General features: G+C 53.0%; 54 protein-coding genes, 3 tRNA genes and 1 pseudogene. 47 read left to right on the top strand and 11 right to left on the bottom strand.

Annotated features, from left to right (window positions below):
- The first annotated feature begins 7 nt into the window (after positions 1–7).
- The 4 genes from rsmC (at position 8) to FFB58_RS15620 (ending at position 1,494) form a co-directional block, all read left to right on the top strand.
- On the top strand, positions 8–1,036 hold the full coding sequence (gene rsmC / locus FFB58_RS15635; protein ID WP_138370372.1) for a 16S rRNA (guanine(1207)-N(2))-methyltransferase RsmC: 1,029 nt from the start codon (positions 8–10) through the stop codon (positions 1,034–1,036).
- Between the two features lie 138 nt (positions 1,037–1,174).
- A tRNA-Leu gene (locus FFB58_RS15630) sits at positions 1,175–1,260 on the top strand.
- 29 nt (positions 1,261–1,289) lie between these two features.
- Positions 1,290–1,376: transfer RNA gene (locus tag FFB58_RS15625), tRNA-Leu, on the top strand.
- A 32-nt stretch (positions 1,377–1,408) separates the two neighbouring features.
- Positions 1,409–1,494: transfer RNA gene (locus tag FFB58_RS15620), tRNA-Leu, on the top strand.
- Between the two features lie 39 nt (positions 1,495–1,533).
- On the opposite strand, the gene FFB58_RS15615 is transcribed toward FFB58_RS15620, so the two are convergent.
- Positions 1,534–1,764 carry a DUF1435 domain-containing protein gene (locus FFB58_RS15615; protein WP_039030479.1) on the bottom strand — a complete coding sequence of 77 codons (231 nt, stop codon included), beginning with the start codon at positions 1,762–1,764 and terminating at the stop codon, positions 1,534–1,536.
- Between the two features lie 156 nt (positions 1,765–1,920).
- Between FFB58_RS15615 and fhuF the strand changes: the two genes are divergently transcribed.
- Positions 1,921–2,709 carry a siderophore-iron reductase FhuF gene (gene fhuF, locus FFB58_RS15610; protein WP_138370371.1) on the top strand — a complete coding sequence of 263 codons (789 nt, stop codon included), beginning with the start codon at positions 1,921–1,923 and terminating at the stop codon, positions 2,707–2,709.
- A 96-nt stretch (positions 2,710–2,805) separates the two neighbouring features.
- Here fhuF and FFB58_RS15605 read toward each other — a convergent pair whose 3' ends face one another.
- Positions 2,806–4,149, bottom strand: coding sequence for a PTS sugar transporter subunit IIC (locus tag FFB58_RS15605; protein WP_039030481.1), 1,344 nt, complete (start codon positions 4,147–4,149; stop codon positions 2,806–2,808).
- A gap of 328 nt (positions 4,150–4,477) precedes the next feature.
- On the opposite strand from FFB58_RS15605, the gene FFB58_RS15600 reads away from it, so the two are divergent.
- Positions 4,478–4,936, top strand: coding sequence for a YbaK/EbsC family protein (locus FFB58_RS15600; protein ID WP_039030482.1), 459 nt, complete (start codon positions 4,478–4,480; stop codon positions 4,934–4,936).
- Positions 4,937–4,978: 42 nt separating this feature from the next.
- On the opposite strand, the gene bglJ is transcribed toward FFB58_RS15600, so the two are convergent.
- Positions 4,979–5,614 carry a DNA-binding transcriptional activator BglJ gene (bglJ, locus tag FFB58_RS15595; protein WP_039030483.1) on the bottom strand — a complete coding sequence of 212 codons (636 nt, stop codon included), beginning with the start codon at positions 5,612–5,614 and terminating at the stop codon, positions 4,979–4,981.
- Complete coding sequence (locus FFB58_RS15590; protein ID WP_171029967.1) at positions 5,614–6,366, bottom strand: response regulator transcription factor; 753 nt, start codon at positions 6,364–6,366, stop codon at positions 5,614–5,616. The genes bglJ and FFB58_RS15590 overlap by 1 nt, the downstream gene beginning before the upstream one ends.
- Before the next feature lie 413 nt (positions 6,367–6,779).
- Between FFB58_RS15590 and FFB58_RS15585 the strand changes: the two genes are divergently transcribed.
- The 8 genes from FFB58_RS15585 to opgB all read left to right on the top strand — a co-directional run bounded on the left by FFB58_RS15585 (position 6,780) and on the right by opgB (position 13,654).
- Positions 6,780–7,556: a threonine/serine exporter ThrE family protein gene (locus FFB58_RS15585; RefSeq protein ID WP_039030484.1), complete on the top strand. Its 777-nt coding sequence runs from the start codon at positions 6,780–6,782 to the stop codon at positions 7,554–7,556.
- Positions 7,547–8,020 (top strand): threonine/serine exporter, encoded by a 474-nt coding sequence (locus FFB58_RS15580; RefSeq protein WP_039030485.1) that lies wholly within the window; start codon positions 7,547–7,549, stop codon positions 8,018–8,020. Before FFB58_RS15585 ends, FFB58_RS15580 begins: the two co-directional genes overlap by 10 nt.
- A 66-nt stretch (positions 8,021–8,086) precedes the next feature.
- The gene (locus tag FFB58_RS15575) at positions 8,087–8,728 is read left to right on the top strand and encodes a TetR family transcriptional regulator (protein WP_138370370.1); all 642 of its coding nucleotides are present in this window, start codon (positions 8,087–8,089) and stop codon (positions 8,726–8,728) included.
- 30 nt (positions 8,729–8,758) lie between these two features.
- Positions 8,759–9,187: an organic hydroperoxide resistance protein gene (locus FFB58_RS15570; RefSeq protein ID WP_039030487.1), complete on the top strand. Its 429-nt coding sequence runs from the start codon at positions 8,759–8,761 to the stop codon at positions 9,185–9,187.
- A gap of 105 nt (positions 9,188–9,292) precedes the next feature.
- Positions 9,293–9,838, top strand: a complete 546-nt coding sequence (gene dnaT / locus FFB58_RS15565) for a primosomal protein DnaT (protein WP_138370369.1) — start codon at positions 9,293–9,295, stop codon at positions 9,836–9,838.
- On the top strand, positions 9,835–10,572 hold the full coding sequence (gene dnaC / locus FFB58_RS15560; protein ID WP_039030489.1) for a DNA replication protein DnaC: 738 nt from the start codon (positions 9,835–9,837) through the stop codon (positions 10,570–10,572). The genes dnaT and dnaC overlap by 4 nt, the downstream gene beginning before the upstream one ends.
- 82 nt (positions 10,573–10,654) lie before the next feature.
- Complete coding sequence (locus FFB58_RS15555) at positions 10,655–11,146, top strand: DUF2501 domain-containing protein (protein ID WP_039030490.1); 492 nt, start codon at positions 10,655–10,657, stop codon at positions 11,144–11,146.
- A gap of 216 nt (positions 11,147–11,362) precedes the next feature.
- The gene (gene opgB, locus FFB58_RS15550; protein ID WP_138370368.1) at positions 11,363–13,654 is read left to right on the top strand and encodes a phosphatidylglycerol--membrane-oligosaccharide glycerophosphotransferase; all 2,292 of its coding nucleotides are present in this window, start codon (positions 11,363–11,365) and stop codon (positions 13,652–13,654) included.
- A 178-nt stretch (positions 13,655–13,832) separates the two neighbouring features.
- On the opposite strand, the gene tsr is transcribed toward opgB, so the two are convergent.
- Both tsr and hpaR read right to left on the bottom strand, forming a co-directional pair.
- Positions 13,833–15,497 (bottom strand): methyl-accepting chemotaxis protein, encoded by a 1,665-nt coding sequence (tsr, locus tag FFB58_RS15545; protein WP_039030492.1) that lies wholly within the window; start codon positions 15,495–15,497, stop codon positions 13,833–13,835.
- Positions 15,498–15,583: 86 nt separating this feature from the next.
- Positions 15,584–16,024: a homoprotocatechuate degradation operon regulator HpaR gene (gene hpaR / locus FFB58_RS15540; RefSeq protein WP_138370367.1), complete on the bottom strand. Its 441-nt coding sequence runs from the start codon at positions 16,022–16,024 to the stop codon at positions 15,584–15,586.
- A 272-nt stretch (positions 16,025–16,296) separates the two neighbouring features.
- On the opposite strand from hpaR, the gene hpaG reads away from it, so the two are divergent.
- From hpaG to FFB58_RS15490, 10 genes and pseudogenes are all read left to right on the top strand, one after another.
- Positions 16,297–17,583 carry a 4-hydroxyphenylacetate degradation bifunctional isomerase/decarboxylase gene (gene hpaG / locus FFB58_RS15535; protein WP_138370366.1) on the top strand — a complete coding sequence of 429 codons (1,287 nt, stop codon included), beginning with the start codon at positions 16,297–16,299 and terminating at the stop codon, positions 17,581–17,583.
- Positions 17,583–19,049 carry a 5-carboxymethyl-2-hydroxymuconate semialdehyde dehydrogenase gene (hpaE, locus tag FFB58_RS15530; protein ID WP_039030495.1) on the top strand — a complete coding sequence of 489 codons (1,467 nt, stop codon included), beginning with the start codon at positions 17,583–17,585 and terminating at the stop codon, positions 19,047–19,049. The genes hpaG and hpaE overlap by 1 nt, the downstream gene beginning before the upstream one ends.
- A gap of 1 nt (position 19,050) precedes the next feature.
- Positions 19,051–19,902: a 3,4-dihydroxyphenylacetate 2,3-dioxygenase gene (hpaD, locus tag FFB58_RS15525; RefSeq protein WP_138370365.1), complete on the top strand. Its 852-nt coding sequence runs from the start codon at positions 19,051–19,053 to the stop codon at positions 19,900–19,902.
- 9 nt (positions 19,903–19,911) lie between these two features.
- A complete protein-coding gene (locus FFB58_RS15520) occupies positions 19,912–20,292 on the top strand; it encodes a 5-carboxymethyl-2-hydroxymuconate Delta-isomerase (RefSeq protein WP_138370364.1) in 381 nt (126 codons plus the stop codon).
- 72 nt (positions 20,293–20,364) lie between these two features.
- Positions 20,365–21,168 (top strand): 2-oxo-hept-4-ene-1,7-dioate hydratase, encoded by an 804-nt coding sequence (gene hpaH / locus FFB58_RS15515; protein WP_039030498.1) that lies wholly within the window; start codon positions 20,365–20,367, stop codon positions 21,166–21,168.
- Between the two features lie 10 nt (positions 21,169–21,178).
- The gene (gene hpaI, locus FFB58_RS15510; protein ID WP_138370363.1) at positions 21,179–21,976 is read left to right on the top strand and encodes a 4-hydroxy-2-oxoheptanedioate aldolase; all 798 of its coding nucleotides are present in this window, start codon (positions 21,179–21,181) and stop codon (positions 21,974–21,976) included.
- A 21-nt stretch (positions 21,977–21,997) separates the two neighbouring features.
- On the top strand, positions 21,998–23,344 hold the full coding sequence (gene hpaX, locus FFB58_RS15505; protein ID WP_138370362.1) for a 4-hydroxyphenylacetate permease: 1,347 nt from the start codon (positions 21,998–22,000) through the stop codon (positions 23,342–23,344).
- Between the two features lie 9 nt (positions 23,345–23,353).
- Complete coding sequence (hpaA, locus tag FFB58_RS15500; protein WP_138370361.1) at positions 23,354–24,244, top strand: 4-hydroxyphenylacetate catabolism regulatory protein HpaA; 891 nt, start codon at positions 23,354–23,356, stop codon at positions 24,242–24,244.
- Positions 24,245–24,462: 218 nt separating this feature from the next.
- Positions 24,463–25,236 carry a type IV toxin-antitoxin system AbiEi family antitoxin gene (locus tag FFB58_RS15495; RefSeq protein ID WP_138370360.1) on the top strand — a complete coding sequence of 258 codons (774 nt, stop codon included), beginning with the start codon at positions 24,463–24,465 and terminating at the stop codon, positions 25,234–25,236.
- A pseudogene (locus FFB58_RS15490) lies at positions 25,229–25,875 on the top strand (nucleotidyl transferase AbiEii/AbiGii toxin family protein). The gene FFB58_RS15495 and the pseudogene FFB58_RS15490 overlap by 8 nt, the downstream one beginning before the upstream one ends.
- A 101-nt stretch (positions 25,876–25,976) precedes the next feature.
- Here the strand turns inward: FFB58_RS15490 and FFB58_RS15485 are convergent.
- Positions 25,977–26,432: a hypothetical protein gene (locus FFB58_RS15485; protein WP_138370359.1), complete on the bottom strand. Its 456-nt coding sequence runs from the start codon at positions 26,430–26,432 to the stop codon at positions 25,977–25,979.
- A 520-nt stretch (positions 26,433–26,952) separates the two neighbouring features.
- Between FFB58_RS15485 and FFB58_RS15480 the strand changes: the two genes are divergently transcribed.
- Genes FFB58_RS15480 through FFB58_RS15470 form a run of 3 tightly spaced genes read left to right on the top strand, consistent with a single transcriptional unit; the run spans position 26,953 to position 28,851 of the window.
- The gene (locus FFB58_RS15480) at positions 26,953–27,342 is read left to right on the top strand and encodes a hypothetical protein (RefSeq protein WP_138370358.1); all 390 of its coding nucleotides are present in this window, start codon (positions 26,953–26,955) and stop codon (positions 27,340–27,342) included.
- A gap of 5 nt (positions 27,343–27,347) precedes the next feature.
- The gene (locus FFB58_RS15475; protein WP_171029966.1) at positions 27,348–27,902 is read left to right on the top strand and encodes a PAAR domain-containing protein; all 555 of its coding nucleotides are present in this window, start codon (positions 27,348–27,350) and stop codon (positions 27,900–27,902) included.
- A 10-nt stretch (positions 27,903–27,912) separates the two neighbouring features.
- Entirely contained in the window at positions 27,913–28,851 is a 939-nt protein-coding gene (locus FFB58_RS15470) for a DUF6402 family protein (protein ID WP_138370356.1), read from the top strand.
- Here FFB58_RS15470 and FFB58_RS15465 read toward each other — a convergent pair whose 3' ends face one another.
- From FFB58_RS15465 to tssD, 4 genes are all read right to left on the bottom strand, one after another.
- The gene (locus FFB58_RS15465) at positions 28,852–29,238 is read right to left on the bottom strand and encodes a hypothetical protein (protein WP_138370355.1); all 387 of its coding nucleotides are present in this window, start codon (positions 29,236–29,238) and stop codon (positions 28,852–28,854) included.
- A 327-nt stretch (positions 29,239–29,565) separates the two neighbouring features.
- On the bottom strand, positions 29,566–29,853 hold the full coding sequence (locus FFB58_RS15460) for a hypothetical protein (protein WP_138370354.1): 288 nt from the start codon (positions 29,851–29,853) through the stop codon (positions 29,566–29,568).
- Positions 29,837–30,382, bottom strand: a complete 546-nt coding sequence (locus FFB58_RS15455; RefSeq protein WP_138370353.1) for a DUF2778 domain-containing protein — start codon at positions 30,380–30,382, stop codon at positions 29,837–29,839. The genes FFB58_RS15460 and FFB58_RS15455 overlap by 17 nt, the downstream gene beginning before the upstream one ends.
- Complete coding sequence (gene tssD, locus FFB58_RS15450; RefSeq protein ID WP_138370352.1) at positions 30,379–30,870, bottom strand: type VI secretion system tube protein TssD; 492 nt, start codon at positions 30,868–30,870, stop codon at positions 30,379–30,381. The genes FFB58_RS15455 and tssD overlap by 4 nt, the downstream gene beginning before the upstream one ends.
- Positions 30,871–31,154: 284 nt before the next feature.
- On the opposite strand from tssD, the gene hpaB reads away from it, so the two are divergent.
- The 20 genes from hpaB (at position 31,155) to yjiA (ending at position 57,275) form a co-directional block, all read left to right on the top strand.
- Positions 31,155–32,717 carry a 4-hydroxyphenylacetate 3-monooxygenase, oxygenase component gene (gene hpaB / locus FFB58_RS15445; protein ID WP_138370351.1) on the top strand — a complete coding sequence of 521 codons (1,563 nt, stop codon included), beginning with the start codon at positions 31,155–31,157 and terminating at the stop codon, positions 32,715–32,717.
- A gap of 17 nt (positions 32,718–32,734) precedes the next feature.
- A complete protein-coding gene (locus FFB58_RS15440; RefSeq protein ID WP_039030503.1) occupies positions 32,735–33,247 on the top strand; it encodes a 4-hydroxyphenylacetate 3-monooxygenase reductase subunit in 513 nt (170 codons plus the stop codon).
- Between the two features lie 581 nt (positions 33,248–33,828).
- Complete coding sequence (locus tag FFB58_RS15435; RefSeq protein ID WP_251929681.1) at positions 33,829–34,107, top strand: hypothetical protein; 279 nt, start codon at positions 33,829–33,831, stop codon at positions 34,105–34,107.
- 41 nt (positions 34,108–34,148) lie between these two features.
- Positions 34,149–35,888, top strand: a complete 1,740-nt coding sequence (locus tag FFB58_RS15430) for a polysaccharide biosynthesis/export family protein (RefSeq protein ID WP_286172782.1) — start codon at positions 34,149–34,151, stop codon at positions 35,886–35,888.
- 54 nt (positions 35,889–35,942) lie between these two features.
- A complete protein-coding gene (locus FFB58_RS15425; RefSeq protein ID WP_138370349.1) occupies positions 35,943–36,743 on the top strand; it encodes an ABC transporter permease in 801 nt (266 codons plus the stop codon).
- A gap of 10 nt (positions 36,744–36,753) precedes the next feature.
- On the top strand, positions 36,754–37,404 hold the full coding sequence (locus FFB58_RS15420) for an ABC transporter ATP-binding protein (RefSeq protein ID WP_138370348.1): 651 nt from the start codon (positions 36,754–36,756) through the stop codon (positions 37,402–37,404).
- 14 nt (positions 37,405–37,418) lie between these two features.
- On the top strand, positions 37,419–38,621 hold the full coding sequence (locus FFB58_RS15415) for a sugar transporter (RefSeq protein WP_138370347.1): 1,203 nt from the start codon (positions 37,419–37,421) through the stop codon (positions 38,619–38,621).
- A 124-nt stretch (positions 38,622–38,745) separates the two neighbouring features.
- Positions 38,746–39,834 carry a Stealth CR1 domain-containing protein gene (locus tag FFB58_RS15410; RefSeq protein WP_138370346.1) on the top strand — a complete coding sequence of 363 codons (1,089 nt, stop codon included), beginning with the start codon at positions 38,746–38,748 and terminating at the stop codon, positions 39,832–39,834.
- Between the two features lie 29 nt (positions 39,835–39,863).
- On the top strand, positions 39,864–43,625 hold the full coding sequence (locus FFB58_RS15405; protein WP_138370345.1) for a CDP-glycerol glycerophosphotransferase family protein: 3,762 nt from the start codon (positions 39,864–39,866) through the stop codon (positions 43,623–43,625).
- Between the two features lie 81 nt (positions 43,626–43,706).
- On the top strand, positions 43,707–45,014 hold the full coding sequence (locus tag FFB58_RS15400; protein ID WP_205735742.1) for a hypothetical protein: 1,308 nt from the start codon (positions 43,707–43,709) through the stop codon (positions 45,012–45,014).
- A 552-nt stretch (positions 45,015–45,566) separates the two neighbouring features.
- Entirely contained in the window at positions 45,567–46,652 is a 1,086-nt protein-coding gene (gene rfbB / locus FFB58_RS15395; RefSeq protein WP_138370344.1) for a dTDP-glucose 4,6-dehydratase, read from the top strand.
- Entirely contained in the window at positions 46,652–47,539 is an 888-nt protein-coding gene (rfbD, locus tag FFB58_RS15390) for a dTDP-4-dehydrorhamnose reductase (RefSeq protein WP_138370343.1), read from the top strand. The genes rfbB and rfbD overlap by 1 nt, the downstream gene beginning before the upstream one ends.
- A gap of 149 nt (positions 47,540–47,688) precedes the next feature.
- Positions 47,689–48,561: a glucose-1-phosphate thymidylyltransferase RfbA gene (rfbA, locus tag FFB58_RS15385; RefSeq protein WP_138370342.1), complete on the top strand. Its 873-nt coding sequence runs from the start codon at positions 47,689–47,691 to the stop codon at positions 48,559–48,561.
- A gap of 52 nt (positions 48,562–48,613) precedes the next feature.
- The gene (gene rfbC, locus FFB58_RS15380) at positions 48,614–49,162 is read left to right on the top strand and encodes a dTDP-4-dehydrorhamnose 3,5-epimerase (protein ID WP_039030518.1); all 549 of its coding nucleotides are present in this window, start codon (positions 48,614–48,616) and stop codon (positions 49,160–49,162) included.
- A 46-nt stretch (positions 49,163–49,208) separates the two neighbouring features.
- Entirely contained in the window at positions 49,209–51,212 is a 2,004-nt protein-coding gene (locus FFB58_RS15375; RefSeq protein ID WP_138370341.1) for a capsular polysaccharide biosynthesis protein, read from the top strand.
- 85 nt (positions 51,213–51,297) lie between these two features.
- Positions 51,298–52,542, top strand: a complete 1,245-nt coding sequence (locus FFB58_RS15370) for a capsular biosynthesis protein (RefSeq protein WP_039030520.1) — start codon at positions 51,298–51,300, stop codon at positions 52,540–52,542.
- Between the two features lie 204 nt (positions 52,543–52,746).
- Positions 52,747–53,643 (top strand): WYL domain-containing protein, encoded by an 897-nt coding sequence (locus FFB58_RS15365; RefSeq protein ID WP_138370340.1) that lies wholly within the window; start codon positions 52,747–52,749, stop codon positions 53,641–53,643.
- Positions 53,644–53,851: 208 nt separating this feature from the next.
- Positions 53,852–56,005 carry a carbon starvation CstA family protein gene (locus FFB58_RS15360; RefSeq protein WP_138370339.1) on the top strand — a complete coding sequence of 718 codons (2,154 nt, stop codon included), beginning with the start codon at positions 53,852–53,854 and terminating at the stop codon, positions 56,003–56,005.
- Between the two features lie 102 nt (positions 56,006–56,107).
- Positions 56,108–56,311, top strand: a complete 204-nt coding sequence (locus FFB58_RS15355) for a YbdD/YjiX family protein (protein ID WP_032616354.1) — start codon at positions 56,108–56,110, stop codon at positions 56,309–56,311.
- 10 nt (positions 56,312–56,321) lie between these two features.
- A complete protein-coding gene (gene yjiA / locus FFB58_RS15350; protein WP_138370338.1) occupies positions 56,322–57,275 on the top strand; it encodes a GTPase in 954 nt (317 codons plus the stop codon).
- Positions 57,276–57,341: the final 66 nt, after the last annotated feature.

Here is a 57,341-nt window from a genome sequence, read left to right as displayed (position 1 = left end):
ACAATTCATGTCTGCATTTACCCCGGCAAGTGAAGTCTTGCTGCGCCACAGTGATGATTTCGAACAAAGCCGTATTCTGTTTGCCGGAGATATGCAGGATGACCTGCCTGCCCGTTTCGAGTGTGCCGACAGCCGTGCGCACACCCAGCAGTATCACCACTGGCAGGTGCTGAGCCGTCAGATGGGCGAGCGCGTCCGTTTCAGCCTGGTGGCCGAACAGGCCGACGTGGCCGACTGCGACACGCTGATCTACTACTGGCCGAAGAACAAACCTGAAGCCCAGTTCCAGCTGATGAACCTGCTCTCCCTGCTGCCGGTGGGTTGCGATATCTTCGTTGTCGGTGAAAACCGCAGCGGCGTGCGCAGCGCTGAGCAGATGCTGGCGGAGTACGCCACCCTGACCAAAATCGACAGCGCCCGTCGCTGTGGCCTCTATCATGGCCGTCTGGACAAAAAACCGACCTTCGACGCGGAAAAATACTGGGGCGAATATCAGCTTGATGGCCTGACCATCAAAACCCTGCCGGGCGTCTTCAGCCGCGACGGTCTGGACGTGGGCAGCCAGCTGCTGCTCTCCACCTTCACGCCGCACACCAAAGGCAAAGTGCTGGACGTCGGCTGTGGCGCAGGCGTGCTCTCCGCCGTGCTGGCCAGCCACTCACCGAAAGTGCGTTTAACCCTGACGGATGTCGGCGCATCAGCCATCGAAGCCAGCCGCGCCACCCTTGCGGCCAACGGCATTGAAGGCGACGTGTTTGCTTCCAACGTTCTGTCCGACGTGACCGGCCGTTTCGATATGATTATCTCTAACCCGCCGTTCCATGACGGGGTAGAAACCACCCTCGAAGCGGCGCAGACCCTGATCCGCACCGCGGTGCGCCATCTGAACAGCGGCGGTGAGCTGCGTATCGTGGCAAACGCCTTCCTGCCGTACCCGAAAGTGCTGGACGAAGTCTTTGGCTTCCACGAAGTGCTGGCGCAAACCGGCCGCTTTAAGATCTACCGCGCGATCATGACCCGCCAGGCGAAGAAATAACCCCCTCAGGCCTGATCCACCCGATCAGGCCATTTTTGCAACAAATAAAACATCCGGCACAATTATCTGTTGACGAACAGCTGAAAACATCTAGAATGCGCCTCCGTGGTTACGATACTTTTTTTGTATCGATGGTATGCGAAGGTGGCGGAATTGGTAGACGCGCTAGCTTCAGGTGTTAGTGTCCTTAGGATGTGGGGGTTCGAGTCCCCCCCCTCGCACCAATAACCATGATTGATATTGCTCGCACTGGGCGAAGGTGGCGGAATTGGTAGACGCGCTAGCTTCAGGTGTTAGTGTCCTTACGGATGTGGGGGTTCGAGTCCCCCCCCTCGCACCAACGAGGCGATATCAACAAAATAAGATGACTGTGCGAAGGTGGCGGAATTGGTAGACGCGCTAGCTTCAGGTGTTAGTGTCCTTAGGATGTGGGGGTTCGAGTCCCCCCCCTCGCACCAATTATCTTATCTCTCCTTAGAAATTCTCTCTTTCTCCCGTTAGTTCAGATTCATCACCAGAACCCACATGCCCGCAATCAGCGCGACACATGATGGCAGCAGCACGAAATGCCGCAGCTGTTTATGCCAGATCATGGCAGATGAAATCAGCAATCCCGACGCAATAATCACTTTCCAGACCGCCAGCGACAGATCGGTACACGCCAGCCCGGCAATCACCATTCCCGGCAGTATCACTCCCCATCCACTTCCTAACGCCCTGCTCAACATGATCCGTCTCTCATCTCGATAATGATAACCAATATCATATGATAGATTTTCTCATTTGTCAGCGTTAAGTCTGAATGCGTAAAATTCCTTGCGAACGGTTTTATCTATAGTTAGGATTGGCAATCATTATCATTTAGATTTTTATCCAGCTAACTTATGGCCATACGTTCTGCACAAGCCGTCGAGAATATCATCTGGCAAACTCCCCTCCCGACCAGGCCTTCAGGGCTTGCGGACGCGGTGCGTGAGACCATTGCCGGGACGCGTGCCTATCTGCTGGACGTCATCAAGCTGGACGAACCCCATCCGCATCACGCTCTGACGCTGGCGCAGTGGCAACGCCCTGCCGAGCTGCAGTCGTTGCTGGCGACCTACTCCGATCATATTTACCGTAATCAGCCTACGCTGGCGCGCGAGAACAAGCCGCTGCTGTCGCTGTGGGCGCAGTGGTATATCGGGCTGATGGTGCCGCCATTGATGCTGGCCCTGCTTACCCAGGACGTGGCGCTGGATCTTTCTCCTGAGCACTTCCACGTTGAGTTCCATGAGACCGGGCGCGCCGCCTGCTTCTGGATCGACGTCCACGAAGACAGCCAGACGACCTCGCTTTCGGCGCAGCAGCGGATGGACGTGCTGATTACCCGCGCGCTGATCCCGGTTGTGGAAGCGCTGGAAGAGACGGGCGAGATCAACGCCAAACTTATCTGGAGCAATACCGGCTACTTAATTCACTGGTATCTGACCGAAATGAAAACCCTGCTGGGGGATGAGAAAGTGGACGCCCTGCGTCAGGGAATTTTCTTTGCCCGCCAGCTTTCTGATGGCCGTGACAACCCGCTTTACCGCACCGTCGTTCCACGCGACGGGCTGCTGGTGCGCCGCACCTGCTGTCAGCGCTATCGCCTGCCGGATGTTCAACAGTGCGGGGATTGCACGCTTAAATAAACAGGTGCGGCCTGATGCCCTCACCCTGGCCCTCTCCCACAGGGAGAGGGAACAAACACTAAAAACGGCGACCTTGGGTCGCCGTTTTGCGTTTACCTATGCCACCTGCTGGCTTTCCTCTTCTGTGCGCTGGGCCTCTTCGGCCTCCTGCGCCAGGAGCTGTTTCTCATACACCTTAAAGAACGGGTAGTAGATGATGGCGGAAACCACCGCGAGCAGCACCACGAGGATCGCCGCACGGAAGTCCCAGCCCAGCGCCCATGCGGCTCCTACAGGCGCAGGCGCGGTCCAGGGAACAACGGAAATCACACGGCCAATCAGATCCAGCTTCATCGCCGCCCACGCCAGCACCGCGTTCACCATTGGCGCCAGCAGGAACGGGATAAAGAACACCGGGTTCATCACGATTGGCGTCCCGAAGATCACCGGTTCGTTGATGTTGAAAATGCTCGGTACCACGCTCAGACGCCCAATGGAGCGCAGATGCGCGGAGCGACTACGCAGATAGCAGAACACCAGCCCCATCGTAGCCCCGGAGCCACCAATCACAATGAAGAAGGTCCAGAACGCCTCCATAAAGATGTGCGGCAGCGGCGTGCTTTGTGCCAGCGCGGTCTGGTTCATCCCCAGGTTGGTGAGCCAGAACATCTGCAGCATCCCGGAGACAATCGCCGCCCCGTGAATGCCCGCAAACCACAGCAGGTGCCCAATCAGCACCGCCAGCAGTATCGCCGGCAGCGAGTCCGCCGCTGCCACCAGCGGTTTAAAGATGGCCATGATCGCCTGCGGGATCAGCATGCCAAACTGTGACTGAATAAGCAGGCTCAGCGGATAGAGGGTTAACACCACCACCAGCACCGGGATCAGCAGGTCGAAGGAGTTTTTGATCATCGGCGGCACCTGATCGGGCAGGCGAATACCGATGTTGTGAGCCTTCAGAAAACGCATCATCTCAACACAGTAGATCGCCACCAGAATGGCGGTGAAGATCCCCGTGCCGCCGAGGCTATCCACCGGCAACGCACCTTTGGTTTTTGGCGCGGCAATCAGCAGGAAGGCCATCAGCGACAGCATGGCGCACATGAAGGGATCGAGCTGATGCGACTTAACGTAATGCTTGCCGAGGTTGTAAGCGATAGCGGCACAAATATAGAGGGACATCACGCCCATCGTCATATCGAAGGGGGTGAGGATCTGGCCTTCGAACTGTTTTGCCATATCCAGCCAGGCGCGGGCGAAGCCCAGGGTGGTGTCCGGTGAAAACGGCGGGTAGGCAAACACCAATAAGAACGAGCCGACAATCATAAACGGCATGGCGGAGATAAAGCCGTCACGGATCGCCATCACGTGACGCTGGGAAGAGATGCGTCCGGCAATGGGGCTGACATAGTTTTCGACAAAGCGGAATATCAGGTTAAACGCAGCATGGTTGGCAGACATAACGGCTCTCCTGTCAGACGATCGGTTCGGGCGCTGTTACGCCGCACGTTGTTCCATATACCACTTTCACCACCTTGCTGGTTCGCATACCAGCGGTACTGCTCAAACGGATAGGTTTCATAATCGACTCTTATTATTGGATACAGGGGAAATGACGTAATCAGTATTAATCTCCGCATCATGGTCTGCAACCGGTTACTGTAACCGGTTTCCGTGATTGTGAAGAGGATCCAGAAATCGCTGATATCAGAAGTGGGTGACTTAGGAAATATTTACAGAGCATAATTTCTTATGACAGATTACGCAGAGTATTTTTCTGGAGGAAACAATGAGTTTGCAGTCTGTGCGCCAGTTTTTTGCTGATCACGCCCCGGATGTTGAAGTCATCGAGCTGGGTCAGAGTACCGCCACCGTTGCGCTGGCGGCCGAAGCGCACAACGTTGCGCCGGGACAGATAGCGAAAACGCTGTCGCTGAAAATTAAAGACGAGGTGATCCTCGTGGTCGCCAAAGGCGATGCGCGCCTTGATAACAAAAAGCTGAAGCAGACGTTTGGCGCAAAAGCCCGGATGCTTAGCAGCGATGAAGTGGTGACAATAACGGGACATCCCGTTGGTGGCGTCTGCCCGTTTGGACTGGAAACGCCGCTGGCGGTTTACTGTGATATTTCGCTCAGGGAGTATGCGGAAGTTCTGCCTGCCGCCGGGGCGATCCACAGCGCGGTGCGCATTTCTCCGGAAAGAATGGCGGAGCTCACTCAGGCTACATGGGTGGACGTTTGTCTGTAAGACCCGCGCCAGACATTATTCTGGCGCAGTCTTATATGCCGATTATGAAAAGTGCGGAACAATAAAGCGCGGCGCGCGGTGATCCGGTACGGGGAAATGCGTCAGGATATCTGCCGCGTGCAGTAACCCCACGTCAGAACGAACACCAAGCTTAAGCATGGCATTAAACTTATGCGCACGAATGGTTTTAATGTTGCGATCCAGTCGGATGGCGATTTCCGGGATGGAAAAGCCGCACGACATGAACTGCAAAATGGCGCGTTCAGTCGGGCTCAGCAAACGCCCACGGTGAATATTCCAGTGGTTGTTGTGGCAGTCATTTACCCGTCGGTTCTCGCTCAATAATTTGCTCAGTTGCTCCTGCAGGTCGGCCAGCGGCGCGGATTTCAGAAGGACCCCGTGCAGACGTGACGGCGAAAGCTGATTAATCAGGCTTGCTTCTGACGCATCCGATGCCAGCACAATTCGCTGGATAGCACCGTGAGTGGCTGAAATTTCCTTAATACATACCAGACAGTTACGCCGCTCTTCACGCTCATCAGAGAGCGAATAAATCAAAGACGCGTACGGAACAAAATTAAGTGAGGACTGAAAACTGGCAATATTACTAAACAGATGGACTTCATAACCTTTGAATGCCGGACTGGCAAAAAGATGCTTCAGCCCCATAGCACTCATCATGCACTTTTCGACGATAGCGATATGTCTTTTTGTAGCGCTCTTTTCCATTCGTCTTGCTCTCCATAGGCAGAGAATAAACTCAGCTCTTTCATTCCCTTGGTGCTGTTAATCCACGCATACATTTCGGCGTTACTCGTTAAGGCGAGTCTTCTCATTGCGCTATTTTTTTGCGCGCTTACCGTTTTATTACTCTTTTTGAGCAATGCGGCGATTTGATTAATTCCCCATCCTTTCCCAAGCAAGCGTAATACTTTACGCTCCGAGAACGTCAACATGACATCGTCCTGATTGTCATAAAACTCTTCCGGATCGGGTCTTAATAACGTCTGACTAATACGTTCGGCATGTTCACTGCCGGAACGAACTGCCTTAACCAGGCCTTCGACAGGTTCTGCGTCAGACAGTAACGTACTTTCTGGTCGCATCAGAAGTTCAACGGCAAGAGGATAAAATGCGCGAGAAACCAAAAATATCCAGTGAATATCTCTATACTGATTTTGTAATGCGTAATACTGATTGCAAATATTACGCGGATTATGCTGTTCACCTGAAATATCAACGATGATCACAATGGCGCGACGCAGTTGAAGAAGCGTGAGTTCTTCATGGGAGCGGCAGTATGAACGTTCGTAGTCTGGGAAATAGCGTGACATAATGCTCCCGATACCGGTTTGCATTATGGGTGATTTACCAATTATTATTACGCTTTTACAAGCTATTGTCGGTACTTGTGTTCCGAATCCATTCATACGGCCATTCCGTGTCTTTCATCCAGTTGAAATACCTGATCATTTAAAATGGCGACGTAAAAATGTAATGTTTTTCCTTTTTCGTTAGCTGAGCAAAATGAGAGTGCGATAAGAACCAGCATCACAAATGTATACACCGCCAAAACGGCGTTAATATCGCAAAATAATGACTAAATGTTAACCCTTGCCCCGTGATATTTTCAGAAAGAGTAAATTAGATACTCTAAATATAAATTTAATAAATATAAAAATATAAAAAACATAGAAATTAATAATTAATCATCTGAAAATAACGCCTGGTGACAGCACCAATCTGCTTAAACCTTGATCTGGCCCAGCGCAAGCGCCACAGGGTTGTGTGCTAAAAGTAGACATTCCGGCCATTCAACACCAACTCTCCCTCAGGGCAACAGATGCAGGCAGATCAATCCCCACAACGCGCCGCCACGCGACTGTGTATTCAGTGCGGCCTTTTTTTATTACAACACGGCGCCGAAAGCGCCCTGGTCGAAGAGCTCTCCACCCGCCTGGGGCTGGCGCTGGGCATGGACAGCGTAGAAAGTTCCATCTCCTCCAACGCCATTGTGCTGACCACCATCAAAGGGGGCCAGTGCCTGACCTCAACGCGAAAAAACCACGATCGCGGGATCAACATGCACGTCGTCACCGAGGTGCAACACATCGTGATCATGGCGGAACACAAGCTGCTGGATATGCAGGGCGTCGAAAAACGCTTTAGCCAGATCAGGCCGTTGCGCTATCCACGCTGGCTGGTGGTGCTGATGGTGGGCCTCTCCTGCGCCTGTTTCTGCAAGCTCAATAACGGCGGCTGGGACGGCGCCCTGATCACCTTTATCGCCAGCACCCTCGCCATGTACGTGCGACAGGTGCTGACGGGCCGGCATCTGCACCCGCAAATTAACTTCTGCATCACCGCGTTCGTCGCCACCACCGTCTCCGGGCTACTGCTGCGACTGCCGGGTTTCGCCACGACACCCACCATCGCCATGGCCGCCAGCGTGCTGCTGCTGGTGCCGGGCTTTCCGCTGATCAATGCCGTGGCGGATATGTTTAAAGGGCACATTAATACCGGCCTGGCGCGCTGGGCGATTGCCAGCTTACTGACCCTCGCCACCTGTATCGGGGTGGTGATGGCCATGACCTTATGGGGGCTTCGCGGATGGGCGTAATCGATTTTCTCTGGGCGCTGGCCCAGGACATGATCCTGGCGGCCATTCCGGCGGTGGGGTTTGCCATGGTGTTTAACGTTCCCCGTCGAGCCCTGCCGTGGTGCGCGCTGCTGGGGGCTATCGGCCACGGCTCGCGCATGGCGATGATGACCGCTGGAATGAATATCGAATGGTCGACCTTTATGGCCTCAATGCTGGTCGGCAGCATCGGGATCCAGTGGTCGCGCTGGTATCTGGCGCACCCGAAAGTCTTCACCGTCGCCGCGGTGATCCCGATGTTTCCGGGGATCTCAGCCTATACCGCGATGATTTCGGCGGTGAAGATTAGCCATTTTGGCTACAGCGAAGCGCAGATGATCATGCTGCTGACCAATTTCCTGAAGGCCTCGTCGATTGTCGGCGCCCTCTCAATCGGGCTGTCGATACCCGGACTCTGGCTCTACCGCAAGCGTCCCCGGGTCTGAGAGTTGTGTTCTCCCGCAGCCGTGGCGATAATCCTCTGTTCTCATATGGCTAAGTAAGGAGCGGATGTGGCTAACCCTGGCAGCGAAAACGCAGAAAACAGCGACGGATCCCGCCTGAAAGATAAAATCTTCCTCAGCGCCCTCTCGCTGTTTGCCGAGTACGGGCTTAACGGCGCGCGCATGGAGCAGATTGCCGAGAAAGCGGGCACCACCAAGCGAATGGTGGTGTATCACTTTAAGACCAAAGAGAACCTCTACCTGCTGGTACTGGAGTATGTCTACACCCAGATCCGCGCCAGTGAAAAGCAGCTCAGCCTGGAGGCGATGCCGCCGGTAGAAGCGCTGGTGCAGCTGGTGGAAACCACCTTTGACTATCACGCCGATCATCCCGACTACATTCGTATCATCTGCATGGAGAACATGCAGCGCGGCCGGTTTATGCAGCAGTCAGCCTTATTGCGCCAGGTCAACCGCAGCGCCCTGGATCTGCTGGAAATCATCCTGAACCGCGGCAAAGAGAAGCAGCTGTTTAATGAGACGGTGAACGCCCGGGATCTGCACCGCCTGATCAGCAGCTTCAGCTTTCACTATGTGGCTAACAGCTACACCTTCACCCTGCTGTTTGAAGACGGGGCCGATGAACAGGCCCAGCGGCAACACTACCGAAAAATGGCGGTTCAGGTTGCCTTGCGTTATACCTGTCCTTAGCTCACTCAACCCTGAGATAAGGAACCAGCCATGTCTTTAGAAAAAGTTGTCTATACCGCCAAAGCCAAAGCCACCGGCGGCCGTGATGGCCGCGCCACCTCGTCCGATGGCGTACTCGATGTGAAGCTGGGCGTGCCCAAAGAGATGGGCGGCGCGGGCGGTGAAGTCACCAACCCGGAACAGCTGTTTGCGGCGGGCTATTCAGCCTGTTTTCTCGGCGCGATGAAGTTCGTGGCCGGGCGCGACAAAATCACCATGCCGCAGGATGCCTTTATTGAAGGCGAAGTGGGAATTGGGCCGCTGCCAACCGGGTTTGGCATCGAAGCAAAACTGAATATTCACCTGCCGGGGATGGACGCCGCCGAGGCGAAAAAACTGGTCGATGCGGCACACATTGTCTGCCCGTATTCTAACGCCACCCGCAACAATATTGATGTGACGCTGAATATTATCTCCTGACTTTTCAGGGGGTCAGGGAGCGGGTCTCAGACCCCTGCCTGCCCCCTCCTCTCTGTGCTACCATAAGCCCATATCTCGTCCGCAGTAATTCAGTAGAGAAGTGCTATGTCCTCCAGAATCCTGACCACCAGCGTCACTGGCATTGATGCCTTTATGCACGATCCCCGCGGCGTGCTGGCGAATGCGCAAGGCGGTACCGTCGCCGTATTTGCCGATAACGCACCGGCGTTTTATGCGATCACGCCGCAGCGTCTGGCCGAGCTGCTGGAAACGGAAGCGCGCCTGTCGCGCCCGACCAGCGATGTCACTCTGGATACCCAATTCTTCGACGAACCCACCAGCGCGCCGGTTGCGGTGCCGATGGGGAAATTCGCCATGTATAACGGCTGGCAGCCCGACCCCGACTTTCAACGCCAGGCGGCGCTGTGGGGCATCGCCCTCACCCAGCCTGTTGCCCCGGAAGAGCTGGCCGCCTTCACCGCCTACTGGCAGGCGGAAGGGAAAGTGTTTCATCATATCCAGTGGCAGCAAAAGCTGGCGCGCAGCGTGCAGATCAACCGGGCCAGCAACGGCGGTCAGGCCAAACGCGATGTGAATACCTTTTCAGAACCGGATAAACAGATCCCCCACGGATTCCGAGGTGCCAAATGAAAGAGTTCGGCGAACTGATGAAACGTCTGCAAAAGATGATGCCGGCCAACGTCAAACCGGCCTTTACCACCGGCGAAGAGCTACTGGCGTGGCAAAAAGAGCAGGGAGAAATCCGCGCGGCGGCGCTGGCACGGGAAAACCGCGCCATGAAAATGCAGCGCACCTTTAACCGCTCCGGCATTCGTCCCCTGCATCAGAACTGCTCCTTCGATAACTACAAAGTGGAGAGTCAGGGGCAGCTGAAAGCCCTGCAGCAGGCGCGCCAGTACGTTGAAGAGTTCGACGGCAACATCGCCAGCTTTATCTTCAGCGGCAAGCCAGGCACCGGCAAAAACCATCTCGCGGCGGCCATCTGCAACGAGCTGCTGCTGCGCGGCAAATCGGTGCTGATTATCACCGTGGCCGACATCATGTCAGCCATGAAGGATACCTTCAGCAACCGGGAGACCAGCGAGGAGCAGCTGCTTAACGATCTCAGCAACGTCGACCTGCTGGTGATTGACGAGATCGGCGTGCAGACCGAATCGCGCTATGAAAAAGTGATCATCAACCAGATCGTCGATCGCCGCTCCTCTTCCAAGCGCCCGACCGGCATGCTCACCAACCATAACGTTGATGAAATGACGCGTCTGCTGGGCGAGCGGGTGATGGATCGCATGAAGCTCGGCAACAGCCTGTATGTGATTTTTGACTGGGAAAGCTATCGCAGCCGCGTTACCGGTAAAGAGTATTAGGATTGTTTACCGCGAAGCGCACAAGCATGAGGTTTATACTGGCTGCCATTCCGCCCGACGGGCAATCGACAGAGCATGCTTTATGAAAACACATTTTCTTCTCAGCGCCGCAGTCAGCGCCCTTCTGATGACGGGTGCAGCACAGGCAGCCTCCTCCTGGCAGGACACGCTTAACAGCGCCGCCAGCCAGCTTAGCGCGGGCAGCACCTCTTCCCAGAGCGGCGGCCTCTCCGCTTCCGCATTGACCGGGCTGCTGAGCAGCGGCACCGAGTCGCTCTCCGCCAGCAACATGAATAACGCCGCCGGGATCCTCGAGTACTGCGCCAAAGAGAAGCTGGCCTCGATGACCGATGCCACCAATATTAAAAACCAGGTGCTGGGTAAACTGGGTATCGATACCCCGCAAGAGCAGCAGCAGGACACCAACTATCTGGAGGGCATCCAGGGTCTGCTGAATGCCAATAACGGCGAGCAGCTGAATCTGGAAACCATCGGCAACTCACCGCTGGCGAAAAAGGTCAAAGCCCAGGCCTGTGATTTTGTCCTGAAACAGGGCATGAGCTTTATCTCCTGATCCCCGAAACGCCGCGTCCCTTGCCGCGGCGTTTACCCCCATCCCCCGCAGAAAGCGACGCCGGTCAAACATTCGATTTTCTAAACCAAATCCTAACAACAGCACAATTACGTGACACTACAATTGCAGCTTGATGGCATCGCCATTACATTGGATCACCCAAAAATTAAACAGTTAATCCGCTGATCTGCGGATGCCTTTGTTGAGGATAAGCTGTTGTCAGAGTTTATTTCTGTTGCCCTGTTTATCGCCTCGGTCGTTATCTATTCCCGCAAAGCGGGTCGTAACACCTGGTGGTTTGCCGTCACCCTTATGGTGCTGGGGCTTTTTGTCGTTTTAAACATTACCCTCTACGCCAGTGATTACTTTACCGGTGATGGCATTAACGATGCCGTTCTCTACACCCTGACCAACAGCCTGACCGGCGCTGGGGTTAGTAAGTACATACTTCCTGGTGTTGGCATCGTGGTTGCGCTGGTGACGGTATTCGGCCTGCTGGGCTGGATCCTGCGCCGTCGTCGCCATCATCCGCATCACCTCGGCTACAGCCTTCTGGCGCTGGTGCTGGCCCTCGCCTCGGTGGACGCCAGCCCGGCGTTTCACCAGATCACTGAGCTGGTGAAATCGCAATCCCGCGATGGCGATCCCGACTTTGCCGCGTATTACAAAGAGCCGGGTAAAACCATTCCCAATCCGAAGCTCAATCTGGTCTATATCTACGGCGAAAGCCTGGAGCGGACCTATTTTGATAATGACGCCTTCCCGGATCTCGCCCCGGAGCTGGGTGCTATCAAGAACGAAGGGATCGATTTCAGCCATACCGCGCAGCTGCCCGGCACCGACTACACCATCGCCGGGATGGTCGCCTCCCAGTGCGGTATTCCGCTGTTCGCCCCGTTTGAAGGCAACGCCTCCGCGTCGGTGTCCAGCTTCTTCCCGCAGAATATCTGCCTCGGCGATATCCTGAAAAACTCCGGTTATCAGAACTATTTCATGCAGGGCGCCAACCTGCGTTTCGCCGGGAAAGACGTGTTCCTGCAGTCCCACGGCTTTGACCATCTGTATGGCGCAGAAGAGCTGAAAACCACCGTGGCAGACCCTAAGTACCGCAACGACTGGGGCTTCTACGACGATACGGTGCTGGATGAAACCTGGAAAAAATTCGAGGAGCTGTCGAAGTCCGGCAAGCGTTTCTCGCTGTTTGCCCTGACGGTGGATACCCACCACCCGGACGGTTTTATCTCCCGCACCTGTCAGCGCAAGCGCTACGCGATTGACGGCAAACCGAACCAGTCGTTCAGCGCGGTGGGCTGCAGCCAGGAGCACATCGCGGCGCTGATCGAAAAAATCAAAGCCTCGCCATACTTTAAAAACACGGTGATTGTGGTCTCTTCCGACCATCTGGCGATGAAAAACACCGCCTGGGATGCGCTGAACAAGCTCGACCGCAGCAACCTGTTCTTTATTCTGCGTGGCGATAAGCCCCAGCAGGAGGTGATGGCGGTGAAGCGCAACACCATGGATAACGGCGCCACGGTGCTGGATATCCTCGGCGGGGATAACTTTATCGGCCTCGGGCGCAGCAGCCTCTCCGGGCAGTCGCTCTCCGAAGTGTTCCTTAACATGAAGGAAAAGGTGCTGGCGTGGAAACCGGACGTGATCCGTCTGTGGAACTTCCCGAAAGAGCTGAAAGACTTCACCATCGACAGCCAGAAAAACATGATGGCCTTCTCCGGCAGCCATTTCCGTCTGCCGCTGCTGCTGCGCGTCTCCGATAAGCGGGTCGAACCGCTGCCGGAAAGCGAGTACTCCGCTCCGCTGCGCTATCAGCTGGCGGACTTTGCCCCGCGGGACAACTTCGTCTGGGTCGATCGCTGCTACAAGATGGGCCAGCTGTGGTCGCAGCCGCTGGCGCTTTCCACCGACTGGTGCGTTTCTCAGGGCCAGCTGGGCGGCGAGCAGACCGTGCAGCACGTCGATAAAGCGCAGTGGAAAGGCAAGACGGCGTTTAAGGATACGGTGATCAGCACCGATCGCTATCAGCGTAACGTCGAGTTGTTGAAAGTGTCCGACAACGACATCCGCTACAAGGCCGACAGTTTTGTCTTTAACGTGGCCGGCGCGCCAGAAGAGGTGAAGCAGTTCAGCGGGATTTCACGTCCGGAAACCTGGGGCCGCTGGTCCAACGCCCAGTTGGGCAATGAGGTGAAGATCGAATACAACCAGCCGCTGCCGGCGAAATTCGATCTGGTGATCACCGCCAAAGCCTGGGGGCCGAACGTCAACAAGCCGATCCCGGTGCGCATTGGCGATAAAGAACAGACCCTGACGCTGGGTCATGACGTCACCACCACCACGCTGCATTTCGACAACCCGTCGCGCAGCAGCACGCTGGTGATTGTGCCGCCTGCACCGGAGTCCACCAACGAAGGGAATATTCTCGGCCACTCTCCGCGCCAGCTGGGGATTGGGATGGTGGAGATCAAAGTGGTTAACGCCGAAGGGTAATGAGCATCGCCCGGCGGCGCTTCGCTTGCGCGGGCCTACGGGTGCGGATTCGGGATTGCCCGGCGGCGCTTCGCTTGCGCGGGCCTACAGGGATGATGGCGTGGTTTTGTAGGCCGGGTAAGCGAAGCGCCACCCGGCAAAAATACGCGCGCCCTGCCTGAACAGGGCGCTTTTTACATCAGAAGGTTTCCCAGTTATCACCGCTGTCGGTAACGGCCGCTTTACGCGTCGTGACCGGCGACACCACGGTTTTCACCGCTGCGTTGGCACGGGCTTTCTGCTGCTCTTGCTGAATACGGAACACCGCCACCGCCTGAGTCAGGCGGCTCGCCTGCTCTTCCAGTGCCGCCGCTGCCGCTGCAGATTCCTGCACCAGCGAGGCGTTCTGCTGCGTGACGCGATCCATCTCGGCAACCGCCAGACCCACCTGGTCGATACCGCGGCTCTGCTCGTCAGAGGCAGAGGCGATCTCGCCCATGATGTCGGTCACGCGGGTCACCGCGCTGACGATTTCACCCATGGTCTCACCGGCGCTTTCTACCAGCGTGGAACCCAGCTCAACGCGACCTACAGAGTCTTCGATCAGGCTCTTAATTTCGCGTGCCGCCTGGGCGCTGCGCTGGGCCAGGTTACGCACTTCACCCGCCACCACCGCAAAACCACGACCCTGCTCACCGGCACGCGCCGCTTCTACCGCCGCGTTCAGTGCCAGGATGTTGGTCTGGAAGGCAATACCGTCGATCACGCTGATGATGTCGGCAATCTTTTGCGAACTGCCGGCGATGTCACGCATGGTTTGCACCACGTTATCCACCACTTTACCGCCCTTCTGCGCGGTCTCGGACGCGCTCAGCGCCAGATGGCTCGCCTGACGGGCGTTTTCGGCGTTCTGCTTCACGGTGGCGGTCAGCTCTTCCATGCTCGCTGCGGTCTCTTCCAGCGAGGCCGCCTGCTGCTCGGTACGGGAGGAGAGATCGTTGTTACCCATGGAGATTTCGCTTGCGCCGCTGTAGATGGCGTTCGCGCCATTACGCACGTCGCCCACGGTACGCATCAGTTCAGCCTGCATATGACGCAGCGTATCGGCCAGCTGGCCCATCTCGTTAGAGCCGTCAACTTCGATGCGTTTCACCAGGTCGCCGCTGGCGATGTGGCGAATGCTGTCGGTCAGGCGGTTCAGCGGAGAGATCAGCGAGTGACGGATACCCAGCCAGACGCCGACGATCACCACCAGCACCAGGATCAGCACGCTTAACAGGATCCAGATAGCCTGGCTGTAGGAGCTGTTGCTGTCATCCACGGCGGTCTGATACAGATGATCGTTCTGCTGCAGATAGTTCACGTACTGCTTCTCAAAGCCGTCCTGGTAGCTCTGGGTCGGCTGATCGAAGAACTCGTTGATCTTGCCCGCACCCAGGAGCTGGATCAGTTCGGCCAGCGCACCGTGATAGATATCGTAGTTGCGTTTGATTTCCAGCGCGGCGCCTTCACTCTGGCGCGGGTCGCGCGGCAGAGCTTCGTAATCCGCCCAGTTCTTTTCCGCCTGCTTCAGGGAAGCCGCCGCAATCTGCATCAGATCGTTTACGGTCGCGCCGCTACCGATGTTGTTCTGATCCATCATGTAGCGGATACCCGCGCGGTTCAGGGTGTTACGGGTTTGCAGCAACGCTACCCAGCTGCCGTTAAGCGTGGACTGTTGCTGACGAATGGTTTGCAGGACGGTGAAGTTTTCTTTGTCATGCTTCAGGGCATTAAAGAAAAGACCACCGGATGTGAGCTGTAAAAGGCCAAAAATAACTAAGACCAGCAATAAGCTGGTAACAATTTTGATACGTTTTAACATGATTTCTCTTTCCCACCAGACTGGTACAGAATTTTCGGCCTGAAACAGGAAAACTTTACGGAAATTGTGTTGATGACCGCAGCGATCTACTCCTCTTCTTCTGGCATCCCCGTTCCGTCACCCAGAGCAATAAACTCCTGCAGCAGCGCCGTAAGCTGCTGCATTTTCTCCGGCGTGTATTGCGCCTCAATCCGCTGATAGGCCTCTTCCACCTGCGCCTGGGCGCGTTCATACAGGGCGTTACCCTCTCTGGTGAGCGACACGTACAGCTTGCGCTGGTCGTTGAGCGGCTTTAAGCGCAGCACCAGCCCGTCGCGCTCCATCCGCGTGAGAATGCCGGTCAGGCTCGGGCGCAGAATGCAGGTGCGAAACGCCAGGTCGTGAAAATCCATCGACGGATGTTCCGCCAGCACGCGCACGATCCGCCACTGCTGCTCCGTCAGATTCTGCTGTTTGATAATCGGGCGAAAAAAGGTCATCGCGGTTTCCCGCGCCTGGAGTAGTGCGATAGTTAACGAATCGTGCATGGCGCTCCCACCTCAACATCATTAATAACGAAACAATCAATGCATAACGCTGCATCTGCACGCCAGCGGCGCGACTGAAAAGTCTAACAGATATCACATTAAAACTTTAACTTACTGATATATAACATTAATAACATAAGAATGTAAATTTATTGTTATCGCTATCACAAATTATTTACTTCTGTTTGCCAAACGCACACCGGAGGGATAAAACCTATTCATTAACATATTAATGAACTCAAAACCCGATTCGCGGGCCAGAGGAGAAAGGAATGAAAGGTACTGTTTTCGCGGTGGCACTCAATCACCGCAGCCAGCTCGACGCCTGGCGCGACGCATTTAACCAGCCCCCTTACAACACGCTGCCGAAAACCGCCGTCTGGTTTATCAAACCGCGCAACACTCTGATCCGCTCCGGCGATGCCATCCCGCATCCGGAAGGGGAACAGGTGCTGAGCGGCGCCACGGTGGCGCTGATTGTGGGCAAAACCGCGACAAAAATCCGCCCGGAAGAGGCGGCGGAATACATCGCCGGTTACGCCCTCGCAAACGAAGTGAGCCTGCCGGAAGAGAGCTTCTACCGCCCGGCGATCAAAGCCAAATGCCGGGACGGTTTTTGCCCCGTAGGCGAGATGGCGACGATAAACAGCGTCGATAACCTGACCATCACTACCGAGATCAACGGCCGGGAAGTGGATCGCTGGAACACCGCCGATCTGCAGCGCAACGCCGCCACCCTGCTGAGCGAGCTGAGCGCCTTCGCCACCCTGAACCCCGGCGACGCCATTCTGCTGGGCACCCCGCAGTCCCGCGTGGCCCTGCACCCGGGCGACAGCGTACGCGTGCTGGCCGCAGGCCTGCCGACCCTGGAAAACAGCGTGATCAACGCCCGCGAGCTGCCGGAAAACCGCACCTTTGCCTGGCCGCTCTCCACCAGCGGCACCCTGTTTGCCCTGGGGCTGAACTACGCCGATCACGCCAGCGAGCTGGACTTTAAGCCGCCCACCGAGCCGCTGGTGTTTATCAAAGCGCCAAACACCTTTAACGAACATAACCAGACCTCGGTGCGCCCGGACAACGTCGAGTACATGCACTATGAAGCCGAGCTGGTGGTGGTGATCGGCAAAACCGCCCGCGACGTCTCTGAGGCCGACGCCATGGACTATGTGGCGGGCTACACGGTCTGTAACGACTATGCGATCCGCGACTATCTGGAGAATTACTACCGCCCCAACCTGCGGGTAAAAAGCCGCGACGGCCTGACGCCCATCGGCCCGGATATCGTGGATAAATCGGCGATTGCCGATCCGCACAACCTCACCCTGCGCACCTGGGTCAACGGCGAACTGCGCCAGCAGGGCAGCACCCGGGATCTGATCTTCAGCGTCCCGTTCCTGATCGCGTACCTGAGTGAATTTATGACCCTGCAGCCGGGGGACATGATCGCCACCGGCACGCCGAAAGGGCTGGCCGACGTGCGCCCGGGAGATGAAGTGGTGGTGGAAGTGGAAGGCGTTGGCCGTCTGGTCAACCGGATTGTCAGCGAGGAGACACGGTAATGAAAAAGATTAACCACTGGATCAACGGTAAAAACGTAGCGGGTAACGACTATTTCCACACCACCAACCCGGCCACCGGCGAGGTGCTGGCGGAAGTGGCCTCCGGCGGCGAAGCCGAGATAAACCAGGCGGTAGAGGCGGCGAAAGCGGCGTTCCCGAAATGGGCCAATCTGCCGATGAAGGAGCGCGCGCGCCTGATGCGCCGTCTGGGCGATCTGATCGACCAGAACGTGCCGGAGATCGCCGCCATGGAGACCGCCGACACCGGCCTGCCGATCCACCAGACCAAAAACGTGCTGATCCCGCGCGCCTCGCACAACTTCGAGTTCTTCGCTGAAGTGTGCCAGCAGATGAACGGCAAGACCTACCCGGTCGACGACAAGATGCTGAACTACACCCTGGTGCAGCCGGTGGGGGTTTGCGCCCTGGTCTCGCCGTGGAACGTGCCCTTTATGACCGCCACCTGGAAGGTTGCCCCCTGCCTGGCATTAGGGAACACCGCGGTACTGAAGATGTCGGAACTCTCGCCGCTGACCGCCGACCGTCTGGGGGAGCTGGCGCTGGAAGCCGGTATTCCGGCGGGCGTGCTGAACGTGGTGCAGGGCTATGGCGCGACGGCGGGCGACGCGCTGGTGCGCCATCATGACGTGCGCGCCGTGTCGTTCACCGGCGGCACCGCCACCGGACGGCGCATCATGCAGAGCGCCGGACTGAAAAAATACTCGATGGAGCTGGGCGGTAAATCGCCGGTGCTGGTGTTTGAAGATGCCGACATCGAACGCGCCCTGGACGCCGCCCTGTTCACCATCTTCTCCATCAACGGCGAACGCTGCACCGCAGGCTCGCGCATCTTTATTCAGCAGAGCATCTACCCGGAATTCGTCAAGCGCTTTGCCGAACGCGCCAACCGCCTGCGGGTGGGCGATCCAACCGATCCGAACACCCAGGTTGGGGCGCTTATCAGCCAACAGCACTGGGAGAAAGTCTCCGGCTATATCCGTCTTGGCATTGAAGAGGGCGCCACCCTGCTGGCGGGCGGCCCGGATAAACCATCCGATCTGCCTGCGCACCTGAAAAACGGCCACTTCCTGCGCCCGACGGTGCTGGCGGATGTCGACAACCGCATGCGCGTGGCCCAGGAAGAGATCTTCGGACCGGTGGCCTGCCTGCTGCCGTTTAAGGATGAAGCCGAAGGGCTGCGTCTGGCTAACGACGTGGAGTACGGCCTGGCGTCGTACATCTGGACCCAGGACATCAGCAAAGTGCTGCGCCTGGCGCGCAACATCGAAGCGGGCATGGTGTTTGTGAACACCCAGAACGTGCGCGATCTGCGCCAGCCGTTTGGCGGCGTGAAGGCCTCCGGTACCGGCCGCGAAGGCGGTGAGTACAGCTTTGAGGTGTTCGCCGAGATGAAAAACGTCTGTATCTCGATGGGCGACCATCCGATCCCAAAATGGGGGGTATGAAATGGGCAAGTTAGCGTTAGCAGCAAAAATCACGCACGTTCCGTCGATGTATCTCTCTGAGATCCCGGGCAAAAACTTTGGCTGCCGTCAGGGGGCCATCGACGGACATAAAGAGATCGGCAGGCGCTGTCGCGAGATGGGTGTTGATACCATCATCGTGTTCGACACCCACTGGCTGGTGAACAGCGCCTATCACATCAACTGTGCGGATCATTTTAAAGGCGTCTACACCAGCAACGAGCTGCCGCACTTTATCCGCGACATGACCTACGACTACGACGGCAACCCGGCGCTGGGCCAGCTGATCGCCGACGAAGCGGTGGCAAAGGGCGTGCGCGCCAAAGCGCATAACATCCCGAGCCTGAAGCTGGAGTACGGCACCCTGGTGCCGATGCGCTACATGAACGCGGATAAGCACTTCAAAGTGGTGTCGATCTCCGCCTTCTGCACCGTGCATGACTTTGCCGACAGCCGCAGGCTGGGGGAGGCCATCATCAGCGCCATCGAAAAATATGACGGCACCGTGGCGGTGCTCGCCAGCGGCTCGCTGTCGCACCGCTTCATTGACGACCAGCGCGCCGAAGAGGGGATGAACAGCTACACCCGCGAGTTCGACCGGCAGATGGACGAGCGCGTGGTGAAGCTGTGGCGCGAAGGCCAGTTCAAAGAGTTTTGCAGCATGCTGCCGGAGTACGCCGACTACTGCTACGGCGAGGGCAACATGCACGACACGGTGATGCTGCTGGGCATGCTCGGCTGGGACAACTACGACGGCAAGGTGGAGTTTCTCACCGAGCTGTTCCCGAGCTCCGGCACCGGCCAGGTTAACGCCGTTTTCCCTCTGCCCGCATAAGGACGCCCCATGCCGCACTTTATTGTCGAATGTACCGAGAACATCCGCCACCAGGCGGACCTGCCGGGCCTGTTTGCTCAGGTTAACGAGGCGCTGGCCGCCACCGGGATCTTCCCCCTCGGCGGCATCCGTAGCCGTGCGCACTGGGTGGATACCTGGCAGATGGCCGACGGCAAGCACGACTACGCGTTTGTGCATATGACGCTGAAAATCGGCACCGGCCGCAGCCTGGAGAGCCGTCAGCAGGTGGGCGAGATGCTGTTTACGTTGATTAAAGACCATTTCGCCGCGTTGATGGCAGCGCGCTATCTGGCGCTGTCGTTTGAAATCGAAGAGCTGCACCCGACGCTGAACTTCAAGCAGAACAACGTGCACGCCTTGTTTAAGTAGCCGTCTGCTTGCCCCTCACCCTGACCCTCTCCCCACAGGGGAGAGGGGATAATACCGTCACAGGATACCGCCATGCTCGATAAACACACCCATACCCTGATTGCCCATCGCCTGCATCAGGCGGAACAGACCCGGGAGCAGATCCGTGCGATCTCGCTGGACTACCCGTCCATCACCATCGAGGACGCCTACGCCGTCCAGCGCGAATGGGTGAGCCTGAAGATCGCCGAAGGCCGCGTGCTCAAGGGCCACAAAATCGGCCTGACCTCGAAAGCGATGCAGGCCAGCTCGCAGATCAGCGAGCCTGACTACGGCGCCCTGCTCGACGACATGTTTTTCCACGACGGCAGCGATATCCCCACCGACCGCTTTATCGTCCCGCGCATTGAAGTGGAGCTGGCCTTCGTGCTGGCCAAACCCCTGCGCGGCCCGAACTGCACGATGTTCGACGTCTACAACGCCACGGATTACGTGATCCCGGCGCTGGAGCTGATCGACGCCCGCTGCCACAACATCGACCCGGAAACCCAGCGCCCGCGCAAGGTGTTCGACACCATCTCCGATAACGCCGCCAACGCCGGAGTGATCCTCGGCGGTCGCCCGATCCGCCCTGACGAGCTGGATCTGCGCTGGATCTCCGCCCTGCTCTACCGCAACGGCGTGATCGAGGAGACCGGCGTCGCCGCAGGCGTGCTGAACCACCCGGCGAACGGCGTGGCGTGGCTGGCGAACAAGCTGGCACCCTACGACGTGCAGCTGGAACCCGGCCAGATCATCCTCGGCGGCTCCTTTACCCGTCCGGTGGCGGCGAGCAAGGGCGACACCTTCCATGTCGATTACGGCAACATGGGCTCCATCAGCTGCCGCTTTGTCTAAGGAGACGACCATGGAAAACGCCTTCAAAAACGCGCTGAAAGCGGGCAAACCGCAGATCGGCTTATGGCTGGGGCTCACCAGCAGCTACAGCGCCGAACTGCTGGCCGGAGCCGGTTTCGACTGGCTGCTGATCGACGGCGAGCACGCCCCCAACAGCGTGCAGACCGTTCTGACCCAGCTGCAGGCCATCGCTCCCTACCCCAGCCAGCCGGTGGTGCGCCCGTCGTGGAACGATCCGGTGCAGATCAAACAATTGCTGGACGTCGGGGCGCAAACCCTGCTGCTGCCGATGGTGCAAAACGCCGACGAAGCGCGGCTGGCGGTGCGCTCGACCCGTTATCCACCTGCGGGCATTCGCGGCGTCGGCAGCGCCCTGGCCCGCGCCTCGCGCTGGAACCGCGTCCCGGATTACCTGCAGCAGGCCAACGACGCCATGTGCGTGCTGGTGCAAATTGAAACCCGCGAGGCGCTAAAAAATCTGCCGCAGATCCTGGATGTCGAAGGGGTGGACGGGGTCTTTATCGGCCCGGCGGATCTCAGCGCCGACATGGGCTTTGCCGGTAATCCGCAGCACCCGGAGGTGCAGGCCGCCATTGAACAGGCCATCGCGCAGATCCGTGCTGCGGGCAAAGCGCCCGGCATTCTGATGGCCAACGAACAGCTGGCCCGTCGCTACCTTGAACTCGGGGCGCTGTTTGTCGCCGTCGGCGTGGACACCACCCTGCTCGCCCGCGGCGCCGAAGCCCTGGCAGCACGCTTTATCGATACCCCGGTTACGTCAGTTAATAACAATAAATCCGTCTACTAAACGTAAGATCTGGAGCGCACCATGACGACCCTACAAACTCAAGACACTAAAGCCGTTGAACATCGCGTGATCAACAAGCTGTTTCGTCGCTTGATCGTGTTTCTCTTTATCCTGTTTGTCTTTTCGTTTCTCGACCGCATCAACATCGGCTTCGCCGGGCTGACGATGGGCAAAGATCTGGGCCTCACCTCCACCATGTTTGGCCTGGCCGCAACCCTGTTTTACGTTACCTACGTACTGTGCGGGATCCCCAGCAACATCATGCTGGCGAAGATCGGCGCCCGCCGCTGGATCGCCGGGATCATGGTGGTGTGGGGCATCGCCTCCACCTGCACCATGTTCGCCACCAGCCCGCAAACGCTCTACGTCCTGCGCATGCTGGTGGGCATTGCCGAAGCCGGTTTCCTGCCGGGGATCCTGGTCTATCTCACCTGGTGGTTCCCCGCCTATCACCGCGCCCGCGCCAACGCGCTGTTTATGATCGCCATGCCGGTGACCATGATGCTGGGCTCGATCCTCTCGGGCTATATTCTGGCGATGGACGGCCTGTGGAACCTGAAGGGCTGGCAGTGGCTGTTCCTGCTGGAGGGGCTGCCGTCGGTGGTGCTCGGCGCGGTGACCTGGTTCTTCCTGAACGACACGCCGGATCAGGCCACCTGGCTGGACGATGAAGAGAAGCAGACCCTGAAGACGATGATCGCCCGGGAGCAGGAGAACGCCATTGCCCACGCCGCGACACCGCGCTCGACGCTTCGCGAGGTATTGACCCCGGCGGTGCTGCTCTACACCCTGGCCTACTTCTGCCTGACCAACACCCTGAGCGCCATCAACATCTGGACGCCGCAAATCCTGCAGAGCTTTAACACCGGCAGCAGCAATATCGTGATTGGCCTGCTGGCGGCGATCCCGCAGTTTTGCACCATCCTCGGGATGATCTGGTGGAGCCGCCGCTCCGACAGGCTGAAAGAGCGAAAAAAGCACACCATCCTGCCGTATCTGTTTGCAGCGGCGGGATGGCTGCTGGCGTCGGCGACCGATCACAGCCTGATCCAGCTGCTTGGCATCATCATGGCCTCAACCGGATCGTTTACCGCCATGGCGATCTTCTGGACCACCCCGGATCAGGTTATTAGCCTGCAGTCCCGGGCGGTGGCGCTGGCGGTGATCAACGCCATCGGCAACGTCGGCTCCGCCGTCAGCCCGCTGCTGATCGGCATTCTGCGCGACGCCACCGGCAGCTTCAGTTCCGGATTGTGGTTCGTGGCCGGGCTGCTGGTGGTGGGAGCGCTGGTGCTGACGCGTATTCCAATGACCCGGCAGGAGAGCCGGGAAAGCGTGCCGGACATGGCGACGCAGAAGATCCACTGAGGAGCAGCTATGTGCCAGAGCCCGATTGCCAATATCGACATCAGCAAAGAGTACGACGAGAGTCTGGGTACTGACGATGTGCACTACCAGTCCTTTGCCCGCATGGCGGCCTTTTTTGGCCGCGATATGCAGGCCCATCGCCACGACCACTATTTTCAGATGCACTTTCTTGATACCGGGCAGATCGAGCTCCAGCTGGACGATCACCGCTACTCGGTGCAGGCTCCGCTGTTTGTCCTTACCCCGCCGTCGGTGCCGCACGCGTTTTTCACCGAATCGGACAGCGACGGGCACGTGCTGACGGTGCACGAAGATCTCATCTGGCCGCTGCTGGAAGTGCTCTACCCCGGCACCCGGGAGACCTTCGGGCTGCCGGGTATGTGCCTGTCACTTGCCGATAAGCCGGACGAGCTGGCGGCGCTCAGCTATTACTGGCGGCTGATTGAACGGGAGTCCACCGGGGATCTGCCCGGACGGGAACATACCCTGGTCCTGCTGGCGCAGGCGGTGTTCACCCTGCTGCTGCGCAACGCGAAGCTCGACGATCATGCGGCTAACGGCATGCGCGGCGAGCTGAAGCTGTTCCAGCGCTTCAACCAGATGGTCGACGGGCATTTCCACCAGCACTGGACGGTGCCAGATTACGCCAGCGAGCTGCACCTCACCGAATCGCGCCTGACCGACATCTGCCGCCGTTTCGCCAACCGCCCGCCGAAGCGGCTCATCTTCGACCGCCAGCTGCGTGAAGCCAAACGGCTGCTGGTCTTTTCCGACAGCGCAGTGAACGAGATCGCCTGGCAGCTGGGATTTAAAGACCCGGCCTATTTCGCGCGGTTTTTTAACCGGTTAGTGGGGTGCTCGCCGAGCATGTATCGGGCGCAGAAGGTGCCGGTGTCTTGACTCCTCTGCGGCCTGTTCCCCGGTGGCGCTGCGCTTACCGGGGCTACGAATCGTAGGCCGGGTAAGCGTAGCGCCACCCGGCAGGCAAACCGCACCGTTCCCCTCACCTGGTCTTTTCCAACAGCGTGGTGAATTCGTCATCGTAAAAAGGATGGGATTGACTTCTTATTCACAAGGTTGTTTACTTTTTTTATTATAGTGACACCTTGAGTGAATCTATGTCATCAAAATTAAACTGGCTGCTGCAAAACACCCCTCCCGGAAATCTGGTTCTGCAATCCTGGCTTACCCGGAACAACATCTCTCCATCCCTGGCATTTAAATACGCCCAAAGCGGCTGGTTAACCAAACTGCGTGCCGGTGTTTATGCGCGCACGGGGCGTGAACCAGACTGGAGCGATGCGCTGGCATGTCTGCAAAACCAGCTTGTAGCCCCTGTTTATCTGGCCGGATTAACCAGCCTGTCATGGCAAGGGCGCTCCCATTACCTGCAGCTTAAACAAGGTCAGTGCTGGCTTAGCGCTGAGAACAAAACGATATTGCCTAAGTGGTTCAAGGAGTTTCCCGGTGTTGAATGGCAGGTCATATCAGGCCTGAAACTTCCTCAAATGGATGAAAAGTTTCTTACTGAACTGGAGATACAAGGCAAAAAATTAACGGCCAGTACGCCCGAACTGGCCGCCTACGAGTTGCTAAGCACAGTGCCGCAGAATATTTCATTTGAGCATGCCGCCGAGATTTTTCAGGGGCTGGTTAACCTCAATCCGCGCAAAGTTGAAAGGTTGCTTACCCTCAGTAAGGCTGTTCAAACCAAGCGTCTGTATCTATTTTTCGCCAGTTACTATGAACATGCCTGGCTCAAACGCATAGATACCAACAGCATTGATCTGGGATCGGGCAACAGACAAATCGTTGCTAATGGCAAACTGAACACGCAATACCACATCACCGTACCCGAAAAATTCACTATGAAGGGAAGAAACTATGGATAGAAGCTCCCCCTATTATCACCAGGTCGCTCTGCTGGTGCGTACATTGCCCTGGGTCGCTAAAGAGAACTGTTTTGCACTGAAAGGAGGAACGGCGATAAATTTGTTTATTCGCAACTTCCCCCGATCGTGAGTTGATATCGATCTTGCCTACATCCCCCTTGAAACCAGAGAGGTCATTCTACCTAAAGTACGAGAAGCGCTCAGCCGCATTGCCGCTAATCTGGAAGTACAAGTCGGGGTCCGTTCAGTGCTACAGGCGAATAACGCTAACGAGATGCGAATTATTGTCACTACTACCGCCAGTTGTCCGAAGTTCTTAGCCTCCGCTGGAAAGATATCACCGAACCTTTTCAGAATGAATTCTGCGGCATGACGTTTGCAGCTACCTCCCAGAATGAATTAGTCGCCGTTCCGGAAAGAATGCTAAAGGCGTTGAAAGAACATTTCACACAGCGAGATTTCGATTTTTTAATGTCGTTTAAACGCGGGATCCCTGACTGGAATTTAGCGCCAGAAAGTCATATGCAAAATTTACCCGCCGTTCAATGGAAATTGCGAAACATTGCCAAAATGTCAGAAGAAAAACGCATTCAGTCGCAGGAGAAATTGAAAAGGGTGCTGGAAGAGTGGACTAGCTAACTGATTAAGTCACGCTATTCCCCGGTGGCGCTGCGCTTACCGGGGCTACGAATCGTAGGCCGGGTAAGCGTAGCGCCACCCGGCAGGCAAACCGCACATGATCAATGCACGGTCAGGTACGGTTCCTTCACATACTCCGCCACCATATTCACAACATCATGCAGTAGTCCCGTTAAGGATTTTGCCAGCGGAGGCGGCAGCATGTTGCCCAGCACTACCTGGGTGAGCGCCTGGGCGTACTCCACCGGCGTGACAGTCTCCTGCCAGCAATGAGGCATGCAGGACGTGATGCTTTCACCCGCTACCAGTTGCTCGACGAGATACGGCGGTAAGTCCTCATCACACAGATAACGAAGCTGGTTTAACGCCTGCAGCAGACGTCCGCAAAGTGCATTGCGCGTTTCATCGTCGTGGGTATCGATAAGGACACAGACAAATGCGGCGCACGCATCTGCAACGTCGAAGAGATCTGCCGAGGCCGGGAGGGGTTGGGTGATTATTTGGTGGATAACGTCTTCGTCGAAGTGGGAGTAAGACGGGGTTGGGATTGTAGTCATTAAATAACCTCCATGTGTATTTATTAGCACCACCAAAGTTCTCACGCCCTGGTGGTGACGCTGACGGGGGTGAGAACCGGCACACATGACCCCGGCCAACCGTAAGGTTGCCCCGCCAGCGTCGCCGTGATTTTAACGACATGTACGCTAGTACGGTACTTAAACCGTATAATCATATGTTTTCAGGTTCTCACGCCCGGCTGCGGTTATCGCCGCAACACAGGCACCTTACGACTCCACGCCGAGGAAAAAAAGACAAAACCCCGCGTTTCATCGGGTTACTTATGACTTTGCGAGCATGCTTCCAGAAGCTGGTGGTTATTAAGACACGCGGCATGATCCCCGAAACCTTTTCCAATATAAATGGGTGTTTATACCAACCCAAAACCTCACTTCGAATATCTATTAATAATGTGTAGTTATATTCTGAAAAAATAAGCATTCATTTCCCTTTAAAACGTATGGGCATAAAGTCCCCAAGGGAAGATGACTTTCCGTCTTAAAAATGAGGAAAGATTAGATGAATGAAAACACTAAAGATTTAGGTATTAAAGAGGTCCGTTTCTATGCTGTGACCGGCGCTAAAACTAAAGACAATGGCATCATAATTGGCACATCAAGCCTTACTAGTTACGGCAAGAATACGGTGCTGCAAAACGACATTGTCACCTATCCTGATGGCACTACAGCATTCGTTATGCCAGACCCCACAACGCGAATGACTACTGTAGTTAACGGAAAAACGCTGTCCGCTGCCGCAAGCGGTACGTTTATAAGCAACGGCGATGTCATCACGGATGCTGGGCAAACATCAATTGCCCTGGTCACCTTCGAAAATAACACATGTATGTGCAGCGTTATGGATGAAGAGGAATACGACGAACTGAAAGCAAGAGGGGTTATCAGATGAGTAGTATGATAACTAAACACACCATATGGACAGGTGATACCACCAGCCACGGTGGCACACTTCATGATGGCTGCGAGAACGATACTTATAACTACACTCACCGGGCTGTTCTGGTAGGCCACAAATTCTGGTGTCCACAATGCATGTGCTGGTCGAAATTCGTTGAAGGTACATCTCGCTACACTGTTCACGGCAGGGCTCGAGTACTGGAAGGCCACAGGTCTTCCTGTGGTGCTTTCGCTGTCCACCGCCTCGGCATTCCTTATACCTGCGACGATCTTCCTAGTGGAAAACAGAGTGAGTATGTAATGGCGAGTGATGCCCAAAAAGCCGCACTTGCAAACCAGCAAAGCGATGGTGGTTATTCACATCATTTTTATATCAACAATTCAGGATCCACCCCTCTCGGATACGTCATTTTCAAACAAGATGCAGTGCTGGAAATTGGTGCCGCCTCAAAGAATAAATACAGCGGCTCCGGCACTCATACAAAAGTGACTACATCAATGAGTGAAAAAGTTTTTGTGGCTATGCGAGCACCAAAACCTCTGCTGAAATAAAGGGACAATTATGGCAATGCAGATACCGGGTGTAGATAAAGACCTCTATTTTCTGATGGAGGATGCTAAGACCAGACCTAACGAAATGAACTCACGCAGTGAGGTTGAATTACAGCCAATTCGTTTAACCGACATCCCAAAGGTAATGCGTAAGATTGGCTGGAAAAAATCAGCTCAAATGATGGATCGGTGGCTTAATTCTCCAGGGTGGAAATGCCCAGATACATGGAAAGATGGCAGCGGATTACCTAAGGGCCTTTACATCCCCGATCAGCATTGTGACGACTCAATCATTAGAATGTCATGGTTAATGCAATACCCGTCAGCAGTTAGTTCCATGCGTACGCTGATGGCAAAAGCATGCTCACCTGCATCAATGACAATGACCGCAAATCGCCTGAAAGCGCTTGGGTGGAGCGGCAATGGTGCCTATACCTTTGGCCGCCGAAACCTGATAGGCAGGCCATCGATGTCTGCTCGAGAACTGGAGCAGAAATATCAGAATAATTTTGAGTCCGTCGGCGGTAACTTCGTCATGCATATGTTCGATACACTGGACGATGTGTATGGCGCTCTCGGTACGTATTCCCTGAAAGTTGCGGTAATCGGCACCGCATTTCAACACAGCGATGGTAAGCGCTATCTCGAAGCTCAATGGGCAGGCATTTACGTCAAAGATTTCTATGATTTCAATAACAATGGAGCATGGGATCAGCCCTTAGGATACTGGACTGATGAGGGGATTTTACGCCGGGCTGATTCTGCGGTTTCTACAATCACCGGGCAAAAAATTTACTTCAAAAAACGAATACGAAAGGTGTCAGCAGTCCATAACTCTGACTTTCTTAAATACCGTGAAGCCACCGGAAAAGGCGGCGACTTCATAGTGTTCTCAGACGTGTATTGGGAAAAGATAAGCGGCATTTACGAACTCCCCTGGGAAGCGTAATCATCCAATAATAGGGCCGCTGATATCGCTGGTCCTGTAAAGCAGGAACGTAATGCCTGCAAGATAAAAGGCGAACAGGCAATAGATAAAACGCCTTTTATCTTGCGTATCCGTCAGTACTGTCCCGCAAAACGTACCGAGATAAAAAATAATCGCCACTAAGGTCGCTGCGACTGTGGTTATATAACTCATCCCGCTCATCACCCCTGTGTACGGGAAAACCAATACACGCAGGAATGACGGCATTATCAGCCCAAAAGGAACGAATATCAGTATCCAGGCGGTAGCAAACCGTTTGAACTTAATTAACCTCTGTAACAACTCGCAGATAACAATAGCGAGTAAGCCACCCGCCGCCAGCGCAATAACATCAGGCAGAATTTCCATCACACGTTCCATCGTCCTTTACCCACCCTAATCCATAAAAAATATGTGGCTATATTAACGTGATTTTAAGCAGTTCTGAATCGCGACATATCCCGAGCTTCTTATCCACCCAGGTTAATAGATCGTACAGTTCCAAGCCACATGTTTCCCCTCACCCTAACCCTCTCCCCATAGGGGAGAGGGAACAAACCGGCACACTCATGTAGGCCAGGATCGCTACGCTTCACCCGGCAGACAGACCGCACTGACCTGCAGCCTGACAGCCATGATGGACGCCAAATAAGACCGAATAAAAAAGCCCGCATTTTGCGGGCCATCAGCAGGAAGTTAATTACTCTTTCTGGCTAATTTGGCCAGAAACTCAAATGTTGCGACAGAAACTATGCCGACGATGACATTCAGGAACACATAAATATACAGCCAGGCATTTTCCCGGTTGTCAGAGTAGTAATCCGCATACAGAGTGAAATCATCATGATTAAACCGGGTCATAAATCTGGCAATGGGTACTCTCAGGCTTTCAGCCAGTGGATCAAAAATGCCGCTTATCAGGAACAGAAATGTAATTGCCAGAAACAGGAAAATACGAAGCAACCATTTAAGGGGCCTTAACATTACAAACTCCATTTGTATTGCCAATCACGGTAATATCGCCGTAAGCCCACAACTCACTCCCTCCCAAAATTTTATGTTTATGCGCCCGCAGAAGCGCGGCTCTTACGAGGTAAAAATCCACGTTACGGAAGAACGTAACACAACCCTCACTAATTCCTGAGCCGTCCGGGCGGGGCGGATGTAGCCGGAAATGTTTTCGGTTGTAATGGAAAGTACCGACATCAAACCGCATAACATCATCAATCACGCCATCTTTGCGAAAGAGTGCAAACCAGTCGTAATAATTATTGCCAGTGAAGGCATGTTTTAGCCAGCTTTCTGCACGCGAACGCGCCCCGCCTGTTGGCCGGTCAACAATCCAGTAACTACCCGGCGGAACGGCTGCATTTGATAGATACGAGCATTCCGGTTTATTCGCTAACTCACCAAGACCACTAAAAACGGGGAATGACCCCACGCCGCCTACATCGAGACGTGCCACCCGGCCATCATCATAAAAATTATTAAAGTCCAGCCGACAATGGATCATGCCGTCATCCTCTGGTTCCACGAGTCCGTGAATTTGATATTACCGTCGAGATATAGCCAGGTAATTCTCTCGTATGCCAGCGATATTGATTCAGTAGGGTTACTGCTTAAACCAGATGCACTCTTGAAATTATGCATTACCGGTGTTACCGCCACGATTTTCACATTTTCGAGGATAAAGTGCATAAACTCCTCCTCTACACCTGCGTCACTGATGCGATACCATTTAATTATCGCCTTTTGAAGAGGTTCACCGGTCGATACGGCACGGTAAAGAAACGGCGTGGATTTATCAAACTCCTTAGTGACACTTAACTGGTCATGGACGCGAGTACCGGTCAGCCGGCCCATGTTGTAATCGTAGGGAATATGTACACCGTGATTAAAGCTCTGCATTTCTATTGCACCTTCACGGCTCAGGACCTGGCTTCCACCAGGGATAAGCGTACCGGACTGGTTATAAAGCCAGAGATAAGCGGGAACGGCCATAATACTCTCCTTGTTTATTTTATGCTCAATCCTTATTAATCCTTTCTCAAAAAAATATCGTGCTAAATCGTATGGTTATTTTCTGAATTTTTGGCCGTCATCATCCGTTCAGTAGTCCGGTGCAACCCACCCTTAAACCCCACCCCGATCACAATTCTCAAACCCGCCTGAAAAGTACCCGTCGTTGACCCATTCGTCCCTTCACGGCCCGCCTCTCTCACGCTTCAATTAAACAACAAAAACAACACATAAATTTAACAACCCTATTCCGATACGAGGTCCCTATGAAACCTGAAGATTTCCGCGCGAGCTCCCAACGACCGTTAACCGGCGAAGAGTATCTGAAGAGCCTGCAGGATGGCCGTGAGATCTACATCTACGGCGAGCGCGTGAAAGATGTGACCACCCATCCGGCGTTTCGCAATGCGGCGGCCTCGGTCGCGCAGCTGTACGATGCGCTGCACAAACCTGATATGCAGGACACGCTGTGCTGGAACACCGATACCGGCAGCGGCGGTTACACCCATAAGTTCTTCCGCGTGGCGAAAAGTGCCAGCGATCTGCGCCAGCAGCGCGACGCCATCGCCGAGTGGTCCCGCCTGAGCTACGGCTGGATGGGACGCACCCCGGACTACAAAGCCGCCTTCGGCTGTGCGCTGGGCGCTAACCCGGCGTTTTATGGTCAGTTCGAGCAGAACGCCCGGAACTGGTACACCCGCATTCAGGAAACCGGCCTGTACTTTAACCACGCTATCGTCAACCCGCCGATCGATCGCCACAAACCGGCCGACGAAGTGAAAGACGTCTACATCAAGCTGGAAAAAGAGACCGACGCGGGGATCATCGTCAGCGGCGCAAAAGTGGTTGCCACTAACTCGGCGCTGACCCACTACAACATGATCGGCTTTGGCTCGGCGCAGGTCATGGGCGATAACCCCGACTTCGCTTTAATGTTTGTCGCACCGATGGATGCCGAAGGGGTGAAGCTGATCTCCCGCGCCTCTTACGAACTGGTGGCCGGCGCGACCGGCTCCCCTTACGACTACCCGCTCACCAGCCGCTTTGACGAGAACGATGCGATCCTGGTGATGGATAATGTGCTCATCCCCTGGGAGAACGTGCTGATTTACCGCGACTTCGACCGCTGCCGTCGCTGGACCATGGAAGGCGGTTTCGCCCGCATGTATCCCCTCCAGGCGTGCGTGCGCCTGGCGGTGAAGCTCGACTTCATCACCGGGCTGCTTAAAAAGTCGCTGGAGTGTACCGGCACCGCCGAATTCCGCGGCGTGCAGGCCGATCTGGGCGAAGTGGTGGCCTGGCGCAACATGTTCTGGGCGCTGAGCGACTCCATGTGTTCCGAAGCCACCCCGTGGGTCAACGGTGCTTACCTGCCGGACCACGCGGCGCTGCAAACCTACCGCGTGATGGCCCCGATGGCCTACGCGAAGATCAAAAACATTATCGAGCGCAACGTCACCAGCGGCCTGATCTACCTGCCGTCCAGCGCCCGGGATCTGAACAATCCGCAGATCGACAAATACCTGGCGAAATACGTGCGCGGCTCTAATGGCATGGACCACGTGGAGCGCATCAAGATCTTAAAACTGATGTGGGATGCCATCGGCAGCGAGTTCGGCGGTCGCCACGAGCTGTACGAGATCAACTACTCCGGTAGCCAGGATGAGATCCGCCTGCAGTGCCTGCGCCAGGCGCAGACCTCCGGCAACATGGACAAGATGATGGCGATGGTCGACCGCTGCCTGTCTGAGTACGACCAGAACGGCTGGACGGTTCCGCACTTGCACAACAACACCGATATCAACCTGCTGGACAAGCTGCTGAAATAAGGCAGCGGGAGGTAAACATGCAACATGATGAACAACGCCTGCGTTTTCGCGACGCGATGGCCAGCCTCTCTGCGGCGGTCAATGTCATTACCACCGACGGCGAAGCCGGACGCTGCGGCATCACCGCTACCGCCGTCTGCTCGGTAACGGATACCCCACCGTCGGTGATGGTATGCCTGAATGCCAACAGCGCCATGAACCCGGTTTTCCAGGGGAACGGCAAGCTGTGCATTAACGTGCTCAACCACGAACAGGAGCTGATGGCGCGGCATTTTGCCGGAATGACCGGCATGGCGATGGAGGAGCGGTTCACCCTCTCCTGCTGGCAAAAAGGGGCGCTGGCCCAGCCGGTGTTAAGCGGAGCGCTGGCGAGCCTGGAAGGTGAGATTAGCCAGGTACAGACCATCGGCACCCACCTGGTCTACCTGGTGGCAATCAAAAATATCCACTTAAGTGAGGACGGACACGGGCTGATTTACTTTAAACGCAGATTTCATCCGGTGTTAATTGAGCAAGAATTAACCGTTTAATTCCCTCCCCCAGCCAGCCGCCTTCGCGGCTGGCTGTTTTTCATACGATTTAGTTTACCTTAGAAATAATCACTGACATTAATTCTCATAGCCCAATAAGAATTTTCTCGCCCCCACCAGAGTTAATAGGCTTTTGCTATTTTTCCGCGATCGATACGCAAATTGAATGAATTTCAAATGACAGAATCGTCCTAATTATGTAATCTCCGTCACGCAAACATTTTAGTGAATAATAAAAGTCAAATTAGTTGTTGGCTGAATAGTACCCCTGCGTCATTACAATAAAAGCTGCGCAATTTTTAGCCGGAATGGGACTTTTCCGTGCGGTAGCCTACCCTTTTTTTGGATTCTCTTACTTACGCCTGCGTTTTTGCAACTCCTGCGCCTGCAAGATTTCTCCGCTGATTTGCTATTAAAATCAGCCGAATATCATCAAAGTTTTATTTCACATTCCAGTTTTAGAATTGTTGGAAAATATTGATCTTATGAAGAATGCAACTCGCCTTCTGGTGATTTCGCTCGCCCTCATGCTGAGTGGCTGCGCATATTCCCCGAAGCAGGTTGAAGCATCCCGACCGCTTGTGAATCAGACTGCTTCTACCGACCTCCAGGCTATGGCAGCCAACCTGCAACAACCTCTGAACACGCTGCCGCAGGGCGCATCGCTCAGCGCCAATGGCAATACCTACACTTTAGGCCAGCGCTATGTCTCTGCCCTTGGGCTGGAATGCATTGAACTGCTGCGTAACCGCAACTACAACCAGTCCCAGCGCGGTGTGACCTGCAAGAACGGTGATACCTGGTATCTGGTACCACAGCTGGAACAGGCTTCCGCCAGTAACCTGCTTGCCGTGCAATAATTTTGAAGAGAAATGTTGTGAAGATAACGAATTTACGGCAATTGAGTGCCGTTCTGTTGCTGGCCTGCGTCTCCTGCGCATCTTTAGCCGCCCCCACCCAGCAAGAAGCCCAGGCTTTTGGGATGAACACCCCGGCAGATAACGGCGATGGCCGACTGCAACTTGGCGGCGAACAGGCGATGAGCGGCCAGGCGAACACCTCCTCCACCACCGGGACTTTCGCGCAGCAAAACCGTCAGGGCATGTTACTGCCGGGCGAGTCCGACGTGCGTAAACTCCTCCCGCAGTCCGAGTCCGGCCTGCCCCCTCCTTACGGTGCCAACCTGTTTGCCGGTGGCTATGAAACCGAGCGCAGCGACGGCCTGAACGATAATTACCTGATTGCCCCCGGCGACAAGCTGAATATCTGGATCTGGGGCGCAGTGAATTTCTCCAACGTCGTGACCGTGGATAATCAGGGCAATATTTTCATTCCTGATGTCGGGCCAATTAACGTTAAAAACGTTGCGGCGAGCAAGGTTAATAACTTAGTCACCAGCCACATCAGCGAAGTATTCACCAATAACGTTAATGTTTACGTTAATTTATTGACCGCGACGCCGGTCAGCGTATATGTCACCGGGCCGGTGATCCGCCCTGGACAATATGCCGGACAGTCATCCGACAGCGTTTTATATTTTCTGAAACGCGCGGGGGGTATCGATTCCGACCGCGGAAGCTATCGCCATATTAAAGTATTGCGCCAGAACCGCGTGATCCAGCAGATCGACCTTTACGAGTTTATGCAGCAGGGCAGGATGCCGAAACTGTCGCTGAAAGATCAGGACGTGATCCTGGTTGAACCGCAGGGGCCGATGATCAACGTGGCGGGTAAAGTGCGTAACCCGTTCCGCTTCGAGTTGAAGAACAGCACCGCGCTGGGCTCTGAGCTGATCGACTACGCCCTGCCGCTCGCCAAGGTGAGCCACGTGGGTGTGATTGGCGATCGCTCCAACGGCCCGTTCTCGGTTTATATGCCGTATAAAGATTTCGACCGCATTCAGCTGAGCGACGGCGACAAAGTGCTGTTCAACGACGACATGCATGCGCAGGTGTACGACGTGCAGGTGATGGGCAGCTACCGTGGGCCGTCTTACTTCACCGTGCGTAAAGAGACCCGTCTGCACGATCTGCTGAACCACATCCCCATTGACCCGAACATGGCGGATTACGGCTCGATCTACATCATGCGTAAGAGCGTGGCCGCGCGGCAGAAAGAGATGCTGGAAGACTCCCTCAACCGCCTGGAGCGCAGCGTGTTTACCGCGCCAGCCAGCTCTGACGGTGAAGCCTCCATCCGTACCAAAGAAGCCGAGCTGGTGATGCGCTTTGTGGAAAAAGCCCGCAAGATCCAGCCGCTGGGTAAAGTGGTGGTGTCAGATAAGGGCGTGATCGCCAACATCCTGCTGGAACAGGGCGACCAGATTGTGATCCCGAACAAAACCGACCTGATTCAGGTGGGTGGCGAAGTGATGATGCCGCAGGCGGTGGTATTCAACAAAAACGCCAGCCTGGAAGACTACGTGGCCTGGGCAGGCGGCTTTACCGACCGTGCTAACGACAGTCGTATTGCCGTGGTACATGCCAACGGGCTGATGGAGTTTAAAGACGGCGGTGATGTGATGCCGGGCGATCAGATTCTGGTCATGCCGAAAGTGGACAGCAAAATGATGCAGTCCATCAAGGACATCACCCAGGTCATCTATCAGGTTGCCGTGGCGGCCAACGTGGTCCTGAATTAACCCTCAAAGCGGGCTCGCTTTCTCGCGGGCCCGTTCTGTTACATCGGCCTTCTTATGCTTAAACCTGTTCTCAATCAAACGCCCCGCAGTTCGTTCCAGGTGCTGCGCGATGTGACGTTTGGCCTGCTTATTCGTGAACTGAAAACGAGATTTGGGAGTTACCGGCTGGGGTATGCCTGGGCGCTGTTGGATCCGTTGTTGATGATTGGTTTGTTTAGCGCGATTTTTGGGATGCGCGGGCACAGTGGGTTTGGTGGAGCGCCTGCTCCCCTCTTTATCACTGCTGGCTATCTGCCGTTTATCTTCTTTAAAAATGTGGTGAGCAAACTGCAATCAGCGGTCAATGCTAACAAGGGGCTGTTCTGCTACCGCCAGGTGACGCCGTTCTCCACTTTTATCGCCCGATTTATCCTTGAGACCATCGTTGGCATGATGGTCGGCGGCATTCTGATCCTGGGATTATTGTGGTTTGGGTTTGATGCCGTTCCTAATGACCCGCTGCAGGTCATTCTTATCTATATGCTGTTGATGATTTTTTCGTTTTCATTGGGGATTGTCTTTTGTATTACCGGCAACTTAGTAAACGAGGCCGAAAAATTTCTCGGTTTGTTGATGATGCCGTTAATGTTTATCTCCTGCGTTATGTATCCCCTCGCGAGCATTCCGGCACAGTATCAACACTGGTTTTTATGGAACCCGCTGGTACACGCCCTTGAGCTAATACGCTCTGGCTGGATCGCTGGCTATGTTAGCCCGAACGCCAGTTGGACTTATCTGTTTGGGGTGACACTGCTACTGCTAACGTTTGCGATGAGCAGCTATCGTCTGAGTCATCGCCGACTGATTGCCAGCTAAGGGAGATAGCATGATTGTTCTGGAAAACGTCTCGAAGTATTACCCCACCAAGTTTGGCCGCAATTATGTATTGCGTGATGTGAGCATCACGCTGCCACGCGATCGCAATATCGGCATTTTGGGTGTTAACGGGGCAGGTAAATCCACCCTGCTTCGCCTTCTCGGCGGCATGGATATGCCCAACAAGGGCAAAGTCACCCGGCATTGCCGTGTCTCCTGGCCGTTGGCTTTAAATGGCGGTTTTCAGGGAAGTATGACCGGAAGGGAAAATACCCGTTTTGTTTGCCGCATCCATGGCGTGCGTGACACCGAGGCTATTGAAGAGTGGGTAAAAGAGTTCTCGGAAATCGGCCAGCACTATGAGCTGCCGATTAAAGGCTACTCCAGCGGGATGAGATCGAAATTTTCATTTGCGGTCAGTATGGCCTTTGATTTCGAAATTTACCTGACCGATGAAATTATGTCCGTTGGTGACGCCCGCTTTAAGCAAAAATGTATTGATATCTTTAATCAGAAACGTGAGACCGCCAGCTTAATTATGGTATCGCACGATATGAAAAACTTACGCCAACAGTGTGATATGGGTATTTTGCTGCGCAACGGTACCCTCGAGGTGTTCGACAATATTGACGATGCCATCCGCATTTATCAGAGTTTGTAATTAGCCGAAAAATCATGACCCAACCTATTCGTTCCAATAAAGCATCAGGAATGATGCGTAAGCTGCGCAAGTTAAAAACTAAACCAAAACATTTTATTGTCGACTCCAGCGGATTCCGTCTTGCCCAACGCTCCTGGAAGCAGAGTCTTAAGCTCGGCAGCTTTATGTGGGTAGTCGCCTGTTTTGCTATCGCTGTTCTTTACTTTGGTTTAATCGCTTCGGATCGCTATGTGAGCCGGGCACAATTAGTTATTAAACAAGCCGACCAGATAAAGATGTTGCCTGATGCGCTGTCAATGCTGGGCCTGGGTGGCAGCAATCATGAAGATGTTCTGTTAACTCAGGATTACCTGCAATCGCCCGATTTGCTAGCCAAGTTGGATAAAGAACTAGGTTTGAAAGCACATTACCAAAATCATAAAGTTGACTTTTTTTCTCGCTTATCAAGTGATGTTAGTCAGGAAGAATTTATTGAATACTATCGTAATCATTTAACATTACATTTAGATGACACTTCTGGCGTTTTGACAATTGAATTACAAGCTTTTGATCCTGCATATGGGCAACGTGTAGTGAGTATGATGCTTAAGGAATCAGAAGGTTTTATCAATAGACTCGGGCATCAAGTAGCTTTAGAACAATTAGCTTTTGTTGAGAAAGAGGTCGATCGTGCCTATCAACGGGTACAAGATGAGAAAGCTAAGGTATTGGACTTTCAGAATAGCCATAATCTAATCAGCCCTGAAACAACCAGTAGTGCGCGTTTAGGTCTTGTAAGTCAGATTGAAGGTGAACTGGCGCAGCAGCAAGCCCAACTGAAACAACTACAAAGCTATATGAAGACGACTGCCCCTGCCGTAGTTTCTGTACAAGCGAGAGTTGATGCTCTGTCTCTTCAACTCGAGCAAGAAAAATCCAGACTCACCGGTACAGATAAAGATGCAATGAACGAAGTTACTGCAAGCTATATGGATGTACAGACACAAGCCACGCTCGCAGCTGATCTTTATAAAAGCGGTCTTATTAGCCTGGAACAAGCGCGCGTTGAAGCATATCGTAAACTCAAACATTTACTGGTAATTAGTCAACCGACACTTGCTCAAGATGCTGAATATCCGCGACGGCTCTATAATCTTGTTACCATTGGCGTTTTACTCTGTCTAATCTATGGATTAGTAGTTATGGGACTGGCAACACTTCGTGAGCATCAAGACTGAGAGTAATATTGTCTAATGTATTTAGATATTCAAATCTGCCATATATTATCGTAAATAATACAAATCCACCCAACTGGTTAATTCTCCCACATTAACTTCCGACTTCTACAAAATTTGCAAAGATATGCGTAAATTAAAAAAATTTTTTAGGCATCCCGGAATCTTTGTTCGGGATCATCTTAATAAAAAATATCCTATCATACGGAATGAGATCGCATGTTCAGAAGATGAGGAAAATATATTAATACGACATGATCTTGCAATGGAAAGCCAGATAAAAATCGACTTTCCAATTGATGTTGTATTTACTTGGGTTGATGATTCCGACCATGAGTGGAGGAAGCGTTATCAACACTATAAGCAATTTGTTAATGAAAATAATATCGGTCAGTATGCGACCGATCCGGCACGATTTAGTAATCATAATGAGTTAAGATATTCATTAGGCAGTGTTCAAAAATTTTTACCTTGGGTCAGGCGTATTTATATCGTTACAGATAACCAATGCCCTGTATGGCTCAAAACCAATGATCGAATAAGAATCATAGATCACAAAGATATTATTGAAAAAGAATACCTTCCGACTTTTAACTCTCATGTGATAGAAGCTCACTTACATAAAATCCCGGATTTAGCTGAGCATTTTATTTATTTCAATGATGATGTATTTGTCGCCCGACCATTACCTCCTGGACATTTTTTCAGAAGTAATGGATTGGCATCATTATTTATGTCAAAGAAAAGCCTAGCTGCTATGCAAGGAAAAGGAATAAACACTCCGACTCTTTCGGCATCGTTAAAATCAGTATCAATATTGAACTATGATTTTAGTCAGTTAATAGATTATTCATTGGTACATACATATGTTCCGCTTAGAAAAAGCATGTTTGAAGAAGCATGGGATTTTTACAGTACAGAACTACATACTTTTTTACCAAATAAATTCAGGACTAATAATGATATAAATATGGCGACTTTTTTTGTTCCATGGCTGAGCTATTTACGCGGCACGGCTGTACCATCAAGAGATATTTGTTATTATTTCAATGTACGTTCTCCATCAGCTGCTACATATTTCAAAGCCTTGGAAGTTGCAAAATTAAAAGGAACATTACCCCATTCCTTTTGTGCCAACGATTTCAATTCTAAAAACATAAAAAACTCAACTGCAACTAAAAATATTGAAAAAAAGCTAGCTGAGTTTTTCTCTTAAAAAATTTAAAAATTAAATCTGGACAAACCATGAACAAAAAAATCAAAAAAATGATAAATAACCCAAAGTTATTCTTCAAAGATATGTGGCGAAAAAGAATTCTTAAAATTCAGGCTACAGCCCCGAAAAAATATAACTGTAGGCAATCATATAATATAGTAATAGTTGGAAATGAAAGCACTGTAAACATAAATGAATGTCTGAACTCCATCAAAGCACAACGAATTAATTTAGACATTAATATAAACTTAATCGTTTTGAATCTTGGTTTAGCCGAGTCACAACTTAGCATCACGCAAACCCATGACGTAAATGTCATTGATGCTCAACTATCATCACCAACCGAACTCGCAGGTGTATTAACTGGAAAATATACAATTTTTGTTTGGGCAGATGATTTCTTAGAAATTAATTTCATTCTAAGAATTGATCAATTTATTAACACAAATAAAACTAAAAACTTTGGTATTATTTATAGCCGACCTCTAAAAGGTGAATTTTACAGCAAAATTGGTAAAGAGTATCATCCATTAAGAGGACTGTATAAAAGCATTACTCCGGTTGGTTGTTCACCTGAACAATTGGTTGCTGAGACGTTATATGGGACAGTCATACCAACTTCAGCTTTTTTAACAATAATTCAGAGTAAAGATACATATAATTGGTTAGATTTTAACGGCCTCGAAGTCATTTTGTCTGCGACCAATAACCTTAAAGCTAATCAAATAATTGGTTTTTCAAAATTATCAAGCTATATATCCTATGAGAATACAATCGCCAAACCTTTTAAGGGCTCTGACTGGTTAAATCATGAATTATTTGGATCTCGTTTTTCTGACATTGTAGATCTTGCTGAAACAATTATAATTAAAAACAAAAAGTGGAATTCCTTTACTCGAAAAACACTATTATTCTTCATTATTAAATATATAAATAAGGGATTAATCAATCAATCCTTGCTTGACAATTGCAATAATAACCAGCAACAAAATTTCATAAATGAAATAAAAAAAGCGATTAATGTTATTGGCCTTAGCACAATTGATTCATTTAATTTTTCAAACTCCCCTATTGTAAAATATGGTTGTGCAAACTGGTTGAATGAAATTTTACCGAACAAAAACATCGATATAATTCAATATGACAATGATAAAGATGTTGGCTTATTAAGATATTATACAAGCAATCCTAAAAATGAGCGTTTCAATATAAACGGAGATAATATTTTACCTTTTGTAGATAAAACCATTCTCCATAAATTGTTTAATCATCCATTTTCTTATGAAAGACGAATTTGGCTGCCACTGCAAACGGATAACCCAACCTCTAAACTGATGTGCTTCATCGATCATCAAGAAGTCAATGTTAGGGGTTTAGATAAAAAATTATACCGTAGTATTCAAACCGCTAACATTAAGAAGAATTATTGTCAAAGTCTCCCCCAATTCAAATTAGATCCTGTATACGAAAACGTATGGATCTTTATGGATAGGGATAACCAAGCTGACGATAATGCAGAGCATTTGTATCGTTATGTTATGAACAATCGTCCAGATATTGATGCTTATTTTGTACTGAACCGTAACTCTCATGACTGGGACCGGTTAAGCAATGAAGGCTTCAAAATGTTAGCATTTGGTAGCCCAGAACATGAATCGGCTTTAGAGTCATGTTCAAGAGTAATCAGTTCACACGCAGCACAATTCGCAACCGATTATTTCAAAGACAAAAGAATGCTTTCTAAGAAATTCATTTTCCTACAGCATGGTGTCATTCATAACGATCAATCCTCACTATTTAAGCCAGACTGGAAAAGATTCGATATATTCCTTACCTCAGCTTATGGAGAATATGAATCTATCGGTGGTGAATTGAGCACCTATAAATTCACTAGCAAAGAAGTAAAATTAACAGGGTTACCGCGGCATGATGCTTTGATTAAATCAACAATCAAACCTGAAAAAATGCTACTAATTATGCCAACCTGGCGCCCATCTTTACTCGGTAGAGTAACAAGTGGCACTGAAAGAGAGTTGCTACCTGATTTTATTAATAGTCAGTATGCTCAAGCCTGGATGAATATAATTAACAACCCAAAACTTAGAGAGTATGCAAAGCTTGCTGGTTATAAGATTGTATTTTTCCCTCATGCTAACATTCAGCCGTACTTAGATCAGTTTAACGTACCTGATGATGTTGAAATATTGAATCATGCAGCAGGTAGCATTCAGGAACTGTTTTTGAAAGCCAGCATGATGATCACTGATTATTCGTCTGTTGCTTTTGAAATGGCTTATTTATATAAACCGGTTTGCTATTATCAATTTGATGAAGAGGATTTCTTCACAAAAGGCCATTATAATAAAGGCTACTTTGATTATCGTGAACACGGCTTTGGACCTGTTTACAATGATGAAAACAATGTCATTGAATATGCTATAAAAAATATTCAGAATGATTGTACCGCAGGTCCTGAATACATCAGTAAAGTAGACAGTTTCTTCCCATATCGGGATGGATTATGTTGTGAAAGAGTACTGAAAGAAATTGAAAGTCTCGATTTCCCAACAGAATCGTCTTATAAAGACGGATTGATAACTTCGGCAAATAAAGCCTTCCAACTCGGCTTATGGCAGCTTGCCTCATCAAAATATGAAGTATTATTTAACACAGAACAAACTATTGAAATTAGTGAGTATGACTTTGAACAGGCATTAGTTAATTATATAGATTGTCTGCAGCAGCAAGGTGAAATAGATAAAGCAGAAATACTTCTTACACAATACTCACATTTAGAAAGTGATGCCTTTAAGAAGGTAAATATCAAAGTACGTCTTTGCTCTGATATATTGCATAATCAATTTACAACAATTTCCAAAACTGGCCTTTCAAGTTTTTCAAAGATTGATTACACTCTTTTCCTAACAATGTTTGGGTCTATATATAAGAATGTAATAAGCAAAGATAGTGCAAACGTAGCTATAGACAATAAGACTGTTGCTCTGTTTTTCAGACTTTGTTCCGAAACTCCTATCGAAGCTTTAGCTTTGTTCAGAGAAAATAAATACAATTCTAGTTTTGAGTTCGAGTTTTTCCATGCCGATTTAATTGAGCTTATTTTATTAGATGCCAGCGAATTATATGATGATTTAATTATTCTTTATAATCAACTTTCAAACTCAGCTAAAGATAGCATTCTCAATAAGCTATTATACTTAAGAGCACTTAGAGAATGTAAAAAATGGAAACGCGTACAAGAGATTATTGGCACTGATCCAATTCTTCAAGGCCGCACAGGCATTGTCGAATTCGCATCCAATTATTTCTTTGTGGCAAATTATGATAAGAAGAAAATTAAAGATATAGAAGAATTTGACTATATTAAACAGTTCGCAAGTTCGGTAAGCCCTCTGTTAATTCAGCATATAATAAAATATCATCTCATTATTGGCAAAGATATTGAAAGAGCAAGTTTACTTATTGATTTATTTATTGATAACATTGACCCTCGACTAGTAAGTGTTTATATAAAATCTTTGGTTTACTCTAATAAACCTGAAAAAGCTTATTCTATTTTACAAACCTATGAAACAGATGCACTCGCTACTCCTATGCAATTTTTATATGGCCATTTAGCTCTTACTTATGGTGATTATGATATCGCTGAAAAATGTTTCCAACATGTTGTTTTGGCTAAACTACCTGCTATTGATAAGGAGTCCTCAAGTTACCTCCAATCGGCGAGGATTCTCAAAATGGGTAAACAAGAGTATTTTCATACCACCCTTTGAATACGTGCTGAATTGAAAGCATAACTCTTTATAATTATATCTAACGGTTATACTAAGCCATCAGCAATTACAAGGTTAATAATGAAATACGCACATTTAAAATTTACTCATGAGAATGGCCTGAACAAAAACATATTGATAATTGATTCTATAAGGATAAATGTCACAGGTAAGCCTGGAAAGTGGTTTACTAATATTCCTGTTCAGGATGCAACTCACATCACTCTTGAAAAGGAAAATAATAATTGCGAACTTTCTCTCTCTGACGAAAAACTATTTCATCCTGATCAATTAGCCTTTAATGAAAAGTATGATATAAAAAATCATAGTTTAGAGAACGTCTCACTGTATTATTCTTTATCTGGCGATACTATATCACCACAGAAAATTCTCGTAACATTCCCTGGTGTTAGTAACTTTGACAATGTCAATTATAGGTTGAGCGCATTAACTTCTTTACAAGCTAGATTAAAGCATACTCTAATTATTGCCTTACAAGACAAAGAAGGGGTTTATGGTAATTATCTTTATAAAGATTCGTCGGGTAATTTATTTAAGCCTGTAGTTAACAGTTTAATCTCAGGTCTGCAATCAAAATTTGGCTTAAACGATAAGGATTTAATATTCTATGGGAATTCAAAAGGAGGTTCAATTGCCATAGATTATATTGATAGCTTCCCTAACTCTTATTTTTTCATAGATATCCCCCAGTTGGATTTATATAATTATTTATCGCAAAATGAGTTAATGAGATTTAGTCTTGGTACTGATGCCAGAATGAAATATAACTTTATCAAATATTTACCAAGTGTAAGTAATAAGAATGTAACATACTCATTTGCAGAAAATGACCATGACGCATCGAGAAACCTTCCAATGCGGCTATTTTCAAAAATTAAAGTAGCAATGTTAAAAGATATGCCTCATTCAGGCTCCGCGATGCAACTTGTTAAACGACAATTCTCTAAAATAATACAGATCATTTCTGATAATGGTCCAATTGAACGTCCGGAAATTAGCGCCAACTGGATAATTGACAACGGACTTATATTTTTCAATCGAACCCTTGGTTCTTTTACCGACCCGCTGGATGTAAATAAGGTCTATGCAGAAATTGAATTTTATAATTCAAGTGATAATTACTGTGTATCTTTAAATAATAGTTTTGATGATAAATTGATAGTTAGTTGGAAAAATGGTTTTAACGCAACTAAACACCTTCCTGATGGCAGTTACAATATGAGACTCCACGTATACACTAACTACCGCGAGTATATGTATCCACTCAGTGGGGAATTTTTTATTTGTAATGATGTTATATACAATAACTATGACGAATATAACTCTTCTTGGAGTTATGATGTTCTTGATGATGCTCTAACAGATTAAGCTTAGATATACGCAAATATTCATACTCCAATATTAACCATTGCTGCATAAATAAAAACTTTGCTTAGGCATTTATATATAAAAGGCCACATTGTGGCCTGTTGTTTACAGATAGAAACTTGCATTAAGTAACCTCCGCAATTCACTATTTCATAAGAATCATCAAATCAGTAATGTATACATTGAGAGTTGACACCATTGTATGAAATGATTGTCAACATCATAAGTGAATCATAAATCAAAATGGCGATAAAAATATACCTTTATGATGCAGGGGTAACCTCTTTTCCTCATGCTAGATGAGCTTTATATGTAATCAGATTTTCATTAATGGATTTACCTCTGTTACTATATCCTTCAACATCATAATTCAAATAAACGTTCTATCTCGAGGAATTTATTCCCTACATAAATGTACAGCAAATCATTAGTTGAACAATTTATAATAATGCGTTTTGTCCCTTCCTTGTACTCATATGTTGCCTGTCATCACGCTTGAAAGCTAAAATCAGTTCCGATACCAATTTCATCTAAATAAAAGAAAACTCGCTTATGAAAATCCTTGTAACCGGTGGAGCCGGTTTTATCGGTTCTGCTGTTGTTCGCCATATCATCCGTGACACTCAGGATGCGGTGATCAACCTTGATAAGCTTACCTACGCGGGCAACCTGGAGTCGCTGGCCGAGGTCGCAGCAAGCGACCGTTACGCCTTTGAACAGGTGGATATCTGCAATCGTGCAGAGCTGGATCGGGTCTTTGCTGCCCATCAACCGGATGCCGTCATGCATCTGGCCGCCGAGAGCCACGTGGATCGCTCCATCACCGGCCCGGCCGATTTTATCGAAACCAATATCGTCGGCACCTACACGCTGCTGGAAGCGGCTCGCGCTTACTGGAGCGAGCTGGACGAAGCCCGCAAGCTGGCGTTCCGTTTCCACCACATTTCTACCGACGAAGTGTATGGCGATCTGCCGCACCCGGATGAAGTGAGCGCGGGGACCGAGCTGCCGCTCTTTACCGAAACCACGCCGTACGCCCCAAGCAGCCCGTACTCCGCGTCTAAAGCCTCCAGCGATCACCTGGTGCGCGCGTGGCGTCGTACCTATGGTCTGCCGACCATCGTCACCAACTGCTCCAACAACTACGGTCCGTATCACTTCCCTGAGAAGCTGATCCCGCTGGTGATCCTCAACGCGCTGGACGGCAAAGCGCTGCCAATCTACGGCAAAGGCGATCAGATCCGCGACTGGCTGTACGTGGAAGATCATGCCCGTGCCCTGTACACCGTGGTGACTACCGGCGTGGTGGGCGAGACCTACAACATCGGCGGCCATAACGAGAAGCAGAACCTGGACGTGGTCCACACCATCTGCGACCTGCTCGACGAGATAGTGCCGAAGACCGGTTCCTACCGCGACCAGATCACCTACGTGACTGACCGTCCGGGCCACGACCGCCGCTACGCTATCGATGCCAGCAAAATGAGCCACGAGCTGAACTGGCAGCCGCAGGAGACCTTCGAGTCCGGCATCCGCAAAACCGTGCAGTGGTACCTGGATAACCAGCAGTGGGTCAACAACGTCAAAAGCGGCAGTTATCAGGACTGGATCGCGAAGAACTACCAGGAGCGTAACTGATGCATATTCTGCTGTTCGGCAAAAATGGCCAGGTGGGCTGGGAGCTGCAGCGCGCCCTGCTGCCGCTGGGTCGTATTACTGCGGTGGATTTTGACTCTACCGATTACTGTGGCGACTTCAGCAACCCGGAAGGCGTGGCCGAGACCGTGCGTCTGCTGAAGCCGGACGTCATCGTCAACGCCGCCGCCCATACCGCGGTGGATAAAGCCGAGAGCGAGCGCGACTTTGCCGAGCTGCTCAACGCCACAAGCGTAGCCGCCATCGCCAAAGAAGCCGAAGCGCTGGGCGCCTGGCTGGTGCATTACTCCACCGACTACGTCTTCAACGGCAGCGGTGAAAAACCCTGGGTAGAAACAGACCAGACCGCGCCGCTGAACGTCTACGGCGAAACCAAGCTGGCGGGGGAGCAGGCTGCGGCCCTCTGTTCCCGTCACCTGGTGTTCCGCACCAGCTGGGTCTATGCTGCCCGTGGCGCTAACTTCGCCAAAACCATGCTGCGCTTCGGTAAAGAGCGTAGCGAGATGTCGGTGATCAACGATCAGTTTGGTGCGCCGACCGGGGCAGAGCTGCTGGCCGACTGCACGGCGCATGCGATCCGTATCGCGCAGGATAAACCGGAGGTTGCCGGTCTTTATCACCTGATCGCCTCCGGCACCACCACCTGGTTCGACTATGCCCAGCGGGTGTTCGCTACCGCGCGTGCGGCAGGCGTTGAGCTGGCGGTGACTCAGGTCAATGCGGTGCCGACCAGCGCGTTCCCGACGCCGGCTAAACGTCCGCATAACTCCCGTCTCGATACCAGCAAGTTCCAGCGCACCTTCGGGATGACGCTGCCGGACTGGACTATCGGCGTCGATCGCATGCTTGCTGAAATCCTTGGCAAGTAAACGCATCAGGGTATGCTATGCATGCCTTGTTTTATCGACATGGACATTTGTCGGGGAGCGGCGTTTTTAGCTCCCTCTGCAGCAATCAAACATATGCCAGGGGTGGCGTTTCGCCGCCCTCCAGAGCAACAGAGAAGAATTGAAGGATTATGAGCAAGCGTAAAGGTATTATTCTGGCCGGTGGGTCAGGCACTCGTCTGTATCCGGTGACGATGGCGGTGAGCAAGCAGCTGCTGCCAATCTATGACAAACCGATGATCTACTACCCGCTGAGCACCCTGATGCTGGCCGGTATCCGCGACATTCTGATCATCAGCACCCCGCAGGACACCCCGCGCTTTGAGCAGCTGCTCGGCGACGGCAGCCAGTGGGGCCTGAACCTGCAGTACAAAGTGCAGCCAAGCCCGGACGGTCTGGCTCAGGCCTTTATCCTCGGCGAAGAGTTCATCGGCGACGACGACTGCGCGCTGGTGCTGGGCGATAACATCTTCTACGGTCACGACCTGCAGAAACAGCTGGAAGCCGCTGCGGCGAAACCCGCAGGTGCTACCGTCTTTGCCTATCACGTTCACGATCCTGAGCGTTACGGCGTGGTGGAGTTCGACCGCGAAGGCACCGCCATTTCTCTGGAAGAGAAACCACTGGAGCCGAAGAGCAACTATGCTGTAACCGGGCTCTACTTCTACGACAACCGCGTGGTTGAGATTGCCAAAAGCCTGAAACCGTCCCCGCGCGGCGAGCTGGAAATCACCGACGTGAACCGTATCTACCTGGAGCAGGGTAATTTGTCGGTCGCCATGATGGGTCGTGGTTATGCCTGGCTTGATACCGGCACCCATGAGAGCCTGATTGAGGCCAGCAACTTCATCCAGACCATCGAAACCCGTCAGGGTCTGAAAGTGGCCTGTCCTGAAGAGATTGCCTACCGTCTGAAGTTTATCGATGCCGATCAGGTGCGCAAATTAGCCGCGCCGCTGGCCAAGAATGCTTACGGGCAATATCTGCTGAAAATGCTCAAGTAGTCATCATTAACTCCTGGGGCGTCATGCCCCATTTAAGAATCAGGCCGTAATCATGAACGTAATTCAGACCGCAATTCCCGACGTCTTCATCTTTGAGCCAAAAGTGTTTGGTGATGACCGTGGCTTCTTCTTCGAAAGCTTTAACCACCAGCAGTTCGAAGCCGCCATTGGCCGCAGCGTCAACTTCGTGCAGGACAACCACTCCAAATCGTCTAAAGGCGTACTGCGTGGTCTGCACTACCAGCTGGCGCCGCATGCGCAGGGCAAACTGGTCCGTTGCGTGGCCGGTGAAGTGTTCGACGTGGCGGTGGATATCCGTAAAAGCTCCCCGACCTTTGGTCAGTGGGTGGGCGTGCATCTGTCTGGCGAGAACAAGCGTCAGCTGTGGATCCCGGAAGGCTTCGCCCACGGCTTCATGACCCTGAGCGACACCGCCGAGTTCCTGTACAAAACCACCAATTACTATGCGCCGGAGAGCGACCGCGGCATCCGCTGGAACGATGAGACCATTGGTATTACCTGGCCTGAAATCGACACCGAGATCCTCACCTCCGCCAAAGACAGCGTTGCCAAATCCTTCCCTGACGCAGAGTACTTCTGAGTCCCACGCCCCGCAGTGACGCGGGGCGTTTTCTGACAGAGCACAAATGAAATTCTATACAGGTTCAGCCGGGATCCTGGCCCGAAAAGCGCAGCTCGAGCCGATGCTGGGCCGCCCGTTACACGCCTTCAAGTCCAGCATGGAGCTGGCGCAAGACGATGTCCTGGTCGGCTGGGGCCAGAAAGCCAATACCCGCCAGATCAAACAAAAAGCCCATGAACTCGGGTTGCCGTACTGGCAGCTGGAAGATGGCTTTATCGGGTATATTGGCCATCCCGCCAGCGGGGGCAAAGCCGTCTCCCTGATCGCCGATCCTGTAGGGATTTACTACGACGCCCGCCAGCCGAGCCGCCTTGAGCAGCTGATCGCCACGCCCTGTGATGACAAGATGCTGGCCCGCGCTGAGGCTCTCGTCTCTGCGCTGCTGCGACACGGCATCACCAAGTACAACTGCTATGCCGCGGGCAGCGGTTTACCCGACGCGCTGGCGGCACGTCTGCGCGGCGATGCGCGCCCGAAAGTCTTGCTGATCGACCAGGTGGCGGGGGATCTCTCTATCCCCGGCGCGCTGGCGAGCGAAGACGATTTTGTTGAGATGGTGGCGGCGGCGCGACGTAACCACCCGGGCGCCCGCCTGCTGCTGCGTACCCATCCGGATACCCGGCTGGGTAAAAAGAGCGGCGTGCTGGCGCGTCTGGAACTGGATGACGTGGAAGTGGTGGCCGATCACTGCCATCCCCACGCCCTGCTGAACGAGGTAGAGGCGGTCTATACCGTCTCCTCCCAGATGGGCTTTGAAGCGCTGCTGCTCGGCAAAGCGGTGTACTGCTTCGGCATGCCGTTTTACGCCGGGTGGGGATTAACCCACGACAGCAAATCCTGCCCGCGTCGCCAGACGCAGGTCAGCCTGCCCCAGCTGGTAGCGGCGGCGCTGATCCTCTATCCACGCTATCTGGACCCAGTGCTGGGCCAGCGCTGCGAAGTGGAGCAGGTACTGGAGATCGTTGCCGGTCAGCAGAGTCCTGCGCCACAGTATCGCCGCCTCTACATGGTGGGCTTCTCGCTGTGGAAGCGCGCCTTTATGCGCGCCTTCTGCCAGCCGCTGGCCGAAGAGCTGCGCTTTGTGCGCGCGTTACCGCAACAGCTGGCCGCCGACGAGCAGGTGCTGGTGTGGGGCAGCCGCCACCCTGAACTCCAGAGCGCCATCCGGGTGGAAGATGGCTTTATCCGCTCCCGGGGGCTGGGCTCGAACCTGTGCCGCCCGTCGTCGCTCTCCATCGACCCGGTGGGGATCTACTTCGACAGCCGCCGTCCGAGCGGGCTGGAGCAGCAGCTTAATCAGCATCAGCTCACCGACCAGGAGTTAACTCGCGGTGCCGCGCTGGTGGATCTGCTTCGCCAGCACGGGGTGAGCAAATACAACGTCGGCACCGTCCAGCCGTTTACCCCACCGGGGGACGGACGTTCGCTGGTGCTGGTGGTGGGCCAGGTGGATGGCGATGCCTCGATCCTCACCGGCAGCCCGGTCGTGCGCAGCAACGAAGCGCTGCTGTGGGCGGTACGCGCCGCAAGACCGGAGGCGCATATCCTGTTTAAACCGCACCCGGACGTAGTGGCGGGCAACCGGGCAGGCGCCATCTCGGACGCCTGTCTGGTCAGCTGCGTCGACAGCCAGGTGCTGGATCTGGGCCTCACCAGCCTCTATCCCCACGTGGACGAGCTGCACACCATGACCTCGCTGAGCGGGTTCGAAGCCCTGGTGCAGGGGGTGAAGGTCACCACCTGGGGCCAGCCGTTCTACAGCGGCTGGGGGCTGACCGAAGATATGCACCCTGCCCCGCGTCGCCAGCGCACCTTGCCCCTGGCAGCGCTGGTCTATCTGACGCTGGTGGCCTATCCGCGCTACATCGACTGGCAGAGCGGGCTGTGGATGAGCCCGGAACAGTTAATACGCCAGCTGGCCGTGCAGGGTAACTCCTCATCGCAAAAAGCCAGCCGCTGGCAGCGCTGGCAGCTCAAACTGAGCTATCTGGCGCAGACGCTTCGTTAGAAAACTATTTATCCCTGAAAATTAAAGAAAAGCGGTCATCAAGCCGTTAACTCACCTGTCTCATCAAACGGATCTGGGAAACGAAATGGAAGAGCAAGCTATCCGCCATTTACTCAATGGCCGCCGATATCTTTTGTTACAAGGACCGATGGGCCCCTGCTTTGCGCGTCTGGCGACCTGGCTGCAGCACAGCCACCGCGAAGTGAAGCAGGTCTGCTTTAATGCCGGAGATGCCTGGTATGCCGCGAAAGAGACGTCGCTGCACTACACCGGCCCGGTGAAAAACTTTGCCTTCTGGCTGCGCGATCTGCACAAAGACTACGCCTTCGATACCATCGTCTGCTTCGGCGATTGCCGTCCGATGCATATCGAAGCGAAGAAGTGGGCGCGCAGTAAATCCATCGACTTTCTCGCGTTTGAGGAGGGGTATTTCCGTCCGTTCTATATCACCCTCGAAAAAGGCGGCGTGAATGCCTTCTCCTCGATGCCCATCGACGCGAAATACTACCGCGAACAGCCCCTGCCGGAGCTGCCGACCCCGACGCCGTGGAAGCCGAGCGCCTTTAACCGCGCCGCCCACGCCATGCTCTACTACGCGGCGGGCTGGTTTGGCCGCCATCGCTATCGCGGCTACCGCCACCACAAGTCGTTTTCCCCGTGGTATGAGATGCGCTGCTGGTTCCGTGCCGGTCGCCGCAAGCTGTGGTACCGCTGGAAGCAGCGCCACATGCTGAGCCATATCACCCAGACGCTGGATAACGAGTACTACCTGGCGATTTTGCAGGTCTATAACGACAGCCAGATTATTCACCACAGCCCGTATAAAGACGTGCGTGACTATATCGAAACCGTGATCCGCTCCTTTGCCCGCCATGCGCCGAAGGAGCGCCATCTGGTGTTCAAGCATCACCCGATGGATCGTGGTCACCGTTTTTATGGCGTGCTGATTAACACCCTGTGCGAGAAATACGGCATCGCTGGCCGGGTGATCTATATCCACGACCTCTCCCTGCCCGCCCTGTTGACCCACACCCGGGGGGTGATCACCGTTAACAGCACCGCCGGGCTGTCGGCGCTGATCCACAACAAACCGCTGAAGGTAATGGGCAAAGCGCTGTACGACATCGACGGCTTAACCTGGCAGGGGCCGCTGAACCAGTTCTGGCAGGCGAACTTCGCCCCGGACAAACAGCTGTTCCAGCGTTTTCGTACCCATCTGCTCTATCACACGCAGATCAACGCCGTGTTTTACGGCAAGTCCGACTGGCTTAACGTCCCGACAGCCCTCCCCCTGCCGGAAGCCCTTACCGATTCCGAACCCGAACACTAATTCGCTGCACGCCGGGGAAATTACCCCGGCGGATCCGATCTGCCCCTCGCTTTTATCCCCTCGTTGTAAAAATCCCTAATGTTTATCCCAAACCTGGCCGTTATAACCTAAGACAAATTTATTTGCCGAACCCTGCACTGACATATTTTGTCAGCCTGCACCGGCATAATTCACAGCAATGTTTTAGTTCACGGGAAAGCTTATATGACAATTCCGACCAGGAGTCGCTCGGCTGAAAGGTTGGTAGATATTCTGCTGGAGCTTCATTTACACGGCGTGGTTAACCGCCAGGCATTGATGCATAAATTTAATATTACTGAGCGCACCGTCTATCGCGATCTGAATGCACTTTCGCCGATTGTGGAGTACACCGGAGACGGGCAGTACCGGCTTATTCATGCCCCGCAGGGTCATGCAGGTCAGGGGCTGCATCACGTCATTGCTAACTTCCTGAATGTGGATGACTATTTCCCTGAAAAGGGGGGCGATTTCTGGGAGAAACTGGAGGCAAGAGCGGAAGAAAACCATATTATGATCCTCGGTGGCGATGCCGAGCGAAAAGAGAAATGGGATATTCACGCCCAGCTGGCGGCCTTCGAAAAGGCGATTAAGAGCCAGCAGGTTTGCCAGATCCTGTATAAAGGAAAGACCCGACAGGTTAATCCTTATAAAGTAATTAACAAAAAGAATATATGGTATTTACAAGCCACCGAAAACGGCAGATTGAAATCGTTTTCTTTAAGCCTGATCCAGTGGCTGGATATTCGCAGCGAAACCTTCACTCCGGATAACGACACCCTCGAATTGCTGGAAAAGAATCCCGACCCGTGGGTCAGCGAAGAGACATTCGAAGTGGATGTGCTTATTCCCGCCGCCATCGCGCACTATTTTAAACGCCGCGATCTGCTGCCCGGCCAGGAGGTTCTGGCGGAAGACAAACACGGCATTACCCTGCGCTGCCACGCGGCCCATGAAAACCAGATCCTGCCCCTGCTCTTCTACTGGCTGCCTAACATTCAGGTGCTGGAACCGGCCTGGCTGAGGCAGAAGTTCGTTGCCACTCTGGAAACCTATCTGGCTGAGGTGGAGTGCTCCCCCTGACATCGTGATCCGCTTCACACTATTTCCCCTGCCGACGGCGAGCCTGAACCACTCGCCCTCGCTGTTGACCGTTCATCCCGCCATATAACCACTCACAGATTTACCTTCCTTTACACGCGCGAGGCTCTGGCAAGATCGCCGCAGCATTAACCAATATCTCTCACAGCGAACCCTGACGCTTTTTTCATCTAAAAAACCAGGTCTTATTATGGATATCAAAAAATTACTTAAGCACGTTCCCTGGCTGCTGCTCGGGATCCTCGGTGCCTGTTGTCTGGCCGTCGTCGCCCTGCGCCGCGGCGAGCACATCAGCGCCCTGTGGATCGTCGTGGCCTCCGTGTCGGTCTATCTGGTGGCGTACCGCTACTACAGTCTCTACATCGCGCAGAAGGTCATGAAGCTCGACCCGACCCGCGCCACCCCGGCGGTCATCAACAATGACGGCCTGAACTACGTGCCAACCAACCGCTACGTGCTGTTTGGTCACCACTTTGCGGCCATCGCAGGCGCGGGTCCGCTGGTCGGCCCGGTCCTGGCGGCGCAGATGGGCTACCTGCCGGGTACCCTGTGGCTGCTGGCAGGCGTTGTGCTGGCGGGTGCGGTGCAGGACTTTATGGTGCTGTTTATCTCTTCTCGCCGTAACGGCGCGTCTCTGGGTGAGATGATCAAAGAAGAGATGGGCCGCGTGCCGGGCACCATCGCCCTGTTCGGCTGCTTCCTGATCATGATCATCATCCTTGCGGTGCTGGCGCTGATCGTGGTGAAAGCGCTGGCGGAAAGCCCGTGGGGCGTGTTCACCGTCTGCTCAACCGTGCCGATTGCGCTGTTCATGGGGATCTACATGCGATTCCTGCGTCCAGGCCGCGTGGGTGAAGTGTCGGTGATCGGGATTGTGCTGCTGGTGGCGTCGATTTACTTCGGCGGCGTGATTGCCCACGACCCGTACTGGGGCCCGGCGCTGACCTTTAAAGACACCACCATCACCTTCGTACTGGTTGGCTATGCCTTTGTCTCTGCCCTGCTGCCGGTATGGCTGATTCTGGCGCCGCGCGACTATCTGGCGACCTTCCTGAAAATCGGCGTGATCGTCGGGCTGGCGATCGGCATCGTGATCATCAACCCTGAGCTGAAAATGCCTGCGGTGACCCAGTACGTTGACGGTACCGGTCCACTGTGGAAAGGCGCGCTGTTCCCGTTCCTGTTTATCACCATCGCCTGCGGTGCGGTCTCTGGCTTCCACGCCCTGATCGCCTCCGGCACCACGCCAAAACTGCTGGCGAATGAAAACGACGCCCGTCTGATCGGTTACGGCGCAATGCTGATGGAGTCCTTCGTGGCCATCATGGCGCTGGTGGCAGCGTCCATCATCGAGCCGGGTCTCTACTTCGCGATGAACACTCCACCAGCAGGCCTGGGCATCACCATGCCGAACCTGCATGAGATGGGCGGTGACAACGCGGCGCTGATCATGGCGCAGCTGAAAGATGCGAGCGCCCACGCGGCGGCGACAGTCAGCTCCTGGGGCTTTGTGATCTCCCCTGAGCAGATCATGCAGACCGCGAAGGACATCGGCGAACCGTCGGTTCTGAACCGTGCCGGTGGCGCGCCAACCCTGGCGGTCGGTATCGCTCACGTGTTCCACAAAGTGCTGCCATGGGCGGACATGGGCTTCTGGTACCACTTCGGTATTCTGTTCGAGGCGCTGTTCATCCTCACCGCGCTGGATGCCGGTACCCGTGCAGGCCGATTTATGCTGCAGGATCTGCTGGGTAACTTCGTGCCGTTCCTGAAGAAAACCGACTCGCTGGTGGCGGGTATCCTGGGCACCGCGGGCTGCGTTGGCCTGTGGGGTTATCTGCTTTATCAGGGCGTTGTCGACCCGCTGGGCGGCGTGAAGAGCCTGTGGCCACTGTTCGGTATCTCTAACCAGATGCTGGCGGCGGTAGCCCTGGTGCTCGGCACCGTGGTGCTGGTGAAGATGAAGCGCACCAAATACATCTGGGTGACCGTGGTTCCAGCCCTCTGGCTGCTGCTCTGCACCACCTGGGCGCTGGGTCTGAAACTGTTCAGCACCAACCCGCAGCTGGAAGGCTTCTTCTTCATGGCTAACCAGTACAAAGAGAAGATTGCCGCAGGCGGCGGTGAGCTGACGGCCCAGCAGGTTGCCAACATGAACCATATCGTGGTGAACAACTACACCAACGCGGGTCTGAGCATTCTGTTCCTGGTGGTGGTCTACAGCATCATCTTCTACGGCATCAAAACCTGGATGAAGGTGCGTAACGCCGACGGCCGTACCGATAAAGAAACCCCGTACGTCCCGGTTCCTGAAGGCGGCGTGAAGACCTCTTCACACCATTAATCCTCTCTCTTCCCCCTCTCCCCTTTGGGGAGAGGGCCGGGGTGAGGGGAAACAACGCCCGGCGATTTCCCCTCGCCGGGCTTTTTCTTATCAGGATGGGTTATGTTTGGTAACTTAGGCGAAGCAAAAAAATACCTCGGTCAGGCGGCAAAAATGCTGATTGGCATTCCGGACTATGACAACTACGTTGAGCATATGAAGACCAACCATCCGGATAAGCCGTACATGACCTACAACGAATTCTTCCGCGAGCGTCAGGAAGCGCGCTACGGCGGAGGTGGAGAAGGCGGCGTACGCTGCTGCTAAAGGAGAAACCATGACACCGATTGCAGTTACCCTACTCACCGGCTTTCTCGGCGCGGGCAAAACCACCCTGCTGCGCCACATCCTCAACGAACAGCACGGCTTCAAAATCGCGGTTATCGAGAACGAGTTCGGTGAAGTCTCGGTGGACGACCAGTTGATTGGCGATCGCGCAACCCAGATCAAAACCCTGACCAACGGCTGCATCTGCTGCACCCGTTCCAACGAACTTGAAGATGCCCTGCTCGACCTGCTCGACAGCCGCGATCGCGGTGAGATCGATTTCGACCGTCTGGTGATTGAGTGCACTGGCATGGCCGACCCTGGCCCGATTATCCAGACCTTTTTCTCCCACGAGATCCTCTGTCAGCGCTACCTGCTGGACGGTGTGATCGCCCTGGTCGACGCGGTGCACGCCGACGACCAGATGAACCAGTTCACCATCGCCCAGTCGCAGGTGGGCTACGCCGACCGCATCCTGCTGACCAAAACCGACGTGGCGGGCGAGAGCGATAAACTCCGCGAACGCCTGACGCGCATCAACTCGCGCGCGCCGATCTATACCGTCACCTTTGGCGATATCGACCTGGCACAGCTGTTCAACACCAACGGCTTTATGCTGGAAGAGAACGTCACCACTAAACCGCGTTTCCACTTTATGGCCGACAAGCAGAACGACGTCTCCTCGATTGTCGTCGAGCTGGATTACCCGGTGGATATCAGCGAGGTCTCACGGGTAATGGAGAACCTGCTGCTGTCGTTTGCCGACAAACTCCTGCGCTACAAAGGGATGCTGTGGATCGACGGCGAACCGAACCGCCTGCTGTTCCAGGGCGTGCAGCGCCTGTACAGCGCCGACTGGGACCGCCCGTGGGGCGACGAAGCGCCGCACAGCGTGATGGTGTTTATCGGTTTAGAATTGCCGGAAGATGAGATCCGGGCGGGGTTCGCAGGATTGCGTAAATAGCCGCACAGACTGTCCCCTCTCCCCTATGGGGCTGAGGAATCCCCAGTAATTTTCTTATGCTTAACG

Origin of the sequence: Enterobacter sp. MF024 (genome assembly GCF_005843915.1) — a bacterium.
Classification (GTDB): Bacteria; Pseudomonadota; Gammaproteobacteria; order Enterobacterales; family Enterobacteriaceae; genus Enterobacter; species Enterobacter barmai.
This window is presented reverse-complemented; position numbering and strand designations above follow the sequence as displayed.

What these genes read in the sequence shown, in the direction of transcription:
- FFB58_RS15410 (WP_138370346.1), top strand. Translation starts at nt 38,746, where the DNA reads ATGCGTAAATTAAAAAAATTTTTTAGGCATCCCGGAATCTTTGTTCGG.
- dnaC (WP_039030489.1), top strand. Translation starts at nt 9,835, where the DNA reads ATGAAAGAGTTCGGCGAACTGATGAAACGTCTGCAAAAGATGATGCCG.
- FFB58_RS15495 (WP_138370360.1), top strand. Translation starts at nt 24,463, where the DNA reads ATGTCATCAAAATTAAACTGGCTGCTGCAAAACACCCCTCCCGGAAAT.
- dnaT (WP_138370369.1), top strand. Translation starts at nt 9,293, where the DNA reads ATGTCCTCCAGAATCCTGACCACCAGCGTCACTGGCATTGATGCCTTT.
- yjiA (WP_138370338.1), top strand. Translation starts at nt 56,322, where the DNA reads ATGACACCGATTGCAGTTACCCTACTCACCGGCTTTCTCGGCGCGGGC.
- FFB58_RS15400 (WP_205735742.1), top strand. Translation starts at nt 43,707, where the DNA reads ATGAAATACGCACATTTAAAATTTACTCATGAGAATGGCCTGAACAAA.
- FFB58_RS15590 (WP_171029967.1), bottom strand. Translation starts at nt 6,366, where the DNA reads ATGAATGGATTCGGAACACAAGTACCGACAATAGCTTGTAAAAGCGTA.
- FFB58_RS15555 (WP_039030490.1), top strand. Translation starts at nt 10,655, where the DNA reads ATGAAAACACATTTTCTTCTCAGCGCCGCAGTCAGCGCCCTTCTGATG.
- FFB58_RS15455 (WP_138370353.1), bottom strand. Translation starts at nt 30,382, where the DNA reads ATGATCCATTGTCGGCTGGACTTTAATAATTTTTATGATGATGGCCGG.
- FFB58_RS15370 (WP_039030520.1), top strand. Translation starts at nt 51,298, where the DNA reads ATGGAAGAGCAAGCTATCCGCCATTTACTCAATGGCCGCCGATATCTT.
- FFB58_RS15600 (WP_039030482.1), top strand. Translation starts at nt 4,478, where the DNA reads ATGAGTTTGCAGTCTGTGCGCCAGTTTTTTGCTGATCACGCCCCGGAT.
- rfbA (WP_138370342.1), top strand. Translation starts at nt 47,689, where the DNA reads ATGAGCAAGCGTAAAGGTATTATTCTGGCCGGTGGGTCAGGCACTCGT.
- FFB58_RS15360 (WP_138370339.1), top strand. Translation starts at nt 53,852, where the DNA reads ATGGATATCAAAAAATTACTTAAGCACGTTCCCTGGCTGCTGCTCGGG.
- fhuF (WP_138370371.1), top strand. Translation starts at nt 1,921, where the DNA reads ATGGCCATACGTTCTGCACAAGCCGTCGAGAATATCATCTGGCAAACT.
- bglJ (WP_039030483.1), bottom strand. Translation starts at nt 5,614, where the DNA reads ATGAGTGCTATGGGGCTGAAGCATCTTTTTGCCAGTCCGGCATTCAAA.
- FFB58_RS15615 (WP_039030479.1), bottom strand. Translation starts at nt 1,764, where the DNA reads ATGTTGAGCAGGGCGTTAGGAAGTGGATGGGGAGTGATACTGCCGGGA.
- FFB58_RS15415 (WP_138370347.1), top strand. Translation starts at nt 37,419, where the DNA reads ATGACCCAACCTATTCGTTCCAATAAAGCATCAGGAATGATGCGTAAG.
- FFB58_RS15420 (WP_138370348.1), top strand. Translation starts at nt 36,754, where the DNA reads ATGATTGTTCTGGAAAACGTCTCGAAGTATTACCCCACCAAGTTTGGC.
- hpaI (WP_138370363.1), top strand. Translation starts at nt 21,179, where the DNA reads ATGGAAAACGCCTTCAAAAACGCGCTGAAAGCGGGCAAACCGCAGATC.
- rfbD (WP_138370343.1), top strand. Translation starts at nt 46,652, where the DNA reads ATGCATATTCTGCTGTTCGGCAAAAATGGCCAGGTGGGCTGGGAGCTG.
- FFB58_RS15520 (WP_138370364.1), top strand. Translation starts at nt 19,912, where the DNA reads ATGCCGCACTTTATTGTCGAATGTACCGAGAACATCCGCCACCAGGCG.
- FFB58_RS15425 (WP_138370349.1), top strand. Translation starts at nt 35,943, where the DNA reads ATGCTTAAACCTGTTCTCAATCAAACGCCCCGCAGTTCGTTCCAGGTG.
- FFB58_RS15440 (WP_039030503.1), top strand. Translation starts at nt 32,735, where the DNA reads ATGCAACATGATGAACAACGCCTGCGTTTTCGCGACGCGATGGCCAGC.
- FFB58_RS15475 (WP_171029966.1), top strand. Translation starts at nt 27,348, where the DNA reads ATGATAACTAAACACACCATATGGACAGGTGATACCACCAGCCACGGT.
- hpaB (WP_138370351.1), top strand. Translation starts at nt 31,155, where the DNA reads ATGAAACCTGAAGATTTCCGCGCGAGCTCCCAACGACCGTTAACCGGC.
- rsmC (WP_138370372.1), top strand. Translation starts at nt 8, where the DNA reads ATGTCTGCATTTACCCCGGCAAGTGAAGTCTTGCTGCGCCACAGTGAT.
- tssD (WP_138370352.1), bottom strand. Translation starts at nt 30,870, where the DNA reads ATGGCCGTTCCCGCTTATCTCTGGCTTTATAACCAGTCCGGTACGCTT.
- hpaG (WP_138370366.1), top strand. Translation starts at nt 16,297, where the DNA reads ATGAAAGGTACTGTTTTCGCGGTGGCACTCAATCACCGCAGCCAGCTC.
- hpaD (WP_138370365.1), top strand. Translation starts at nt 19,051, where the DNA reads ATGGGCAAGTTAGCGTTAGCAGCAAAAATCACGCACGTTCCGTCGATG.
- FFB58_RS15460 (WP_138370354.1), bottom strand. Translation starts at nt 29,853, where the DNA reads ATGTTAAGGCCCCTTAAATGGTTGCTTCGTATTTTCCTGTTTCTGGCA.
- FFB58_RS15365 (WP_138370340.1), top strand. Translation starts at nt 52,747, where the DNA reads ATGACAATTCCGACCAGGAGTCGCTCGGCTGAAAGGTTGGTAGATATT.
- rfbC (WP_039030518.1), top strand. Translation starts at nt 48,614, where the DNA reads ATGAACGTAATTCAGACCGCAATTCCCGACGTCTTCATCTTTGAGCCA.
- hpaR (WP_138370367.1), bottom strand. Translation starts at nt 16,024, where the DNA reads ATGCACGATTCGTTAACTATCGCACTACTCCAGGCGCGGGAAACCGCG.
- hpaX (WP_138370362.1), top strand. Translation starts at nt 21,998, where the DNA reads ATGACGACCCTACAAACTCAAGACACTAAAGCCGTTGAACATCGCGTG.
- FFB58_RS15605 (WP_039030481.1), bottom strand. Translation starts at nt 4,149, where the DNA reads ATGTCTGCCAACCATGCTGCGTTTAACCTGATATTCCGCTTTGTCGAA.
- FFB58_RS15405 (WP_138370345.1), top strand. Translation starts at nt 39,864, where the DNA reads ATGAACAAAAAAATCAAAAAAATGATAAATAACCCAAAGTTATTCTTC.
- FFB58_RS15470 (WP_138370356.1), top strand. Translation starts at nt 27,913, where the DNA reads ATGGCAATGCAGATACCGGGTGTAGATAAAGACCTCTATTTTCTGATG.
- FFB58_RS15465 (WP_138370355.1), bottom strand. Translation starts at nt 29,238, where the DNA reads ATGGAAATTCTGCCTGATGTTATTGCGCTGGCGGCGGGTGGCTTACTC.
- FFB58_RS15355 (WP_032616354.1), top strand. Translation starts at nt 56,108, where the DNA reads ATGTTTGGTAACTTAGGCGAAGCAAAAAAATACCTCGGTCAGGCGGCA.
- FFB58_RS15485 (WP_138370359.1), bottom strand. Translation starts at nt 26,432, where the DNA reads ATGACTACAATCCCAACCCCGTCTTACTCCCACTTCGACGAAGACGTT.
- FFB58_RS15375 (WP_138370341.1), top strand. Translation starts at nt 49,209, where the DNA reads ATGAAATTCTATACAGGTTCAGCCGGGATCCTGGCCCGAAAAGCGCAG.
- rfbB (WP_138370344.1), top strand. Translation starts at nt 45,567, where the DNA reads ATGAAAATCCTTGTAACCGGTGGAGCCGGTTTTATCGGTTCTGCTGTT.
- hpaE (WP_039030495.1), top strand. Translation starts at nt 17,583, where the DNA reads ATGAAAAAGATTAACCACTGGATCAACGGTAAAAACGTAGCGGGTAAC.
- tsr (WP_039030492.1), bottom strand. Translation starts at nt 15,497, where the DNA reads ATGTTAAAACGTATCAAAATTGTTACCAGCTTATTGCTGGTCTTAGTT.
- FFB58_RS15480 (WP_138370358.1), top strand. Translation starts at nt 26,953, where the DNA reads ATGAATGAAAACACTAAAGATTTAGGTATTAAAGAGGTCCGTTTCTAT.
- FFB58_RS15585 (WP_039030484.1), top strand. Translation starts at nt 6,780, where the DNA reads ATGCAGGCAGATCAATCCCCACAACGCGCCGCCACGCGACTGTGTATT.
- hpaH (WP_039030498.1), top strand. Translation starts at nt 20,365, where the DNA reads ATGCTCGATAAACACACCCATACCCTGATTGCCCATCGCCTGCATCAG.
- FFB58_RS15580 (WP_039030485.1), top strand. Translation starts at nt 7,547, where the DNA reads ATGGGCGTAATCGATTTTCTCTGGGCGCTGGCCCAGGACATGATCCTG.
- hpaA (WP_138370361.1), top strand. Translation starts at nt 23,354, where the DNA reads ATGTGCCAGAGCCCGATTGCCAATATCGACATCAGCAAAGAGTACGAC.
- FFB58_RS15570 (WP_039030487.1), top strand. Translation starts at nt 8,759, where the DNA reads ATGTCTTTAGAAAAAGTTGTCTATACCGCCAAAGCCAAAGCCACCGGC.